Source organism: Rectinema subterraneum (genome assembly GCA_009768935.1).
GTDB lineage: Bacteria > Spirochaetota > Spirochaetia > Treponematales > Rectinemataceae > Rectinema > Rectinema subterraneum.
The window spans coordinates 1-57,671 of the sequence record WESA01000007.1 but is presented as its reverse complement, the minus strand read 5'-3'; the positions used below and the strand labels follow the sequence as shown (position 1 = coordinate 57,671).

The 57,671-nt window shown below is 52.1% G+C and carries 52 protein-coding genes (1 of these 52 running past the window's edge); 22 read left to right on the top strand and 30 right to left on the bottom strand.

The genetic code is table 11. The annotated features are described in order from the left end of the window. From GAP13_RS03595 to GAP13_RS03575, 5 genes are all read right to left on the bottom strand, one after another. Positions 1 to 135: the start of a dihydrodipicolinate synthase family protein gene (locus GAP13_RS03595; RefSeq protein ID WP_158906273.1), read on the bottom strand. It extends 795 nt beyond the left edge of the window; 135 of the gene's 930 nt are visible here — the first part of the coding sequence; its start codon is at positions 133 to 135; its stop codon lies off the left edge, out of view. A 36-nt stretch (positions 136 to 171) separates the two neighbouring features. Continuing rightward, entirely contained in the window at positions 172 to 1,470 is a 1,299-nt protein-coding gene (locus tag GAP13_RS03590; RefSeq protein ID WP_158906271.1) for a TRAP transporter large permease, read from the bottom strand. Then, positions 1,467 to 1,964: a TRAP transporter small permease gene (locus GAP13_RS03585; protein WP_158906269.1), complete on the bottom strand. Its 498-nt coding sequence runs from the start codon at positions 1,962 to 1,964 to the stop codon at positions 1,467 to 1,469. The genes GAP13_RS03590 and GAP13_RS03585 overlap by 4 nt, the downstream gene beginning before the upstream one ends. A 122-nt stretch (positions 1,965 to 2,086) precedes the next feature. Further along, positions 2,087 to 3,085 (bottom strand): sialic acid TRAP transporter substrate-binding protein SiaP, encoded by a 999-nt coding sequence (locus tag GAP13_RS03580; RefSeq protein WP_158906267.1) that lies wholly within the window; start codon positions 3,083 to 3,085, stop codon positions 2,087 to 2,089. A gap of 10 nt (positions 3,086 to 3,095) precedes the next feature. Then, on the bottom strand, positions 3,096 to 3,905 hold the full coding sequence (locus GAP13_RS03575; RefSeq protein ID WP_158906264.1) for an IclR family transcriptional regulator: 810 nt from the start codon (positions 3,903 to 3,905) through the stop codon (positions 3,096 to 3,098). 269 nt (positions 3,906 to 4,174) lie between these two features. Between GAP13_RS03575 and GAP13_RS03570 the strand changes: the two genes are divergently transcribed. Both GAP13_RS03570 and GAP13_RS03565 read left to right on the top strand, forming a co-directional pair. Then, on the top strand, positions 4,175 to 5,149 hold the full coding sequence (locus GAP13_RS03570; protein ID WP_158906262.1) for a TAXI family TRAP transporter solute-binding subunit: 975 nt from the start codon (positions 4,175 to 4,177) through the stop codon (positions 5,147 to 5,149). A gap of 88 nt (positions 5,150 to 5,237) precedes the next feature. Further along, on the top strand, positions 5,238 to 7,289 hold the full coding sequence (locus tag GAP13_RS03565) for a TRAP transporter permease (RefSeq protein WP_158906260.1): 2,052 nt from the start codon (positions 5,238 to 5,240) through the stop codon (positions 7,287 to 7,289). Positions 7,290 to 7,342: 53 nt separating this feature from the next. Here GAP13_RS03565 and GAP13_RS03560 read toward each other — a convergent pair whose 3' ends face one another. Then, positions 7,343 to 7,546, bottom strand: a complete 204-nt coding sequence (locus tag GAP13_RS03560; protein WP_158906258.1) for a hypothetical protein — start codon at positions 7,544 to 7,546, stop codon at positions 7,343 to 7,345. 148 nt (positions 7,547 to 7,694) lie between these two features. Here GAP13_RS03560 and GAP13_RS03555 point away from each other — a divergent pair, with 148 nt between their 5' ends. After that, complete coding sequence (locus GAP13_RS03555) at positions 7,695 to 8,390, top strand: outer membrane beta-barrel protein (protein WP_158906256.1); 696 nt, start codon at positions 7,695 to 7,697, stop codon at positions 8,388 to 8,390. 82 nt (positions 8,391 to 8,472) lie between these two features. On the opposite strand, the gene GAP13_RS03550 is transcribed toward GAP13_RS03555, so the two are convergent. After that, positions 8,473 to 9,075 (bottom strand): phosphatase domain-containing protein, encoded by a 603-nt coding sequence (locus GAP13_RS03550; RefSeq protein WP_158906255.1) that lies wholly within the window; start codon positions 9,073 to 9,075, stop codon positions 8,473 to 8,475. Between the two features lie 60 nt (positions 9,076 to 9,135). Here GAP13_RS03550 and GAP13_RS03545 point away from each other — a divergent pair, with 60 nt between their 5' ends. Beyond that, positions 9,136 to 10,236 carry an NAD-dependent epimerase/dehydratase family protein gene (locus GAP13_RS03545; RefSeq protein ID WP_158906253.1) on the top strand — a complete coding sequence of 367 codons (1,101 nt, stop codon included), beginning with the start codon at positions 9,136 to 9,138 and terminating at the stop codon, positions 10,234 to 10,236. 26 nt (positions 10,237 to 10,262) lie between these two features. Here GAP13_RS03545 and GAP13_RS03540 read toward each other — a convergent pair whose 3' ends face one another. From GAP13_RS03540 to GAP13_RS03525, 4 genes are all read right to left on the bottom strand, one after another. Then, positions 10,263 to 11,912 carry a xylulokinase gene (locus tag GAP13_RS03540; protein ID WP_158906251.1) on the bottom strand — a complete coding sequence of 550 codons (1,650 nt, stop codon included), beginning with the start codon at positions 11,910 to 11,912 and terminating at the stop codon, positions 10,263 to 10,265. 57 nt (positions 11,913 to 11,969) lie between these two features. Beyond that, complete coding sequence (locus tag GAP13_RS03535) at positions 11,970 to 12,836, bottom strand: D-psicose 3-epimerase (protein ID WP_158906249.1); 867 nt, start codon at positions 12,834 to 12,836, stop codon at positions 11,970 to 11,972. A gap of 117 nt (positions 12,837 to 12,953) precedes the next feature. Further along, positions 12,954 to 13,928: a sugar phosphate isomerase/epimerase family protein gene (locus GAP13_RS03530; protein WP_158906247.1), complete on the bottom strand. Its 975-nt coding sequence runs from the start codon at positions 13,926 to 13,928 to the stop codon at positions 12,954 to 12,956. A gap of 31 nt (positions 13,929 to 13,959) precedes the next feature. Further along, the gene (locus tag GAP13_RS03525; protein WP_158906245.1) at positions 13,960 to 14,991 is read right to left on the bottom strand and encodes a LacI family DNA-binding transcriptional regulator; all 1,032 of its coding nucleotides are present in this window, start codon (positions 14,989 to 14,991) and stop codon (positions 13,960 to 13,962) included. 361 nt (positions 14,992 to 15,352) lie between these two features. Between GAP13_RS03525 and GAP13_RS03520 the strand changes: the two genes are divergently transcribed. From GAP13_RS03520 to GAP13_RS03485, 8 genes are all read left to right on the top strand, one after another. Beyond that, positions 15,353 to 16,354: an autoinducer 2 ABC transporter substrate-binding protein gene (locus GAP13_RS03520; protein WP_158906243.1), complete on the top strand. Its 1,002-nt coding sequence runs from the start codon at positions 15,353 to 15,355 to the stop codon at positions 16,352 to 16,354. A gap of 100 nt (positions 16,355 to 16,454) precedes the next feature. Beyond that, on the top strand, positions 16,455 to 17,954 hold the full coding sequence (locus GAP13_RS03515) for a sugar ABC transporter ATP-binding protein (protein ID WP_158906241.1): 1,500 nt from the start codon (positions 16,455 to 16,457) through the stop codon (positions 17,952 to 17,954). Between the two features lie 21 nt (positions 17,955 to 17,975). Continuing rightward, on the top strand, positions 17,976 to 18,962 hold the full coding sequence (locus GAP13_RS03510; protein ID WP_158906239.1) for an ABC transporter permease: 987 nt from the start codon (positions 17,976 to 17,978) through the stop codon (positions 18,960 to 18,962). Positions 18,963 to 19,014: 52 nt separating this feature from the next. Beyond that, complete coding sequence (locus GAP13_RS03505; protein ID WP_222126135.1) at positions 19,015 to 19,989, top strand: ABC transporter permease; 975 nt, start codon at positions 19,015 to 19,017, stop codon at positions 19,987 to 19,989. A 20-nt stretch (positions 19,990 to 20,009) separates the two neighbouring features. Further along, entirely contained in the window at positions 20,010 to 21,014 is a 1,005-nt protein-coding gene (locus tag GAP13_RS03500) for a dihydroxyacetone kinase subunit DhaK (RefSeq protein ID WP_158906234.1), read from the top strand. Positions 21,015 to 21,025: 11 nt separating this feature from the next. Then, complete coding sequence (locus GAP13_RS03495; RefSeq protein WP_158906232.1) at positions 21,026 to 21,661, top strand: dihydroxyacetone kinase subunit L; 636 nt, start codon at positions 21,026 to 21,028, stop codon at positions 21,659 to 21,661. 23 nt (positions 21,662 to 21,684) lie between these two features. Beyond that, positions 21,685 to 22,560, top strand: coding sequence for an NAD(P)-dependent oxidoreductase (locus GAP13_RS03490; RefSeq protein WP_158906230.1), 876 nt, complete (start codon positions 21,685 to 21,687; stop codon positions 22,558 to 22,560). Between the two features lie 19 nt (positions 22,561 to 22,579). Then, a complete protein-coding gene (locus tag GAP13_RS03485) occupies positions 22,580 to 23,083 on the top strand; it encodes an ureidoglycolate lyase (protein WP_158906228.1) in 504 nt (167 codons plus the stop codon). A 187-nt stretch (positions 23,084 to 23,270) separates the two neighbouring features. Here the strand turns inward: GAP13_RS03485 and GAP13_RS03480 are convergent, their stop codons facing one another. From GAP13_RS03480 to GAP13_RS03450, 7 genes are all read right to left on the bottom strand, one after another. After that, entirely contained in the window at positions 23,271 to 23,960 is a 690-nt protein-coding gene (locus GAP13_RS03480; protein ID WP_158906226.1) for a hypothetical protein, read from the bottom strand. A 199-nt stretch (positions 23,961 to 24,159) separates the two neighbouring features. Beyond that, entirely contained in the window at positions 24,160 to 25,011 is an 852-nt protein-coding gene (locus tag GAP13_RS03475) for an ABC transporter permease subunit (protein ID WP_158906224.1), read from the bottom strand. Between the two features lie 9 nt (positions 25,012 to 25,020). After that, a complete protein-coding gene (locus GAP13_RS03470; protein ID WP_158906222.1) occupies positions 25,021 to 25,944 on the bottom strand; it encodes an ABC transporter permease subunit in 924 nt (307 codons plus the stop codon). A gap of 3 nt (positions 25,945 to 25,947) precedes the next feature. Then, on the bottom strand, positions 25,948 to 27,477 hold the full coding sequence (locus tag GAP13_RS03465) for a glutathione ABC transporter substrate-binding protein (protein WP_158906220.1): 1,530 nt from the start codon (positions 27,475 to 27,477) through the stop codon (positions 25,948 to 25,950). Between the two features lie 52 nt (positions 27,478 to 27,529). After that, positions 27,530 to 29,410 carry an ABC transporter ATP-binding protein gene (locus tag GAP13_RS03460; protein ID WP_222126134.1) on the bottom strand — a complete coding sequence of 627 codons (1,881 nt, stop codon included), beginning with the start codon at positions 29,408 to 29,410 and terminating at the stop codon, positions 27,530 to 27,532. Continuing rightward, positions 29,382 to 30,581, bottom strand: a complete 1,200-nt coding sequence (gene iadA, locus GAP13_RS03455) for a beta-aspartyl-peptidase (RefSeq protein WP_222126133.1) — start codon at positions 30,579 to 30,581, stop codon at positions 29,382 to 29,384. Before iadA ends, GAP13_RS03460 begins: the two co-directional genes overlap by 29 nt. Next, positions 30,572 to 31,441, bottom strand: a complete 870-nt coding sequence (locus GAP13_RS03450; RefSeq protein WP_158906216.1) for a MurR/RpiR family transcriptional regulator — start codon at positions 31,439 to 31,441, stop codon at positions 30,572 to 30,574. Before GAP13_RS03450 ends, iadA begins: the two co-directional genes overlap by 10 nt. A 220-nt stretch (positions 31,442 to 31,661) precedes the next feature. Between GAP13_RS03450 and GAP13_RS03445 the strand changes: the two genes are divergently transcribed. After that, entirely contained in the window at positions 31,662 to 33,212 is a 1,551-nt protein-coding gene (locus tag GAP13_RS03445) for an amidase (RefSeq protein ID WP_158906214.1), read from the top strand. A gap of 72 nt (positions 33,213 to 33,284) precedes the next feature. Here GAP13_RS03445 and GAP13_RS03440 read toward each other — a convergent pair whose 3' ends face one another. After that, positions 33,285 to 38,084, bottom strand: a complete 4,800-nt coding sequence (locus GAP13_RS03440) for a glutamate synthase-related protein (RefSeq protein ID WP_158906212.1) — start codon at positions 38,082 to 38,084, stop codon at positions 33,285 to 33,287. Between the two features lie 375 nt (positions 38,085 to 38,459). Here GAP13_RS03440 and GAP13_RS03435 point away from each other — a divergent pair, with 375 nt between their 5' ends. Continuing rightward, entirely contained in the window at positions 38,460 to 38,765 is a 306-nt protein-coding gene (locus GAP13_RS03435; RefSeq protein ID WP_158906210.1) for a hypothetical protein, read from the top strand. A gap of 9 nt (positions 38,766 to 38,774) precedes the next feature. Beyond that, a complete protein-coding gene (locus GAP13_RS13190; protein WP_241864280.1) occupies positions 38,775 to 39,137 on the top strand; it encodes a ferredoxin family protein in 363 nt (120 codons plus the stop codon). Here GAP13_RS13190 and GAP13_RS03425 read toward each other — a convergent pair. Further along, complete coding sequence (locus GAP13_RS03425; protein WP_158906208.1) at positions 39,073 to 39,717, bottom strand: FAD-dependent oxidoreductase; 645 nt, start codon at positions 39,715 to 39,717, stop codon at positions 39,073 to 39,075. The two genes, GAP13_RS13190 and GAP13_RS03425, sit on opposite strands and share 65 nt — an antisense overlap. A 297-nt stretch (positions 39,718 to 40,014) precedes the next feature. Between GAP13_RS03425 and GAP13_RS03420 the strand changes: the two genes are divergently transcribed. The 3 genes from GAP13_RS03420 to GAP13_RS03410 all read left to right on the top strand — a co-directional run bounded on the left by GAP13_RS03420 (position 40,015) and on the right by GAP13_RS03410 (position 43,357). Beyond that, entirely contained in the window at positions 40,015 to 41,151 is a 1,137-nt protein-coding gene (locus GAP13_RS03420; protein WP_158906206.1) for a glycoside hydrolase family 113, read from the top strand. An 80-nt stretch (positions 41,152 to 41,231) separates the two neighbouring features. After that, the gene (locus GAP13_RS03415) at positions 41,232 to 42,104 is read left to right on the top strand and encodes a purine-nucleoside phosphorylase (protein ID WP_158906204.1); all 873 of its coding nucleotides are present in this window, start codon (positions 41,232 to 41,234) and stop codon (positions 42,102 to 42,104) included. Continuing rightward, positions 42,092 to 43,357: an amidohydrolase gene (locus GAP13_RS03410; RefSeq protein WP_158906202.1), complete on the top strand. Its 1,266-nt coding sequence runs from the start codon at positions 42,092 to 42,094 to the stop codon at positions 43,355 to 43,357. Before GAP13_RS03415 ends, GAP13_RS03410 begins: the two co-directional genes overlap by 13 nt. A gap of 4 nt (positions 43,358 to 43,361) precedes the next feature. Here the strand turns inward: GAP13_RS03410 and GAP13_RS03405 are convergent, their stop codons facing one another. From GAP13_RS03405 to GAP13_RS03395, 3 genes are all read right to left on the bottom strand, one after another. After that, complete coding sequence (locus GAP13_RS03405; protein WP_306769191.1) at positions 43,362 to 43,676, bottom strand: helix-turn-helix domain-containing protein; 315 nt, start codon at positions 43,674 to 43,676, stop codon at positions 43,362 to 43,364. Between the two features lie 10 nt (positions 43,677 to 43,686). After that, positions 43,687 to 44,025: a type II toxin-antitoxin system RelE/ParE family toxin gene (locus GAP13_RS03400; protein ID WP_158906200.1), complete on the bottom strand. Its 339-nt coding sequence runs from the start codon at positions 44,023 to 44,025 to the stop codon at positions 43,687 to 43,689. Positions 44,026 to 44,186: 161 nt separating this feature from the next. Continuing rightward, positions 44,187 to 44,837, bottom strand: coding sequence for a protein-L-isoaspartate(D-aspartate) O-methyltransferase (locus GAP13_RS03395; RefSeq protein ID WP_158906198.1), 651 nt, complete (start codon positions 44,835 to 44,837; stop codon positions 44,187 to 44,189). Between the two features lie 113 nt (positions 44,838 to 44,950). Here GAP13_RS03395 and GAP13_RS03390 point away from each other — a divergent pair, with 113 nt between their 5' ends. Genes GAP13_RS03390 through GAP13_RS03375 form a run of 4 tightly spaced genes read left to right on the top strand, consistent with a single transcriptional unit; the run spans position 44,951 to position 49,773 of the window. Continuing rightward, positions 44,951 to 46,045: a D-alanine--D-alanine ligase family protein gene (locus GAP13_RS03390; RefSeq protein ID WP_158906196.1), complete on the top strand. Its 1,095-nt coding sequence runs from the start codon at positions 44,951 to 44,953 to the stop codon at positions 46,043 to 46,045. Next, positions 46,038 to 47,939 (top strand): cobalamin-binding protein, encoded by a 1,902-nt coding sequence (locus GAP13_RS13360; protein ID WP_186338817.1) that lies wholly within the window; start codon positions 46,038 to 46,040, stop codon positions 47,937 to 47,939. The genes GAP13_RS03390 and GAP13_RS13360 overlap by 8 nt, the downstream gene beginning before the upstream one ends. After that, positions 47,923 to 49,068: an NAD/NADP octopine/nopaline dehydrogenase family protein gene (locus GAP13_RS03380; RefSeq protein WP_158906194.1), complete on the top strand. Its 1,146-nt coding sequence runs from the start codon at positions 47,923 to 47,925 to the stop codon at positions 49,066 to 49,068. The genes GAP13_RS13360 and GAP13_RS03380 overlap by 17 nt, the downstream gene beginning before the upstream one ends. A gap of 18 nt (positions 49,069 to 49,086) precedes the next feature. Then, positions 49,087 to 49,773 carry a mechanosensitive ion channel family protein gene (locus GAP13_RS03375; RefSeq protein ID WP_158906192.1) on the top strand — a complete coding sequence of 229 codons (687 nt, stop codon included), beginning with the start codon at positions 49,087 to 49,089 and terminating at the stop codon, positions 49,771 to 49,773. A 17-nt stretch (positions 49,774 to 49,790) separates the two neighbouring features. Here the strand turns inward: GAP13_RS03375 and GAP13_RS03370 are convergent, their stop codons facing one another. From GAP13_RS03370 to GAP13_RS03340, 7 genes are all read right to left on the bottom strand, one after another. Continuing rightward, a complete protein-coding gene (locus GAP13_RS03370) occupies positions 49,791 to 51,254 on the bottom strand; it encodes a transglutaminase domain-containing protein (RefSeq protein ID WP_158906190.1) in 1,464 nt (487 codons plus the stop codon). 230 nt (positions 51,255 to 51,484) lie between these two features. Next, a complete protein-coding gene (locus GAP13_RS03365; protein ID WP_158906188.1) occupies positions 51,485 to 52,870 on the bottom strand; it encodes a deoxyribodipyrimidine photo-lyase in 1,386 nt (461 codons plus the stop codon). Positions 52,871 to 52,958: 88 nt separating this feature from the next. Further along, a complete protein-coding gene (locus GAP13_RS03360) occupies positions 52,959 to 54,215 on the bottom strand; it encodes an L-rhamnose isomerase (RefSeq protein WP_186338816.1) in 1,257 nt (418 codons plus the stop codon). A 34-nt stretch (positions 54,216 to 54,249) separates the two neighbouring features. Then, complete coding sequence (locus GAP13_RS03355; protein WP_158906186.1) at positions 54,250 to 55,404, bottom strand: class II aldolase/adducin family protein; 1,155 nt, start codon at positions 55,402 to 55,404, stop codon at positions 54,250 to 54,252. A 36-nt stretch (positions 55,405 to 55,440) separates the two neighbouring features. After that, entirely contained in the window at positions 55,441 to 55,755 is a 315-nt protein-coding gene (gene rhaM, locus GAP13_RS03350) for an L-rhamnose mutarotase (RefSeq protein WP_158906184.1), read from the bottom strand. A gap of 119 nt (positions 55,756 to 55,874) precedes the next feature. Continuing rightward, positions 55,875 to 56,888, bottom strand: a complete 1,014-nt coding sequence (gene rhaS / locus GAP13_RS03345) for a rhamnose ABC transporter substrate-binding protein (RefSeq protein ID WP_158906182.1) — start codon at positions 56,886 to 56,888, stop codon at positions 55,875 to 55,877. A 1-nt stretch (position 56,889) separates the two neighbouring features. Continuing rightward, on the bottom strand, positions 56,890 to 57,671 hold a 782-nt coding region (locus tag GAP13_RS03340; RefSeq protein ID WP_158906180.1), incomplete at its 5' end, for an ABC transporter permease.

Sequence of the window (57,671 nt, the reverse complement as noted above, 5' to 3'; positions counted from 1 at the left end):
GGCAAAAAGCCCTGCAACACGGCGCTCGATATGCCATTCCACGAGCTTTTCGAGCGCGTCCCAATCGATGCGCCCATCTTCGTGATAGGGTGTGATCATCGTCGGCCAAACGCCGTCTGGAATTGTTTTATTCATATGCAACCTTCTTTGATACACGCGCCTCTTGGGGCTTTACCGATACCCCGACAACCGCGGAATCAGGAGCACTATGTCAGGAATATACGTTATGAGAAATAAAACTACGACAATTACAAATATCATGGGAATGATTTCCTTGATAATCGTTTTGAGCGGCGTTCCCGAAATGCCCGATACCACATAGAGCAGCATCCCGTACGGCGGCGTCGACAGCCCGATCATCATGTTGAGCACAATCACTACGCCGAAATGCACAAGATCGATTCCCAGCTGGTTGATGATAGGCAGCACGATCGGAATGAACACCAGCGTGATCGCCATCGTGTCGATGAACATGCCGAGCGCGAGAAATACCACATTGATGATGAGTAGCATCACATATTTGTTGGTCGTGAGCCCGAGCATGAGGCTGGCCACAAAATTCGGGATCTTTTCGATAGTCACGATGTACGAGAACGCATACGCGCTGCCTACGAGGAGGGAAAGTGTGCCAGTTGTGCGCACGGTATTTACCAGCACCTGCTTGAAATCCTTCCACCCGAAAGCCCGATATAAAAAGACAGAGACGAGCAAGGCATAGAATGCAGCAAGCGCACCAGCCTCTGTCGGTGTGACAATTCCGGTATAGATGCCGCCTAGCAGGACAACAACCGAAAACAAGGCTGGAATCGAGCGGAGCGTGAGTTTCCAGAATTCCAGCGGCTTCAAGCTCTGTCCCTCCGGATAATTTCTGGCCCGCGCGATAATTGCGGTATAGATCATGAGCCCCACGCCGATGAGCAGCCCTGGCAGAACACCGCCTAAGAATAAATAGCCGATCGACGCGCCTGAAAGCATCGAATAGAACACCATAGGAATGCTCGGCGGAATAATGGGACCGATAGTCGCGCTGGCAGCGGTGATTGCGCATGTATAGCCATCATCATAGTTCTGCTCGCGCATCGCCTTGATTTCCATGCTCCCCAATCCGGACGCATCAGCGAGAGCCGAGCCAGTCATTCCGGAGAATATAATTGAAGCGACGACATTCACATGCCCCAGCGCGCCTTTTCGCTTTCCGACCAGGGCGTTTGCAAACGAGAAGATCATGTTCGTCACTTTGCCCGAATTCATGATCTCTGCCATGAACACAAAGAGCGGCACGGCGATCAGGATGAAGCTTGCGTTCATGTTGGTGAGAAATTGCATGGCGACCATGTCGAGCGAGGCCGCCGGATTTTTCGACAATGCAAAATAGAAAGCAGAAGCCATCATCATTCCCGGCGCGATAGGAATGCGCAAAAGGAAAATGAGCGTAAATGAAACAAAGAAAACGATGAGCGCGAGGTTCATGGTTTGCCTCCGCCGCTGGCTTTGCCCGCGATATCTTTCACGATATCGATCACGAGCCGCACGATCATGTCAGCGAGAAACACAATGAAGGGGAAATACGCCCAGTTCATCGGGATGCGCAGGGCATCGGACTTCTTGTACGCCATAAACTGGATGTAATTCCAGGACGGAATAAAAATGAGTATCAAAGATGTGAGTAGAAGCGCATTTCCCGCGATGCGCATGGCTTTCTGCAGGCCAGGTTTTGCAGCGTCATACAGCATGGTAAATGCCACATGCGAGCCAGTCCGTTTTGCATAGAGCCCGCCCAGCAGCGCAGTCCAGATAAAGCAGATGAGGCTCAACTCCTCGGGCCAGATGAGCGGCTTGAACAGATACCGCGCCACAATTTGCGACATGAACGAAACAAACAGCACGGTAAACGTGAGCATCGGAAGATACAGTTCGATGCAGTCAACAAGGAATTTTCCCGTTTTTTTCAGCCAGAACGGCATGGCGGCTCCTTTTGGTTCTTGCTGTACAGCAAAAAGATGGGTTGCCGGGCGCGTCCGTGCGGCCAATAGAATCCGATGCTCTATTGGCGGCAGGATACGAGCGCGCCCGCAACGGTGTGGAACTATTTCAGCTTCTGAATCTCCTCGTACAGGTTAAGATCCCAGTCCTTCGAGATATCTTTGCTCTCGGTAAGGTAGGAATTCTTTGCATATGCGGCGAATGCTGCACGATCTGGATTCTCGATTACGGTAAGGCCCTGCTGGCGGAAGAAGTCGAGGATGTTCTTCTCGTTGTCAAGGTTGGTCTTATCGCAGAACTGGCGGGCCTTTTCGGCAGCCTGCATGAGCCAGCCCTGCTGTTCCTTTGTCAGGCTCTGCCATTTTTTCTCGTTGATCGAAGGCCATGTGGAATCGACGACATGGTTTGTCAAGACAATGTATTTCGTTACCTCATAGAACTTTGCGTTTTTATCGGTGGGGAGCGGGTTATCCTGGCCTTCGATGGCTCCTGTTTTGAGGCCCATATAGACTTCATTGAAGGCCATCGGGGTGGGATTGGCACCGAGTGCTTTGCCCATCGCGATCCAGGTCGGGCTGTTCGGTACACGGAGCTTGACGCCTTTCATCTGCTCTGGTCTCGTGATAGGGCCGACCTTTGCGGTCAGATTGAGCTGGCGGGTTCCGAGATAGTAGGCGACGAGCGGGCGGATGCCGGTCTTCTGTGCGACTTCTTCAAAGATCTTTTTCCCGATGGGGCCGTTGAATGTCTTGGTCATCTGGTCGTAGCTCTGGAAGGTATACGCAGCGCCGAACATCGAAAGATAGGGTATGAACTCTGCAAGCCACTGCGCCGAGGTGTACACCATATCCACGGTGCCTTTGCGGATGGCATCCTGTTCAGCCTGCTGGGTGAAGAGCTGGCCGGAATGGTAGACATCGACTTGAATCTGCCCACCGGAGAGTTTTTCCACCTCATCCTTGAACACAAACATCGCCTGCGTGTGAGCGTCCCCTGGCACACTGACCGAGGTGAACACAAGCTTTACCGGCTTTTGCTGGGCGAATATTGCCGGGCTTGCCAACATGAGCAGTGCGACCACTGCAAATACTGCTTTTTTCATACAATGCCTCCTAATAAGAATTTGCGGGTGTGATATGATTCTCGCCGCGTGCGCGGCTGAATTCCCTGTTTCTGAATCCAAGGCGATGTGATATTTCACCTGTCGCCTCGAGCAACGCAGACACCATCGATTCCAAGCGCTCCAGTGTATTTCGTTCTGCCGGTCCGGAGAGGCTCATTGAAGCGAACACCTCGCCACGTGCATTGAAAATGGGAGCGCCGATACAGCGTAGATGATCTTCGTGCTCTCGGTCGTCGATTGCATAGCCTTGGTCGCGAATATGCGCGATTTCCTCCCAAAGGCGGGCTTCGGTCGTGATAGTATTCTCAGTAAAGCCAGGCAGCCCGCGCTCAGCGATGATACGACGGATTTCTCCATCGTCCAGAAAAGCGAGAATTGCCTTGCCGACTGATGTGCAATGGAGCGGCGCGCGCACTCCAATTACCGAATACGTTCTCAGCCTCCGCTGCGATTCGATACAATCGATATAGAGCACTTCATCGTTATCCAGCACAGTGAGGTGAACAGTTTCATCAAAGCGAACATTGAGGCCTTTAAGAAAAGGTGCAGCAATGCGCACAAGATCGAGCCCTGTTTGTGCGCAGTAGCCCAGCTCGATGAGCCGTATGCCAAGCGAATAGCTGCCGGATTCCACGTCCCGCTCAAGGACGCGCGCGAGGGTGAGCGTTTCGAGGAGGCTATGCACCGTGCTCTTTGGCAGGGCGAGCGCTTTCGAGATTTCAGAGAGGCTGCGGCTATTGCGATCTGAGAGCAAATCGAGAATGGCGAGCGCTTTTTTCACCGAATTCACTTCAGCCATAGAGCACCTTTCTGAATCAGGCAAGGTTTTAGTTGTTCATATATACGAACAGCTTTCTTGTATATGAATTATTGCACAGAACTGTCAGGTTGTCAAGAAAACTATAATGGCACGAAGATTGTATATGGCCGGCCGATAAAAAACTTCATATATAAGGTTCGTGACACAATTTTTAGTTAGCCACAGTGAATATTTATTCTTGACGGATCAATATACCACTCGTATCATGATAAATGATTTGGAGAGTTTATTATTTTAGGGAGGGATTTATGCGCAGAGTAATGATCTTGCTCTTGGTGTTCGTAATTCTCGTTGGTGCTTCTGCCCAGTCCAAGGCGGGATGGCCCGATCAGCTGAAATTCATGTCCGGTCCTCCAGGGGGCAACTGGTTTGCTCTTGGTACTGCGCTTTCGGAGATGTGGTCCAAGAATGTAATCCAAACTACATCGAGCTCGGGCGGCGGTGTTTCCAATATCCTCAATGTCGATGCGAAAAAAGCCGACTTCGGATTTACCGTAGCTTCGCTTCTTGGCGCGGCAATCGCGGGAGAAGAGGATTTTGAAGGCAAGGCGGTCAAGAATGCTGTCATCATGGCAAACCTCTACACGCAGTATACATACTTCATAATGCGCAAGGATTTTGCAGAAAAGAACGGCATCAAGAGCGTGGACGACATGATCGCAAAAGATATCCCTGTGCGCTTTGCAACACTCAAGCCGGGGACCGCAAGCGAGTTTGTCATCAAGGCGCTGTTCAAGAAAGGCTACGGAACTGATTATGATAAGCTCAAAAAGAAAAAATGGACATTTGAATTCACTTCCTACGATGGCGGCGCGGATCTTCTGGCAGATAATCATCTCGATTGTTTCGCGTTTTCCGTCGGCAAGGTGGCAAGCGTGGTCATGAACATAGAGAGCAATACGCCGGTTGTCATTCTGCCAGTTGGCCAGAAGGCGCTCGATGCGCTTGCGGCAGCATATGGTACGACGACCTTCACGGTGATGCCTGGCGTCTACAAATCTGTCACTACCCCGATCAAAACAGTAGGCGATTATACTTGTATTGTGATTCGCAAGGACTTCCCTGACAATCTCGTCTATGAGCTTAACAAGTCCATGTGGGCAAATCGCGACAATCTGGCAATGGCAGTAAAGGATATTTCCGAATTAAATCCCAAAGAAGCTCTCCCTGAAGGGCTTCCTGCACATCCAGGCTCAGTGCAGTTTTGGAAAAGCGCAAAGTAAGCAAACAGGCAATTTTTAAAAAAGGTGCGTGGTCGCATGCGGTACGCAACGGCCACGCATTTCTATCAGCCCGCCATCGGGAGATTGTATGAGAAAACTTGATGGAAAAGTCAAAATTGCTATATATGTGTACATTATAGCTGTCGGAGTTTTTCATTTATATACCTCGATTTTTGGCAATTTTGAGGCGTATCTGCAGCGCGCTTTGCACCTGTCCATGGTATTGCCGCTCGTCTTTGTGCTCTATCCAATATCGAAAAAACTGAAAGACAGCGCAGTGCCGTTCTACGACTGGGTTCTGGCTGGCTTATCCTTTTTGCCTGGGGCGTATATCGCAGCAAATTACTGGGCTATCAGCACAAGAATTGTGCAAGTTGATCCGATTACCACGACACAGCTTGTTCTCGGGATTCTGCTTGTCGTGCTTCTTCTCGAAGCGACACGGCGCATTGTAGGAATGCCGCTCACTATCATTGCGCTCGTATTTTTGTTGTATATGGGTGTTGCAGCCAAAATACCGGGGCTTTTCCAGGGCATATCGTTTTCGGTGCCCGAGATTGTGGAAGAAGTGTTTCTGACTGACGAAGGCATTTTTTCTTCGCCGCTCGGGGTATCCGCGACCTATGTTATGATTTTTCTCATTTTTGGTGGTTTTCTTGAAAAGAGCGGGGTTGGAGATTTTTTCATGCGCTTTGCGCAGGCATTTACCGGCACGCAGCCTGGTGGGCCCGCGCTTATTGCAGTCACCTCATCGTGCCTATTTGGCTCGATTTCGGGCTCAGCGGTAGCCAATGTGTACGGCACGGGGACGTTTACCATTCCCCTAATGAAGAAAATCGGGTATCCATCCTTCTTTGCTGGGGCAGTGGAAGCAGTGGCCTCGACGGGGGGACAGCTCATGCCACCAGTCATGGGAGCCGGTGCCTTCCTCATGGCTTCATTTCTGGGCCTGCCGTATCGCACGGTTATGATCGCAGCAATTATTCCTGCGCTTATGTACTATGGCGCTGTGTTCCTTATGGTGCGGCTTTCGGCGCACAAATATGGGCTCAAGGGTCTTTCAGCGGAAGAATTGCCTAAAAAGAAAGATGTGCTCAAAGATTCATATATGGTCATCCCGCTTGTGGGGCTGGTGTATTTCCTGCTTGCAGGAGCAACGCCTATGCGTGCGGCGGTGTTCGGAATTGTGCTTGCGTGGCTTGTATCGTTCTTCAAGCCAAAGTCGCAGAACCAAGCAAAGCGGCGCCTCTCGATAATCATTGGTGCGGTTATTTCGGTACTCATTACGGTGGCTTTTGTGTTTCCTCGCTTTGTTGAGCCAATTATCAAAGGAAATATTGGGCTTTGGATCCTTGTCGCCGGATTTGTCGCTGCGACGTTCCTGAACGATGGAATGAAGCCGAAAGATGTGCTCGATGCGATCTATAGCGGAACTTCTGGCATACCCCTGGTGGCAATTGCCTGTGCAACAGCGGGCATTGTGTTAGGCTCGGTGGCGCTGACCGGTATCGGCGGGAAGCTGGTCGGTTTTGTGCTCAGCTTTGCAAAGGATTATCGGTTCCTGGGTCTGCTGCTCATAATGGCAATTTCGATATTGCTCGGTATGGGCTTGCCGACAACGGGAGCCTACATCCTGGCATCGGCGCTTGGCGCGCCGATTCTTGTCAAAATGGGTATTCCACCGCTTTCAGCGCACATGTTTGTATTCTATTTTGCTGTTATATCGAATATTACGCCGCCTGTGGCTCTGGCTGCTTTTGCAGCAGCATCGATTTCGGGCGCCAACCCGAACAAAATTGGCTTTCAGGCAATGCGGCTCGGCTTTCTCGCGTTTGTGGTGCCGTTTGCGTTCTGCTATGATCAGGGCCTTCTTTTGCAGGCTTCTCCGATTGCAAATGTCCTGGCGGTTGCGACGGGCATTATATCGGTGCTCGCATTTGGATACTTCTGGGTCGGATATATCAAGCATCCGATTCCGCTGTGGATGCGCGCAATTCTGCTTGTCGCAGGGGTGATGGCTCTGGCGCCGCAAGTGCTATATGTCGCTATTTCAGCAGGCCTTGTGATAGTGTGTTATATTCTCTCCGCGAGCGGGAAAGTGGTCGCGGTGCATCAAAAGGCAGCGGTCTTGAAGGAATAAAATAGTGGCAAGGAATAGAGAGTTTTAGAAATAGTGAGCGCTGCTAGGCTATATCAATGCACGCGGCGCTCGTTCCTTCCTTGCTGGCACGCGCGCACGTCCTTTCCGATGAGCGCTTTGCCGCCCCACTTTGCGTTGACGGCGGCAGATTTGTCGTTCATGTAAAGAATGGTGAAGTCGCTGGCTATGATGGTGATGCTGGCGCTGAATTCATTTTGCCAGCCGGCGGCGCTTTCTTTGAACTGGTTTTCGGTCATGGGAATAGATTAGCGCATTTTTGAGCCTGATTTAAGATCGGGAGCGCTGCCGCGGGGTCTTCATCTGGAACAAAATTGAAATATTCGTTGATTTCGCTCAATCCAAGCACTAGAATTATTTATGAATTTAGCATTCAGGAGGGGACATATGAGGCAAAAAGCCGCCATTCGATCTTTATTTCTCGCTGTTGTATGCCTATTGGCTGTCTCGCCTGTTCTTGCCCAGAAAGTCCAGGGCGAAGCAGGCATAGGTTTTATGGCTATCAGTCCCAACCTGACCGACACCATAGCGAACTTTGCCGTCGGGGACATGCTATATGGCGTCACAGTCAGCTATGCAGTCAAACCGTGGCTCGGGGTCAGCACGGATGTTCTGTATTTGGGTGATTCCTACTACGGCCCGGGCAGCGGAATGTTCAATGAAGGTCCATCGTCGTGGGCGGGGCTTCAGAGTGCAAGCGGGGATAAAGCAAATTGGAAATATTATGAGTCATTCATTTATGCGCCGCTCTCGATTAACCTCATGGCGCCTTTGGGCATTGTGCGCCCGTACTTGGGGCTAGGGCCTGCGTTCTATTTCCATTTTCCGTCGACAAATCAGGATACGGCGTTTACAGATTATCTCAAGACGCACTACGGGAGTGCCGCGGTCGTGGGCCGCATCGGACAAGGTTTCACTGCGCGCGTCGGCTTCGATGTGTTCCTTGGTGATTCACTCTCAATCGGGGCGGGCTATGTGGTGCGCGAGGATACGCCGGTTACTGTATTCAAGGACATTGGTGATCTAAATTTTTATAAAGAAAAGGGATACCTGTTCCTTGTAGGAAGATTCTATATCAAATGAACAGAAGGCGCGCCTGACAAATAAACGATGGACGCGCTTGCACGGCATATGGTGTGCCTCTGCGAGAACCTGACATTCTTTTCTATTGAGCGCGTAATTTCAGCACCCACGCCTCCTGCTGCGGCATTTCGATTGCGCCGGGCCGGGCTGAGCGAACTCGAGCAATAGCTTCCTCAGGCTCCACACCGAATTCGATAAGAAGGCGCGCGGCAACCATTCCTGTCCTGCCATACCCGCCCATGCAGTGAATGCAAACCTTGCCGCCGCGGCGCAGTGCCGAGCGGACCAGCGCGCCCTCGCGCTCCCATGCGTTCTCCCAGCGATTATCAGGCACCGAAAAATCAGCAATCGGCAGCTCGATATGGCGAATTCCAATAGGGACAAGCTCTGGCAAGCGCTCGACCCCTGCAAGCACATACTCGCTCGGCTCAATGAGGCTCACAAGGATTTCCGCGCCCCACGCCTCGATAATAGCAAGGTCGCGCACAAGGTAATCGTGCGTTTGTTCGTCTGGCGGCGCTGGTTGCGGGGCAATTGAAGGGGCAGCTTGAGCCGCTAGCTGTGGACCCAGCAGAGCAGCTGCCTTCATTGATGATTTTGCGGCCAGCTGGGTCCACCTGCCCGGACAGCTCGCCATACCAATGATCCCGGACGAGCCGGGGATTTTGAGTTCAGAAAAAATCATTGTACTATTATAGCAGGGTTTTGCATTCGATGAAGTTTTTCTCTACAGAGAGGCTCATTCATGAAAGTGCTCTTTATCGGTGGAACCGGCAATATTTCCTCGGCGTGTACGGACGAAGCCCTCGGGCGAGGCTACGAAGTATTTCATCTCAATAGAGGCACGCATCCAGAGCGCGAAAAGCCGGGCGTGCGTACTCTGAAAGCAGATATTCGCGATACGCAGGCTGTCAAAGCAGCCCTCCGCGGGCTCAGATTCGACAGTGTCGTGCAGTTTCTGGCATTCAGACCCGAACACGTGAAGGCAGATATAGAGATCTTCGACGGGATTACTGATCAATATGTGCTTATCAGCACGTGCTCTGCATATCGAAAGCCTTCCCTGACGCCCGTGATTACCGAGGATACGCCGCTCGAAAATCCCTTCTGGGAGTACTCGAGGCTGAAAATTGCGTGCGAGTGGGTGCTGGCAGGCAGCGGTGCGGCGTCGCATACAGGGAACGGCGAAGAAACAGCGCGTACCGAAGAAAAAGTGCGTATTATCAAAGAAAAGGCGCGCGACGAAGATGCGGTATTCAGCGAAGCCGAGCAGCGCTCATTCCCCTATACCATTGTGCGGCCTTCCCATACCTACGATAACGGCTGGATTCCGGGGTGTTTTGGTTCGGCAAGTTATGGCCTGGCATGGAGAATGCTGAATGGGCTCGAGGTGGTTGTGCCGGGGGATGGGCAGTCGCTCTGGACGCTGACGCATGCATCGGATTTTGCGGTCGGGCTTGTGGGTCTGCTGGGCAAACGCGAGGCGCTTGGCCAGGCTTTCCATATCACGTCGGACGAACATCTCACCTGGGATGCGATTCATTCTATTATCGGTGAGGCGCTCGGCGTCCAGCCGAAGATTGTCCATATTCCTTCGGATTTTATTGCGAAAGTGCTGCCGGAGCGCGGCGCAGGGCTTTTGGGCGATAAGGCGGTAAGCGTGCTGTTCGACAACTCAAAAATTCGCCGTTTCGTGCCGGAATTTGCGCCGCGAATCAGTTTTACGGAGGGCATCCACCGTTCGCTTGCTTGGTTCGATGCACATCCCGACCTCAAAGTGCCCGATAAAGCGATGAACGCAGATATGGATGCGATTCTGGAGCGTTGGCAGCTTTGTGCTCAATAATGTTGCTCAGTAATATTACAAAATATTTACTCGTGCCCGCCAAACAGCGCCTCATAGCTCGATTTGAAGCGCGAATAATAATGCTCGATCCAAGCAGGGCTCTCGGCTTCGATCCTGGTCGTCTCGAGGGGGGCTGGCAGGCGCCGGGCATCGAAAGCGCCTGTTTCTGCCGCGGCGCGCCCGATCGCGGCGGCTCCGCGCACTGATGCATCAGGCTGGTCGGTTACGAAAAGCGCTCGCCCCGTCACCTCGGAGACGATATTCATCCATGTTTTGAATCGCGTACTGCCGCCTACACAATAGACCGATGCGTCAGGCGCAACTCCCAAGCTTTCCATGCCCAATCGTATCGTACATGCAACACCGAGCAAAGCCGCTGACAAAAGGTCGTTTCGTGTGTGGTGAAGGCCAAGGCCGATCCACGCGCCCCGCGCATCCGGGTTCTGGTAAGGGCTGCGTTCGCCGGTAAGATACGGAAGGAACAAAAGATCCTGGGGCAGGCGCGTCTTTCCTTCATCCATGGCCCGATAGAGCGACTCCCAGTCTGCATTCAGCATCGACAGCACCCATTCGAGCGCGAGTCCACCATTCAGCATGGCTGCCATGCGGTAGCGCACGCTGGGCACGCAGCTCTCGAAAAAATTGAGCCCCGGCTCGTAGGGCGCCAGCCCGCGCACTGGGATGACCACTTGAATACCTGTCCCTATGCTCACTTGAGCGGCTTTCGGCGATTGCCAGTCGGAGTCGTGGCCGCGGAAGGGCGCCGAATGCATGTCTTCGCGGCTGAGCGCGGAATTCATGCCTGTGCCGCGGAGCGGCGCCGAATTGAGGAATTTGCCGCGGGCTGGGGCCTGACGACTCATTATCCCCATATCCGGGCTGCCAGCAAGCGCCAACTCTCTGAAATACTCCCCGAAGAACCCCGAGCCATAGATCTCGCAAGCCTTGTCCGCTGAACCAGTTGCGACGAGTACTCCCTCAGGCAGACCCGTTTCGCGCGAAGCCTTACCGGTCACAACTCCGCCCGGGCTGAAACTGTCGCGAATTACTGGGAGCTTCGAATGGTCCATGCCCAGAGCCTCGATCGCATCCTCCGCCCATCTGCAGGTGCGAAAATCGTACAGAAGGCTCGCGCTCGCATCCCCGGGATCAGTCGCAATATCCCCAGTGAGCCGGAAACGCAGATAGTCTTTCGGGAAAAGAATATAGTGCGTTTTGGCATAGAGCTCGGGCTCGTGGTGCTTCATCCACAGAAGAATCAAAGCCGTGAGACCCGCCGCCGGCGCATTCATCAGCCTGTCAAAAGAACCGGCAAGCAGGCTCGAATAGAGCCCGGCATATGCCGCGCCACGCAAATCCGCCCACAGGATTGCATTATGCAGCGCCGCTCCTGTCTCCGAAATTGGCACAAACCCGTGCATCTGCGCAGATAAACCAATCGATGCCAGCTCGATCGGGAGCCCCGCATTCTGAAGCTGCGCGCAAACCGCCAGCCAGGCGGTTTTGAGCGCTGCGATCCACGCTTCCGGATCAGTCTCCGCAATGCCCGGCTCAGGCGAAAAAATGTCGTACCCGCAGCTCGCGGAAAAAGCCCTCTCCCCTGCATAGGCCGAGAGCTTGAGCGAGCCCGTTCCGAGGTCGATGCCGATGTGAAGGGGGGCGCAGGTTTGGGACATGGTGATTACTCCTGGTTTTTTCGACGCGCGCGGCCGTTGCTATTGTTGCTATCGCCGCTATTCGCAGAGCGTCTTGCGCACAAAAGCCGCGGCATCGCGCGCGAGCCTGTCATAATCCGGATTCGGTATGAGATCGCGCCAGATAGCAATATCACGACCGACTTGCCCGCCTTTGGTTATGAAAGGTTCCATTACAAGCGGCCCATCGAAATGAATCGAATCGAGAGGTTCGCGAATCTCTTTCCACGGCATGCGGCCGAGCCCGGGCGGTTTCCGGTTCGTCTCACCCAGATGAAGAGCTGCAAGATGGCGGCCTGCTTTGCGTATGGCCCCGCCGATGGAATCCTCTTCAATATTCATATGGAAGGTATCGAGCAGGATCCGACAGGCCGGGCTCTGAATATCCTCAACATAGGCGAGCGCTTCCTCGCATGTATTGAGCAAATACTGCTCGAATCGATTTATAACCTCCACATTCAGGATAACTCCGTTGTCTTCGGCGACCTTTACAAGCTCCCGCATGCTCTTTTTGCTCTGTTCCAGATACGGGCGCTTGTTGGTGGTACCTTCGGGGAGCGTGCTGGGCCATGCACTGTGAACCGTGCCGCCGATCATGCCGCCGCCAGCCTCGCCCACAGCTTCGATCATTTGCTGCATGAAACGAACGCCGCTCTGCCTGACCGATTCATCAAGCGAAGAAACATCGTGATTCGCAGTAAGCCCAATGCCATAGGAAAGCACGATGCCACATCGCTTGGCTTCGTCCACCAAGCGCTTCTGCTCAGCTGCAGACATCTCGGCGAAAGTTCCGCCATTGATTTCCAGCTGATCGAAACCCAAGGATTTGACTTTCTGGATGAACGGGAAGAAATCTACATCCCATTCCCTTGTCCAGAAGGCATAGTAGATGCCGATTTTGCGCATGAGGAAAGACTACAAGCCAAGCGGGGGCTGGTCAATATAATATGCTGCGAGCCAGCATGCTGCTCAAACCGAGTTTCGCGTCAGCGAGGCAATCTCCAATTTATTCTTTAAGGGAGTCTAGCTAAAAATGAATTCTCTGAACCATTTCTGAGATTCAACAGCCTTTCCCTCTGCCAGCAGGTTATCAATTTCCTTCATCGCTGATGGGGTGAGTTTTCTTTCAATAGCCTGGATAAATTTCACGCTTTCTTCGATAGCATGTTTGCCATCTTCCCTATAGGGATATTGATCCATCGAATACCAGCCATTGTAGTCTATTTTTTTGAGCCAATACAGAAGTTCGACGTATTCGACAAGATGAACAGAGCCGACAATCATGTCATCATCCCAATATCGGTAGTTGTCATTGAAATGAAGATGGAAAAGTTTTTTGCCGGACATGTCGAGCATCACTGCTGATTCGGCCATGTTTTCATAGGCAAACAGCGCATGGCCAGTATCGATGGTAACGCCAACGTTGGGCAATTCTGTAGCCATGGCTACAAGGAGCGTATCGGAGGCTCTTGCAAGAAATGAGTGGGTTCTTGGTTCTTTCAATTTGTATTCAAGCGAAAATCGCAGATCAGGATAGAAAAACGCCAGTTTTTTAATATTTTCTATGATAATCTGCCTTTCAGCCAAATAATTTGCCTGAAGACAATAATCGTAACCATCCTGTCCTGGCCAGATATTTATCAAGCTGCAACCTATTTTTCTCGAAATTTCGCATATCGAAAAGAGGTAATCCATAGCTTGGGCTCTGATGTCAGGGTCTTTCGATGCAATCGAACCAGTTCCCCATTTTTTCTGGGAAAACAGATCAGGAATGATGGATACGCAGGAAAGATTATATTTGCCGAGAAGATCTCCAATTTGATCCGCATTGTGTTCATCAATATCCCAGCTGCCCACGAGTTCGATACCTTCGACTCCCTCGATTTCCGAGGCCTGTCGGATCATGATTTCTTTGGATGGCTGATTTTTGTATCCGGTGGAAAGAAAACGATCGCATGTATTTCCGAGATTTCCTAGAATCACTGAATAGCGTGGCATTTCATTCCTCCCTCATTATACAAAAATTCTCTTATATTTTGGGTGCGACACTTTTTCTTATTATCAGGTCCGAGCCGACAAGAATTTTTACAGAATTTTTCCTTTCAGGGGACTGAATCAGCTCATCAAGAAGTGTGACCGCAAAATGCCCCATTTTCTGCTTGGAGACATCTATAGTAGTCAATGGCGGATCCATTGAAGCGCTCATTGGCAGATTGTCGAAGCCGACAATAGATAGATCCTCCGGAATCCTGATGCCATTTTCCTTGAATGCTTTTATGCAACCATAACTCATAATATCGTTCGCGCAAAAATAACATTCCGGCAATTTGATTCCTCTTGATAGGTGCACCATCATATCTTTATAAGCGCCATTGAATGTGGAATCCACATCGACAATATAATTTTCATCGACTTTCTGGCCAAGCACCTGCATCGAGCCTATAAAAGCCTGCTTTCTGAGATAAAAATTTCTCGTCTGGACATTGCTGTTTATAAATCCAATTTTCCTGAAGCCGCATGATACCAGGTATTCAATGATTTTATAGACAGCATCGCTGTTGTTCATGTCCACAAAATTGAGGTCCAGGTAATCGAAATAGGTATCCAGAACAACGATTGGACAGAAATCGATGCTCTTCAGAGCAATGACATCGTTCTGGGAAAATTCAGTTCCGAGAAGAATAGCGCCTTCCGGTTTCCTGGAAATCAGAGAATCGATAATATAGTCTATCGATTCTCCCTTTATGTTGGCTATTTCCAATTTGTAACCTTGGCGCTGGGCTTCCCGAAACATTCCATCTATATAATCAGAGATGAAAACATTATGGTCACGGTTCACTGTATGCCCATGCATCGCGATTTTAAGGAACTGGATAGTATTTCTTGAATTGGCAGACATGAGGCTCTGATGCTTTTTTGGTCTGTAATTGAGAGCCTCTGCAGCTTGCATTACTTTCTGGCGTGTTTCCGCCGATATACCCTCTTTGCCGTTGAGCACAAGAGAAACAGTTGCAATTGAAACACCTGCTGCGTCAGCGATATCCTGTAAAGTTCCTGCCATAATTCTGATTTATCCTTGTGATATTGTATCCTATAATTCAATTGCTGTCAAATTTAATTTAAAAATTTTAATTGAATTTAATTGCCCTGTTTTTGTCTGTCGAAGCATTGCTGTACAGGGAAACCCAGCGATTCCTCTTGAGGCATCAAAAGACGCCAATGTCTTAGCTGCCAAGAAGACGATCTCTGCTTATAATCGGTATTAAAATAAAATAGTAATTATATTGGTTAGATTATATAAAGTATTTACTATTGAACTTCATGAAAAGCATGGCGAATAAAAATACTAAAAATATATCTTGACAACTTTCAAAAGCCGGGTAGATAATATCTGTACTTATTAAAACTTTAAGGAGGTTTTAATGAAACGCAGAATTCTTCTTGGGATGTTGCTTGCTATGATGGTAGTCGGGCTGGTGTCTGCTCAGACAGCGACAACTGCAAGCAAAAAATTCACAATTGCCACAGTTGTCAAAGTGGATGGCATCGCATGGTTCGACAGGATGAGAGAGGGTGTTGTCAAATTCGGAAAAGATACCGGTAATACGACATTCCTCCTTGGGCCAGCAAAAGCTGATGCAGCAGAGCAGGTCAAGATCATCGAAGGATTGATCGCTCAGAAAGTAGATGCCATCTGTGTCGTGCCGTTCTCTCCTGAAGCGCTTGAGCCTGTCCTGAAGAAAGCACGAGATGCGGGCATTATCGTTATCAGTCATGAGGCGACCAACCAGCAGAATATCGACTACGATATCGAGGCATTCGTGAACGAAGAATATGGCGCACACATGATGGATAATCTCGCCAAATTCATGAATTATGAGGGCGAATATGCTAACTTCGTTGGAAGCCTTACCTCGAAGTCTCATAACCAGTGGATGGATGGTGCTGAAGCTCGTCAGAAAGAGAAATATCCAAAGATGAAGCTTGTTTCCCGCCGCAACGAAGAGTATGACGACCAGAATATCGCCTACCAGAAGACAAAGGAACTGCTTACCAAATACCCGAATCTTAAAGGTATTCTTGGCTCGGCTTCGACCACTGCCCCAGGTGCTGGCCTTGCAGTCGAGGAAGCGGGCTTGCAGAATAAGGTGTCTGTTGTTGGCACAAGCCTTGTTTCCAGCTCTGGACAGTATCTGAAATCCGGCGCGGTGAAAATGATTTTCTTCTGGGATCCAGCCGATGCAGGCTATGTGATGAATAAAATGGCATTAACCCTGCTCACTGGGGGGAAAATAACCGATGGCATGAATCTTGGCGTTAAAGGTTACGAGAAGATCAAACGCGATCCGCAGAATCCGAAAGTCTTCTATGGACAGGCCTGGGTTGATGTCACTCCTGCGAACATGAACCAGTATAATTTCTGATCGTCAGAGACTGAGCTTAATTAATAACCATCCGGCAATGCATATTGTCGGATGGTTATTGACTATGCACGAATAAATATTGATCGAGAGTGAGAATACAATGGAACAAGTGTTCCTTGCGGTGGAAAACATCGACAAGAGTTTTGCGGGTGTCCATGCCTTGAACGATGTCTCATTGAAGATAAAAAAAGGCGAGATTCATTGTCTTGCAGGCGAGAACGGATCTGGAAAATCAACGCTGATCAAAGTCATTGCAGGAGTTGAAAAGCCGGATTCTGGTCAGATCATTATTGACAACAAAAAATACCATCACTTACATCCAATAGACGCTATTCATGAAGGAATTCAGGTTATATACCAGGACTTTTCTCTTTTTCCGAATTTGACAGTAGCTGAAAATCTGGCACTGAATAGCCAGCTCGAGATGAGAAAAAAGTTGGTCAGCTGGAAGCAAGTAAAAGAAACTGCAGAAAAAGCGCTTCAGCTCATTAATGTTGATCTGGATCTCAACAGATTAGTGGAAAATCTTCCTGTCGCTGACAAGCAGCTTGTTGCCATTTCCAGAGCTCTCATGCAGGATGCAAAGCTTGTTATAATGGATGAGCCAACGACAGCCCTTACCCAGAAAGAAGTCGAGCGGCTTTTTAAAATTATCAAAAGCATGCAAGAAAAGGGCATATCAACTCTTTTTGTCAGCCATAAATTAAGGGAAGTGCTGGATATAAGCGAGCGGCTCACAATTCTCCGAAACGGCCAAAAAGTTATAGAAGGGAATGTCGAAGAGTTCGATGAAACGAAGATTACCTACTATATGACGGGAAGGAATGTAAGTTCCAATAAATTCATAAGTGAAAAAAAATCCGGCGACGAAAAGCCAATTCTGTCAGTAACGAACCTTTCAAGTGACGGATTCTTCGATGACATCAATTTCGATCTCTATAAAGGAGAAGTGCTGGGCATAACAGGTCTTCTGGGTTCCGGTCGCACGGAACTAGCCTTGGCTCTGTTTGGGTATTCTCCAGCTGATAAGGGAGAAATCCATATCAATGGCCAAAAGATCCATATTAAATCGATACAGGATGCGATGCGGAATGGCATTGCATATGTACCTGAAGACAGGCTTAATGAAGGTCTTTTCATGAAGCAGTCAATATCGCGGAATATATATGTCGGGATTCTTGACAGTATCAAGAAAGCCTTGGGCCTGATCAATGTTTCAGAAGCGGACAGCATAGCTGCCAGCTTGATAAAAGATCTGAATATCAATGCTGACGATCCACTTCGACCTGTTCAGACATTGTCCGGCGGTAATCAGCAAAGAGTCGTGCTTGCGCGATGGCTAAGTACCAAAGCGAAACTGATTATTCTGAATGGGCCTACTGTAGGAGTGGATATAGGATCAAAAACCGATATTCTCGAAAAATTGAAAGAATTGGCCAAAGAAGGTCTGGGCATAATGATCATTTCTGATGATATCCCTGAGCTTGTGCAGACCTGCAGCAGGATACTTGTAATGCATAAAGGCAAAATCATTCGCACTCTCGAAGGGGACGAAATTGAAGAAAAAGCAATTTCAAATATTCTCAATAACCTGGATTAATTGTGAAATAAGGCGGAAGATATGAAGAAATTGCTTCAGCAACATGAATTTGTTGTCACAATCGTATTTTTCCTTGTAGTAATACTCATAGGTGCAATCAATCCGGCTTTCTTTTCTATCGGCAATATATTCAGCCTTTTGAAAAGCATGATCATAAGAGGAATTCTGGCGCTTGGGGTGCTGATAGTCATAATATCCGGGAATGTTGATATTTCATTTACTGCAATAAGCGCCTTTGCAATGTATACAACCAGCAAGATAATGTTAGCGCTCTTCCCTGAAGGAGGACTCCTGCTTGCATTTGCAATCGGTGGGCTCATCGGTTTGCTTTTGGGAAGCATAAATGCAAGTTTTGTGGCAGGGATGAAACTCCCGGCTTTGATTGTTTCGCTTGGTACATCTAGCGCGATACGGGGCTTCATGCTGGCTTTTATCGGGGTAAAGATTATCAATAACCTGCCGGCTTCCCTGATTGCCTATTCGAGATCGTATATCGCCAAATTTACTGATGCTTCCGGAAAGATAGTCACTCTTCCAAGTGCCATTATTATGTTGATTGCGGTAACAATAATAGTCTGGTTCATTCTCAGATATACAATGCTGGGAAGAGGCGTATATGCTCTTGGAGGTGATCCCGTATCGACCGAAAGAGCAGGATTCAATATAAAAGCCATTCAGTATTTCATATACTGCTTTATGGGCTTTTTGAGCGGGATTGCTGGTGTTCTGCATTCTGTTTTCATGAGAAATGCGAATCCTTTTGACATCGTCGGGACGGAGCTCATTGTCATCGCTTCGGTGGTATTGGGAGGCGCAAGTATCACAGGCGGGAAAGGGACAGTATATGGTACTTTGCTTGGCGTCGCTTTTACCGTACTGATCGAAAACAGTCTCATCATTATTGGTGTTCCATCATACTGGCAGAAAGTCGTTATCGGGCTAATCATTGTTGTATCTACTGCAGCATCAGCATTGAGAGAAAAATTTGCTAAACTTGAAATTTCATAAGGGATGGGGCAAACCAATGGATGGAAAGCTGTTATCTGGCAAAAGAAGATATATGGCTGCAGATCGCTCGATTTTGCAGCTTCTCCTTATAGCAATAGTAGTCTTTATTATTATGGCATTGCTGAACCCCGGGAAATTTCTGACTCTGCTCAATATTGAGTCAATGGCCTATCAATTCCCAGAGCTCGGCATCATTTCGCTTGGCATGATGATTGCAATGCTTTCCGGAGGAATCGATCTTTCAATTGTCTCTATTGCAAATATGGCAAGCATTTTGATGGGGCTCATCCTTACAAAGATGATGCCGCAAAATGCTGCGAACAATCAGATTGTGCTTTTTGTTGCTTTTGCGCTTTTAATTTCGCTTCTTACAGGTTTGATTAGCGGCTTGATAAATGGTTTCCTTATTGCGCATGTAGGAATACCGGCTATTCTCGCTACACTCGGGACATCCCAGATTTTGACAGGTATAGCAATAGTAATAACAAAAGGTTACGCTGTGCCAGGATTCCCCGAAATATTCCTGAAAATCGGCAACAGCAAGCTTTTTATCTTCCCCATTCCTTTTCTTGTATTTCTAGCATGCGCGATTGTTCTATTTTTTCTACTTCAAAAATCAAGTTTCGGAATTCGGCTGTATCTGATAGGCACAAATATCAAGGCTTCCGTTTTTTCCGGAATCAAGGTGAAGAGCATTCTCATGAAAAGCTATGCGCTGACAGGTGTTCTCGCTAGTATTGCTGGAATTGTCATGACAGCGAGAACAAATTCAGCAAAGGCTGATTATGGTTCTTCATATGTGCTGCAGGCTGTTCTTGTCGCTGTATTAGGCGGTGTGAACCCGGCCGGTGGATTCGGGTCTGTAATAGGCCTGTCTATTGCAGTTTTGTCTCTTCAGTTTCTATCGAGCGGCTTCAATATGCTCCGATTCAGCAATTTTGCTACCGAATTTACATGGGGTATGTTTCTTTTGCTTATAATGGGAATCAATTATTTTCAGAATAAACGAATAAAATCGAGCAAATAATATCACAAGGAGGATTCAGAATGAAAAAATTCATTAACAAGCCAGAAAACTTTGTCGATGAGATGCTGAAGGGCATTTACGCTTCGCATCCGCAGCAAGTGATGTTTGTTGCAAACGATCTGCGATGCTATGTAAGGAAAGAAGCTGTAAAAGGCAAAGTAGGGATTGTGACCGGGGGCGGATCAGGGCATCTTCCGCTGTTTCTGGGGTATGTGGGAGAGGGAATGCTGGATGGCTGCGCAGTTGGAGGCGTATTCCAGTCGCCAAGCTCAGAGCAGATACTTGAGGTGACAAAAGCTGTTGAGCAAGGCGCAGGTGTTCTTTATCTCTATGGCAATTACACTGGAGATATCCTGAACTTCGATATGGCAGCCGAGATGGCGGATATCGAAGGGATAAAGACAGCGACGGTTGTTGGAAATGATGATGTGGCATCTGCAATCAAGGGAGAGGAAAACAAGCGAAGAGGCGTTGCAGGGATATTTTTCCTGTATAAGGCAGCAGGAGCTGCAGCAGCGGAAGGGATGAGCCTTGAAGAGGTAAAGAGGGTTGCTGAAAAGGCGAAAGCGAATGTGCGGACAATGGGTGTGGCGTTTACGCCGTGTATTGTTCCTGAAGTCGGGAAACCTTCTTTTACGATTGGCGATGATGAGATGGAAATAGGGATGGGCATTCATGGAGAGCCGGGTATCCGGCGAGGCAAACTGCTGCCTGCCGACAAGATTGTGGATGAAATGGTCTATCCCATCATCAAAGATCTACCATTTGAAAAGAACAATGAAGTAGCTGTCCTTATAAATGGACTGGGCGCTACTCCGAAAGAAGAGCTGTATATTCTTGCCAGAAGAACCTTGCACATTCTCGAGGAAGAAGGTTTGAAAGTATTTCATGTATATGTCGGAGAATTTGCAACGTCGATGGAAATGGCGGGAGCTTCGATATCGCTATGCAAGCTCGATGAGGAATTGAAGAGACTGATAGCTGCTCCTGCATTTACTCCGTTTTTCAGCCAGAAGCAGCTGTAAAGGATGAAAAAATGGAAGCATTATTGCGTGAACATCTTGAGCCGCTGTTTTTCAGCATTAAAGAATCATTCGAGCGCAATAAAGAATTCCTCATAGATCTCGACAGCAAGACTGGCGACGGCGATCTCGGGCTTACAATGAGCAAGGCATTCTCGGCGGCGCATGAATCGGTCAAGGCGAGTAATTCGTCGAATTTGGGGCAGATACTTGCGATGGCGGGGATTGCCATATCCAGGGCTGCGCCTTCGACCATGGGGACTCTTATGGCGACTGGATTCATGAGGGGAGGAAAGGCCATCGAAAATGCGCAGAGAATTGGCACAAAAGAAATGGCCGATTTCTGGCTGGCATTTTCAAAAGGAATTGCTGATCGGGGGAAAGCGACAGAGGGAGACAAGACAATTCTCGATGTGGCTGCGCCTGTTGCCAAATCCTTTTCGGCTTCCGCGGAAAAGAATGAATCGCTTGCTGTGGCGATGCGGTATGCACTCGATGCGGCGGGAAAGGCCCTCGAGGCTACAAAAAGTATGATAGCCCAACATGGTAAGGCAGCTGTCTTTAGAGAAAAAACTATAGGGCTTCAGGATGCAGGAGGAAGCGCCTTGTACATACTGGTCAAAACTATGCATGATTTTGTTTTGGCATAATGAGCTGCCAAAAAGGAGGCAAGATGAATATTGCGGTTATCGGAACAGGAATAATGGGGACAGGTATTGGCCTGACACTTCTGTCGAAAGGTCATACGGTTCATTGCTATAACAGAACACGCGAAAATGCCCAGGAATTGATCGCGGCAGGTGGAAAATATTTTAGCTCGCCCGCAGAAGCAGCTAAAGATGCTGAATACATTATAATTTTCGTCTGGAATAAAGAAGCGCTCTACAATGTACTCAATGGTGAGAGTGGTTTGGTGATGGGTGCCAGGCAAGGGCAGATCTATATCGACATGAGCACGCAGCTTCCCGAGACTGCCAAAGAAGAAGTCAAGATGTTCAAAGCCAAGGGTGCGGATTTTATTGATGCGCCGGTGCATGGATCCAAAGCTGAGGCGAGAAATGGTGGGCTGTGGATAATGGCAGGTGCGGATTCGCAGGTATTCGCCAAAGCCTTGCCTCTTCTGAAAGAGATAGGAGAAACCGTCCATTATATGGGACCAGTCGGCTCCGGATGTGTAGCAAAGCTCTGTGGAAATCACCTGGTATCCGCGATAGTTGCCTCACTTGGCGAATCTCTGGTAATGGCCAAAAAATCTGGCATCAACAGCGAAGAACTGCTTAAATTGTGGAGCGAAGTCGATTTCAGATCGCCAATTATTGATGGTGTTGGCCATTCCATGATCAACCATGAATTCGATGTTTCTTTCCACCTTAGGACGATGGTGAAAGATACTGAACTCATCCGCAATTATTCCGAATCGATAGGCGTTCCTGTTCTGATATCCAATATTGTGCATGAGCTGAACAAAGTAGGTCAGAATATGGGATGGGGAGAGCAGAATGCATCAGCAATTGTGAAAGTATTCGAAAAATTTGCTGGAGTTGAATAAAGAATTTCAGGGGGTGCAAATGAAAAAAATTGAACTTGTTCCGATCGAGAGCATGTCCGTCGATTTTCAGTCATACGGTGTTTGTGTTTCTGTTGACAACAGGCAGCCCGATTACGATTCTCCTGAGTTCAAATTCTGGAACAAGCTTGGCATTATTGAATCGCAGAACAAATGCTCTATTTGTATGGTAGAGAGCTACCCGCAGAAACAATCGCTGTCAACTGTTTTTGAATGCCATACCAGAACGGGCGAAACGCTCATCCCTGTGGAAAATGATGTACTCCTTGTTCTGGGGCTGAGCAAAAATAGCCAGCACAATGAAATGGATTATGATTCTGTAAAAGCATTTCTTGTGAGAAAAGGGACAGCAGTCATTTTGAATCCGGGGACATGGCATTATGCGCCGATAGCGCAGCATGAAGTGGTCCACACTTTCGTAGTGTTCGATCATGCGACACCTGATTCGGACGTTATAAAAATCGATTCACAAGATGCAGGGGTCGGCTGGGAAATTGCCAACTGAGGTACCAACATTTTTGTGAAATTCAGCTAAGGATTAGCGGAATATTCTGCATGCGCGCCTTGCAGTCTTTATAAGGCTGCGCATGCTATCTCCAAATCTTACCGAGCCATCTTTATTGCTAAGGGAAATGGCCCTGCGGCCATTTAAATTGTCCCTCAGCAATTTACAGGAGGCTCTTTTTTAATTCCTATTTCATCTCCCCCAGCAACTTCTGCGCGTCCTTGTTGCCCATCGCGGCGGCTTTTTCGAGGTCGGCTTTGGCGAGGGCAGCGCGGTTTGTATCTTTGTAGAGCTGGCCGCGGAAATACCAGACGTCGCTGTTTGCGTCGGGGCTGGAACCGAAGAGCTGGATGTACTCGTTGAAGAGCTGTTCGGCTTTTTTGCGGTCTTGGCCGGCGATGCCCGGCAAAACCTGCCAGAAGCGGCCAAGCGAAAGGATCGGCCCGCCGTTATCGTAGGTTTTGTCAAATTTATAGGCATTTTCGAAGCCCATCTGGGTCTTGCCTTTAAGTCCTTCTGCTAGCGCTTTAAGGACGCTTACGCAGTCGGAATAGGTGCCGACGCAGAGGCCGTACCAGTACCAGCCTTCGATGCCGGTCGGGTTGAGCTTGAAGGCGATTTCACCGTATTTCATTCCTTCTTTTGCTGCAGCGCGGGCAGTGTCCTTCCAGCCGGGCACTTCGTTTTTAACCAGATAATCGCCGTATTTGCGCGCGGCTCGGGCAGCTTGCCAGTTGAGGGTGTAGTCCTGCGGGGCGGCAGCGGCGAGCTTGACGGCGTTTTCGTAGGTTGCTTTGAGCTCGGCTTCGGTCTGGGCGATAACAGGGATGAGCGCAAAAAGCAAAAAAATCGCGGCGATGGGCAGTATCCTCTTCATATAAAAATCCTCCTTGATGCGCAATGCGGCGCTCGAGAGCGCATGAATGGGTGCGCAAGCGAAATGTCTGCATGCGTTGCATGGAAAACGTACCTTGTGTGCGGGCCGAGGTCAAGGGCAGGCGTACTCCCTTCTCCAGATGGAGGCGCTCGCGGCTTAGTTCTCGTTGCCTGGCGCGCTCATCTCAAGCCTTGTGAAGTTATCGTAATTTCGGATCAAACGCCGCGCGCAAACCATCTCCAAAGATATTGAAGGCGAGCACCGTCAGGAAAATAGCGATGCCTGGGAAAATGGTCAGATGGTCGGCGACGCCGATATAATCGCGGCTTTCGGCGAGCATGGCGCCCCATTCGGGAGTGGGGGGCTGGGCGCCAAGGCCGAGGAAGCTCAGGGATGAAGCGGTGAGGATCGATGTTCCGATGCGCATCGTGAAATACACGATGGCTCCGCTGAGGGTGCCCGGCATGATGTGGACGAACATGATTCGCTTGTTTGATGCTCCCATGCTTCTGGCCGCGCGGACATAGAGGCTCTCTTTGAGCGACAGGGTGTTGCTGCGAACGATTCTCGCAAAGGTCGGTATGCTGAAGATTGCAACAGCCGCGACGACATTCACGAGTCCTGGTCCAAGAATCGCAACAACGGCGATGGCGAGCAGAATTCCCGGGAATGCGAAGAGCACGTCGGCGCTGCGCATGATTATTTCATCCAGGAATCCCCCGAAAAATCCGCTGATCAGGCCAAGGCTGACACCGACTATTGCACCTATTGTGACTGAGGAAATGCCAACGGTCAGCGAAATGCGCGCGCCGTAGATGATCCTGCTCAGAATATCGCGGCCATAGATATCGGTTCCTGCCCAGTGCTGGGGGCTTGGCGGCATCATAGCATTGCCGTAATCGATCGCGTAGGGATCATAGGGGGCGATAAATGGCGCAAAAATTGCGGCTAGTATGAGAAAGAATATGAATATTCCGGCCACCATAGCGGATTTCTGTTTTTTGAATTTCTGCCAGAAAATCATAAATGGTGTAATTGTTTTCTCTGCCATGGTCTAATCCTACTTATACCGAATTTCCGGATTGATTACCGCATACAGCATGTCGATCAGGAGATTTATCACAACGAACTGGAACGAGTACAGCAATAAGAGTGCCTGCAGAACTGGATAATCGCGCACGCTCACCGATTCGATCATGAATCTGCCAAGGCCTGGCCATGCAAAAACCGTTTCTACCACAACCGAGCCGCCGAGCAAAAAGCCAAACTGGAGCCCGACCATCGTCACCACGGGGATAAGGGCGTTACGAAATGCATGCTTCCACATCACGACGCGCTCGGAGAGTCCTTTTGCCCGCGCAGTGTTGATGTATTCTTCCTGGAGGACGTCCAGAAACGATGAGAGTGTGAACCGTGCGATGATGGCAGCGACTGTTGCGCCCAGCGTGAGGGAAGGCAGGATCAGCTCTTTGAATTTGCCGGTGAAGCCCGTTACCGGGAGCCATCCCAAGTGTACAGCGAATAGCTGCATAAGCAGCAAGCCCAGCCAGAACTGCGGCATCGAAATTCCTGAAACCGCCACCAGCATCGCCGTGTAATCCTGCCATTTCCCTCGATGCATTGCTGCGTATGCTCCGAACAGGACGCCAAATAATATCGACCACACCATGCTTGCAAGCGCGAGGTACAATGTGGGCGGAAATCGCAGAGCAATTTCCTGGGCTACTGGCAGCTTGCTGCGCAGGCTTTTACCAAGATCGCCCCTGAACAGGCGACCCATGTAGTTCAGGTACTGTTCAGGAAGCGATTTATCGAGTCCAAGCTCGGTACGGACCCTGTTGATGGTTGCCTCGTCCGCATCGGGGCCTGCCATAATGCGGGCAGGATCGCCGGGCAGCAAATGCACAAACAAGAAGACCAATATCGAGACAACCAGCAGGACCGGAAGGATGGATAAACACCTTCGAATGAAATATTTCAGCATAAATTACTGTACAATCTCTGCTTCTTCTACAGTGAATGCACCATCTGCCATCGGGTAGATGCCTTTGATGTTTTTCGACTTGGCCGCGATAAGGGTATCTACAAACAAGTAGCCCCATGGGGCTTTTGACCATACATAATCCTGAAGCTGGGCATAGGCGTTCGCTCGGACTTTCGGATCAGCTGTGGTCAGACCTGCTTTGATGAGATTATCGACGGTCTTGTCTTCGAAGAAACCATAGTTGGACATGTTCGGCGGGAAGGCTTCCGTAGAGATAAGCGGGCGGGTTGCCCAGTCGGCATCTCCTGTGGACGAAGACCAGCCGCCAAATGCGATGAATGGTGTTTCGCCGACAGTCTCAAGTTTGTTTTTGGCAAGTTTGTCGTAGAAGCTTGCGACATCCATGGACTGAATATCGCCAGTGATTCCGATAGCTTTGAGCTGCTGCTGAACCATTTCGGTTGCCCTGAGACGCGCGCTTGCATTCGGGGTGAGGAAGACAACTTTAAAGCCGTTTTCGTAGCCAGCTTCTTTCATGAGTGCTTTGGCTTTTGCAAGGTCATAAGGCCATGGTCCCTGTTTCTTGAAAAATGGTAGAGCAGAGGGGAATATAGAATCAGCTTCGGTGGCTGCACCGCCCCATGCGATGTTGATGATCGCTTTTTTATCGAGCGCATAGTTGATCGCCTGGCGGACCCGTTCGTCGGAGAGCGGTTTGGACTTGGTGTTGAGAATGAGGTAGCGCTCGATAATTGAGGGCTGCTTGATCACATCGATGTTAGGATCGTTTTCGACAAGCTTGAGAAGCTCGGCAGGCATTGGGTAGATGTACTGGGCTTGGCCTGCTCTCAGCATGGCAACACGAGAGCCATTTTCAGGGATTGGTACAAACTTGATTGAATCGACCTTTACTGTGCCGCGCCAGTAATTGGGATTTTTCTTTATGAGCACATAGCTTCCAGATACCATCTCGCTGAACATGAATGGACCAGTGCCGACAGGATGCTTGCTTACATCATCGCCATATTCCTGCAAGGCTTTGGGGCTCAGCATCAAGGCTCCTGGGTGGGCAAGGGCGTTCAGGAATGCGCCAAATGGCTCTTTCAGAATGAATTTGACGGTGTAGTCATCGATGATTTTTACTTCTTTCACGGGAGCCATGAGACTGCTTCGCACATATTTCCCTGTCATGAGGCGATCGATATTCACTTTGACTGCCTGTGCATTAAAGGGAGCACCATCATGGAAGGTTATGCCTTTGCGCAGTTTGAATGTGAATTCGGTTGCGCTGTCGTTGTAAGTATATGACTCAGCAAGAAGTGGAATGATATTCAGATTCTTGTCGAATCCCAAGAGTCCCTGGCAGATTGCCCGTTCGATAGCGCCGGAATATGTATCGGATGTATCGTGCGGATCCAGCGTTTTGGTTGTGGAATCCGATGCGTAGATAATGTCTTTTCCGGCCGCAAACAGGGGTATTGCAGAGATGATGAGTACCATCATCAGCGCAAGTACCAGATGTTTTGCTTTCATCGTAAGCCTCCTCGAAAGATAAAATATATAGACTTCTGGCGTTGACCGACGGTCAGGCGCCAAAGCTAATTCCTTCCTTAGTTGATGCAACGAAATGCCCTGGCTCGACTTCGATATATTCGATTCTGGGCGTTGCATCCTCGATTCTATGGATGGTGCTGGGAATTTCACCGCTCAGCATACCAAAATTGGACCGGCGGGTCGGATCGGGCACCGGAATTGCCGCTAGCAGTTTTCTCGTATAAGGGTGCATGGGGTTTTCGAACACTTGCATGCGAGTGCCCGATTCTACGACATGTCCGAGATACATAACCATGACGCGGTTGCTCACGCGCTCGATGACGGCCATGTTGTGCGAAATGAAGAGATAGGACAGCTTGAATTCTTTTTGAAGCTCAAGCATGAGGTTGAGCACGGTCGCCTGGATCGACACATCGAGGGAGGAAACTGCTTCGTCCGCGATAATGATTTTGGGTTGGGTAGCGAGCGCGCGGGCGATGGCGATGCGCTGGCGCTGCCCGCCGGAGAATTCGTGCGGATAGCGGTCCTTGTGTTTTCGGGGGATTCCTACGCAATCGAGAAGGTATTCGACGCGTTTTTTACGCTCTTCGGGCGTGCCGATGTTGTGAATGACAAGTGGTTCTTCGATTGCGGTGCCGATCCGGATGCGTGGATTGAGCGAGGCGTATGGATCTTGAAATACGAACTGAATATCTCTTCGGTAATGTTTCAACTCTGAATCAGGGAGCGTCAGGATGTCGCTGCCCATGAAAAGAACCTTGCCCTGCGCAGGCACCAGTTTCAGAATTGAATATCCGGTTGTCGATTTTCCGCAGCCTGATTCGCCGACGACGCCGAGCGTCTCGCCTTCGAAAAGGTCGAAATTGACATCCTGAACGGCTCTGACCACATGGGTGGTGCGGCCGAAGAATGTCTTGTCAGCGATAAAGTGGGTCGTAAGATTTCTGACTTGCAAGAGTGGCGGCTTTGTATAATCAGCAGTATCGATGGTCTTTTCTTGGGGAGCGGCATCGCCAGGCTTTCTGCTCAATTCTTTTGACATTTCAAGAATGGGCAGGGTCGCAGGGAAAGGCCTGCCAGTCATCGAACCCAATTTGGGCACAGCTTTCAAAAGGGCTTGAGTATACGGGTGGGATGGCGACGAGAACACCGAATGCACATCATTTTCTTCCACAACCTGCCCTTGGTACATCACTACGACGCGATCGGCGATTTCCGCAACCACACCCATATCATGGGTAATAAACACGACCGAAATATGCAGTTTTTCTTGCAGTGATTGTATAAGCGCGAGGATCTGGGCCTGGATTGTCACATCGAGGGCGGTTGTCGGTTCGTCGGCGATAAGAACCTGCGGATTGCATGCAAGTGCCATTGCAATCATGACGCGCTGGCGCATGCCGCCCGAGAGCTGGAAGGGATAATCGTTGACGCGTCGGGCCTTGTCGGGGATACGGACCAGTTCAAGAAGCTCCATGACTTTCTGCATCGCCTGGGCTTTTGAAATGCGCTGATGTATAAGCACAGCTTCGAGAAGCTGATCGCCGATAGTGAAAACCGGATTGAGCGAGGTCATCGGCTCCTGGAAGATCATGGAAAGGTCGGCACCTCGGATTTTGGTTGCGTCTTTGTGGCTGATGTTGGTGATATCGAGAACAGTGCCATCGCGTTTTCGGAGCAGAATGCGGCCTGAGTCGGTGCGCACGTTGGCGAGCAATTGCATGACCCGACGCATGGTGACAGTTTTCCCGGAACCGGATTCTCCAACAATAGCGAGCGTTTCGCCCTTTTTGACTGAAAAGGACACATTGTGTAGCACCTGGGTATAGCCATGATACCCGGGAAAACTGAGTGACAAGTCTTTTATTGTGAGGATTTCGTCCTCATGCATGAATGGATGTGTCACTGCCATGCTCAAAATATCCTTTTTTCTCGACGATCTTGTTTCTGACGGCAACCGAGCCGAGTGCGACGACATCGCGGATTTCAAACGAAGCGGGGTCGATGGTGAGCAAATCTGCATCCATGCCGACACGCAGCGCGCCCTTGCTGTTCTCAAGGCCGTAGATGCGCGCGGGCGTGGTGGTCAGAGGCATGAGGGCTTGCTCGAGCGGCACCCCTTTCTTGTTCACGAGGAGGTCGAGCTCGAACAGGAGGGAAGAAGGCATGCCGACCCCCATGCCGATGATGCGGCTGCGATCTTGGTTCCATATCGGCATGGAGCCGCCCGCATCGGAACTGAAGGAGACCTGCCCCAATAGGCCGTTGTCCCTTGCCATGCAAGCGAAATCTGCGGCGGTAAGGCGAGGAGAATCCGGCTCGAGCGGCGCCTGGGAGCAGGTGGCATCGACGACGCAGCCCTTTTCTGCAAGCGCAAGTGCCTGGCTGGTAAGCTTGCCGCCCTTGCGGTTGATGTGGGTGGGAACAAAAATGCTTGCCCGGATTTCGAATTGTTCGACAATTTCAAAAATGAGATCGAGGCCCTGTGTCCGTATGCCGGTATGAACGGTGATAATGCCTGGTTTGTTTGCGACGAGTGCGGCGACCTGCACGTCAGAAGCAAGGGCAGCCAAGTCTTTTGCATCGATATGCGGCCCGCGCGAGTCGGCGAGCGCAAGTTTGACGCCAATCACCGGCTGAAGGAAAACCATGTCGCGCGCGACGGAGCCGGTAAGCGTGGGAGAAGGATGCCAGTACGCGCCAGTGAGCATAAAGGCGGTCATGCCTTCGGCATTGAAGGCTTGGGTTTTGGCATAGAGGTTCTCAATAGAGCGAGTGAGGGAGTCGGTTCCTAAAAGGCCGACTGCGGTGGTAACGCCATTGCTGAAATTCATGGAAATAGTGAGTTCAGGAACGCGTGTCTGGAATCCGCCTTCCCCACCGCCGCCGGTAAAGTGCTGATGCCCGTCGATAAAGCCTGGGACGAGCAGCATCCCTCGTGCGTCGAGCACTTCTGTCTCACCCGGAAGCACAGCTGGATCGATATGCGGTTCCATGGCGAGGATTTTTGCGCCGCCAACAAGGATATCCAGCTTGCCAAGAGGCGCTGGCGAAAACACTTCCGCATTTTGGATTACGAGCATGATTGTTCTCCTGCATCTGCGATGATGGAATAGCCCATTTTTTCCATTTCGAGTCCGTTTCGTATGTTTTTTCCGCCATTTTCCGAGGAGAGCAGCAACATATGGATGAACACATGAATGACTGAAACAAGGCCGACAAACGAATTCGACATAAGGAGCGAATTTGTTGTGCATTTTATGACGACATCGGCTTTGGAATAGACAGGGCAGCTCGCCGAATCGGTAAAGAGGCAGAGAAAGCCGCCTCTTTCTTTTGCGACGCTGGCGACATGCTTGACTTCGGCAGAATAGGGCGGAAAGGTCATGAGGAACATGATGTCGCTTGCGCCAAAGCTTTTCAGCTGAGGAGAGTAATCGGAAACTGAGCCAGTTATGACAAAGACATCTTTTCCCTGGCTTGCTAGAAAGGTAGTCTGCAAGATTTGGGCGAAATGGCGTGTGATGCCGAAGCCCGCAATGAAAATTCTGCGGGCGCTCTGCACCGCGCCGATCATTGTTTCAAAATCCTTCAGCTGGAGATTGTTCAGTGTGCTGCGCAAATTGTTGTATTCATTCTGTATGAGCTTCTGAAGGCGCTTTTCCTCGGGGAGGGTGCCGAGTTTTGATAAGCTCACTTTGTCGTATGGCTGGAGGCGGTGCTGGATTTCTTCCTGAAGGTCTTTCTTGAAGCTTTGATATCCTTTGTAGCCGAGGCTTTTCGCGAATCTGACAAGGGTGGCGGTGCTTATATCCAGAGCCTCGGAAAGCGAATAAATTGAAGTAAAGGCGACATTGTTGTCGTTATCGAGGATGAACGAGGCAATTTTTCGGAAATTGGGAGACATGCGAGGGAGTGTTTCTTTGATTTTTCCCAGGATCATTGCCATACGCCTCCAATTTCAAATTTCGACAAAGTGTTGCCGGACGCGCTGCGAAATATTTGTTTCAGTATTATTACTAAGCGAAACTATGGTGTCAAGCATAAAAATGAAATTTTTTGAATTATTTATTCAATTTTTAAAAGGGGGGTCTGACCCCCTTTCTTAAATTTTCTGATGCGCGTGTGGTGCGTATCTGGCACTGTACGCTATAATCGCATTCATGAATAGGAAGCGCTTATCAAGACGGTGCGGGCAAGGTCTGGAGCCAGGCATCCCCGACACCTGCGAAGAATACACGCTCAGGGATTTCCAGAGGGAATTCGGGGCGGGGAGGCTCAGCTCGGCTCAGCTTGTCGACTATTATTTGGGACGCATTGCGGTTCTCGACTGCCCAGGGGCGGGATCTGACTGTGAAGGGCAGGCTTTGCGGTCCCTTCTCTATCTGAACCCCGAGGCGCGTTCGATCGCCGAGGAGAGGGACAGGGAGCGGCGCGCAGGAATCGTGCGCGGGCCGCTGCATGGCATTCCCGTGGTGCTCAAGGCCAATATCAATACCGCTGACCAAATGCCGACGACTGCGGGCTCGCAGGCGCTGCATGGTTTTCTGGCGCCTGAGGATGCGCCGCTTGTCGCAAAGCTTCGCGAGGCAGGTGCAGTGATTCTAGGCAAGGCGAATTTGAGCGAGTGGGCGAATTTTCGCTCCACACATTCGAGCTCGGGCTGGAGCAGCGAAGGCGGGCAGACAAAGAATCCGTATGTGCTCGAGCGCAATCCGAGCGGGTCGAGTTCGGGGTCCGCGGTAGCGGTGAGCGCGAATCTATGTGCGCTCTCGGTGGGGACAGAGACTGATGGATCGATCATTTCGCCCGCATCGATCAATGGCATTGCGGGTATCAAGCCGACAGGCGGTCTTGTGAGCGCGGAAGGCATTATTCCGATTTCGTTCACGCAGGATACGGCGGGGCCGATGGCGCGGACGCTCGAAGATGCGATTGTGCTGCTCGAGGCGATGTCGGGGAGGGATTATTCTGGTGTTTTGGGCGGCAATTTGGCAGCGCGCCCGCTCGAAGGCATGCGTCTGGGGTACGCGGAGAAGCTTTCGCGTTTTTTGCCGCAAGTCGAAGACATAATGAAAAAATCGATTGCTGCGCTCGAGAACCTTGGCGCGGAGATTGTGCCGGTCGACATCGAGCCGGACGAGGAAGTGCAAAAGGCTGAATATCAGGTGCTTTTATACGAGTTTAAATATGGAATCGAGCAATATCTGGCGCGGTATGTGGCAGCGCGCGCTGACTCAGCCTCGACCCCATGGCCTAGAACCCTGCGAGATATCATCGCGTTCAATACAGCCCATGCGGATACCGCCATGCCGCATTTTGCGCAGGAAATCCTCATCGAGGCAGCCGGGAAAGGCTCGCTCGAAGAACCCGAATATAAAAACGCGCTCGCGTTGTGTCGCGCTTTCGAAAAAGAAAAGGGAATCAGCGCGTTCACCGCGAAATATCGGCTCGACGCGATTGTCGCGGCTTCGAATTCACCCGCGTGGAAGACCGACCATGTGCTCGGGGATCACTATGTTGGAGGGAATACTTCGCTCGCTGCCATTGCAGCGGCCCCGCACATCACCGTGCCGGCGGGCTTCGTGGGTGAGCTCCCGATAGGACTTTCGGTTTTCGGCGTGCCGCACTCAGAGGAGGTGCTGTTCCGGATCGGGCTTGCGTTCGAGCGGGCAGTGAAGGCGCGCAAGGCGCCCTGTTACAAGGGGGTCTGACCCCTTTTTACTTAAAAAGCGCGCAGGCCTCCGAAAATTTTAAAAAAGGGGTCTGACCCCTTTTTTTAAATTTTACCGCGGCACGACTTTCAGAAAAAGCGGCAGGTACGAGTCCCATTCCGAAAGCATCAGCTTGGCGCGCGGGCTGCCGGTGAGATTCTGATGGCGCTCGATAATCGTGCGCAGTTGGTCGATATCTTCTGCGCTGGTAACCGCTGCGATATCAACATCAGAAAGATTGCAGCGTGTGTCGAAAAGCTGGTCCTCATCGAAGACATAGGCGACCCCGCCCGTCATTCCCGCCCCGAAATTGATACCGGTTTTGCCCAAAATGACGACAATACCTTCAGTCATGTATTCGCAGGCGTGGTTGCCTGTGCCCTCGGCAACCGCAAGCGCGCCTGAATTCCGGACGCAGAAGCGCTCGCCGACCTTGCCGTTCAGGAACACTTCGCCAGCCGTCGCACCATAGAGGCACACGTTGCCCGCGATGACATTGTGCTCAGGTTGGCAGCGCGATTCGCGGCGCGGGCGCACGATGATCCGCCCGCCGGAAAGCCCTTTTCCAAGATAGTCATTCGCTTCTCCGAAAAGCCGGAAAAGGACCCCCTGCGCAAGAAATGCTCCAAAGCTCTGGCCGGCCGTCCCGCGGAAGGTGACCGAAACCGTATCCGGCTCGAGCTTGAGTCCTGCACGAATGATCTCGCCGCTCAACGCCGCACCCACGGAGCGGTCGGAGTTGCGGATAGGCAGTGAGAATTCGAGGCGGCTCGTCGATGCTCTTTCTTGAAGAAGTCGGGCGCATTTTTGCAGAAGGGCGGCTTCAGCGTCTGATATTGAAAAATCTTGGCGTTTTTCTGGACGAAAATTGCGCAATCCTGCTTCGGGAAGCGGGATTGCTGGCGTCGTGTCGCTAGCGAGGTCCTGGCCTTCAACAAGAGGATAGCGCCGCGCGATTTCGAGGGCTTCTTTGATGTGATCGAAATCGAGCATTTTTTCTCTCGCGGTGGATGCTCGACCAGAAAAGTCGAGGAGTTCATACTTGCCAATGACTTCATCGATGGTTTTCGCGCCGAGCGAAGCGAGAATCTTGCGCACATCTTCAGCCAGGAACTTGAAAAATGCAATGAGGTGTTCGGGGCGGCCTTTGAATTTTGCCCTGAATTCAGGCTCTTGTGTTGCAATACCGACCGGACATTTGCCCAGATGGCATCGCCCGCACGCGATGCAGCCCATCGCAATGAGTGCCGCCGTCCCGAACGCGAATTCGCGCGCGCCCAGAATGGCTGCTATAACGACATCCCGCGCGGTGCGCAAGCGGCCATCCACCTGTATGACCGTGTTCAAGTCGAGGCTGTTCATCGCGAGGACCTGGAGGATCTCCGGGAGCGCAGCTTCCCAATAACTGCCGGCATAATCGAGAGATGAAAGAGGTGCGGCTCCTGTCCCTCCGTCGCCGGACGAGACGATGATGCAATCAGCGCCAGCCTTTGCGACGCCTGCCGCGACTGTTCCGACGCCCGCCTGCGCGGCCAGTTTGACCGCGATCCGGGCGCTCGGGTTTATGCAGCGCAGGTCATGGATGAGCTGGGAAAGGTCTTCGATGGAATAGATGTCGTGGTGGGGCGGCGGGCTGATAAGCGTGACGCCTGGCTTCGAATGCCGCAGTTTTGCTATGTACTCATTCACTTTGGCGCCGGGAAGCTGGCCGCCTTCGCCGGGCTTGGCTCCTTGGGCGATCTTAATCTGCAATTCGAGTCCTGTCGCAAGATATCGCGCGGTAACGCCAAAACGCCCTGAAGCGATCTGCTTGGAGGCATTTTGCGAATCAAGCCCTTTGTCCTTGTAGGTGTGGCGCTCACTGTCCTCTCCGCCTTCGCCTGAATTGCTCCATGAGCCGATTGCATTTGCTCCGGCTGCCAGCGTCTCGTGCGCTTCGGGGCTTATGGCACCGAGCGACATGGCCGCAACCGAAAAGCGCTTGATAATTTCTTCTGCGGGCTGGACTTGGTCGAGTGGCAATGGGCTGCTTGATGTAAGGGGGCTGCCGGATTTAAAAGAAAAGAGATCACGGAGCGCGAAGGGCGGACGAGCAGCGCTGTCCATTCCGTCTGCATATGCGCGCCACGCCGCGGCGTCGCCTTCACGCACTGCTTTGGTAAGCTTGGCGGCGAGCGAAGGCGGCCACGGTACGGCTGTCTGCCTTACGGTTTGGTTTGCGACTTGGTCTGTGGCCTGATCCGCAGCCTGGTCTGTGGCCTGATTTGCGGCCCCGCCCGCAGCCTGCCGCGGTTCATTCACTGGCTGGTGCCCGGTTCTGTCTGGAAGAATCGCAGACTCTTGCTCACTCCCAAAGGCCGCTCGATGCCGGCTCAGCATGTCGTCCGCAATCTCCTTGAGCCCGATGCCCCCGAACCTGCTTTCGGTCCCGCGGAAATAGCGTTTCACGAGGCCTTCAGATAGCCCGACGGCCTCGAACATACGCGAGCCGCGGTACGACGATACCGTCGCTATTCCGAGCTTGGACATGATTTTCAGAATGCCCTTGTTCACTGCTTCGATGTAATGATCAGCAAGCATTTCCGCGCTGGGCCTTTCTTCAAGCTGGTCGGAAATCGAAGGAAGCAATTCAAATACCATCCAGGGATTGACTCCGCTTGCGCCATACGCCAGCAGCACCGCAATTTCATGGACATCGCGCACCTCGCCTGTCTCAACGACAAGGCCTGCCAGGTGGCGTTTTTTTGCATCGACAAGATAGGTATGGACGGCTGCTGCTGCGAGAAGAGCGGGGATGGCCGCGTGCTGTTCATCTAGTCCCCGATCGCTCAGGATGATGAGATTCGCGCCCTGGTCGATGTGGTGTTCGGCTTCTCTGCACATCCTGTCGAGCTCTTCTTCAAGTCTGATGCGCGCCGCGGGCGTGAGCATGGAAACCGTGGCGGAAGAAAACCCCGGCACTCTGGAATTTTTCAGTTTTTCCATGTCGGAGTTAGACAGAATTGGCCTCTGAAGCTTGAGTTGCTTGCAGTGTTCGGGAGTCTCTTCGAGAAGATTTTTTTGCGTTCCGATATAATTTTCGAGCGACATGACTGCCGACTCGCGGTACGGATCGATTGCGGGATTGGTCACTTGCGCGAATCGCTGACGGAAATATGCGTAGAGCGGTACCGGCGTGCGCGAGAGAATCGCAGGCGGCTTCCTGGTCCCCATCGCAGAAACCGCTTCCTGCTTTTGCAGGAGCATCGGCTTCAGGATATTCATTGTTTCGTTATCGTATTGGAAATACGAAATGAGATGCGCGAGTTCCGCGCTGGAAGGCCGGACATCCGGAGCGGAGAAGAGGCCGCGCAGCTCGATCCGGTTTGTTTCGAGCCAGCGGCGGTACGGTTTTTGCCTGCTGATTCGCGTTTTGATCTCTGCATCATTGATGAGCCGGCCATTTTCGAGATCGACAAGCACCATTTCGCCAGGCCGTAGAATGCCACGCTCGACAATATCCGATTCATCGAGGTCGAGTACGCCGGCTTCGCTTGCCCCGATGAAATAGCCGGATTTGGTGAGCGAATAGCGGAAAGGGCGCAGGCCGTTGCGGTCGAGCGCCGCACCAACCACGCGCCCGTCGGTAAAGCTCATGGCTGCAGGGCCGTCCCATGTTTCAAGCATTGCCGCATGAAAGTCATAATACGCCCTCTTGTCATGCGAAATCCGTAGCCCTTCGCCAAAAGGCTCCTGCACCATCATCGCGAACACCTGCTCGGGGCTCCTTCCTGCATGCACCAGGAGCTCGAAAATATTGTCGAAAATTGCGCTATCGGAGCCGGCTTCATCGAGCACGGCGATATCCTTGAAAAAATCCGCGCCGAGAAGCGGCGAAGCCATGGTCGCCTGCCGGGCTTTCATGGAATTGATGTTCTTGCGGAGTGTGTTGATTTCGCCGTTGTGGGCAATCATATGGAAGGGCTGGGCGAGCGGCCATGAAGGTAAGGTGTTGGTGCTATATCGCTGGTGCACAATCGCGAATTGGCTTTCGAAAAGCGGATCCCTGAGGTCAGGGTAGAAATTGGCAAATTGCGATGCGACGAACATGCCTTTGTAGACAATGATGCGGGACGAAAGCGAGGGAATGTAGAACTCTTCGAAGGAAAATCCGGCTCGTTTTGCTTCCTGCTCAATGTATTTTCTGAGAATGAAAAGGCTGCGCTCGAAATCGTCGCTTGGGCTGCGGAGGCTGGCGCGTGTGCGTGCATCGTCTTCACTCTCGACAATGGCGGGCGGATTCAATTGAACAAAAGCAGCTTGGCTGATGCGCGGCATTGTCTTGTTGGCGCGTTCGCCTAGCACTTGGGGAAGGATAGGTACATCGCGCCAGGATATAAGGCCAAAACCGCGCTCGGCGGCGATATTGGAAACAAGCTTCTTCGCGCTGACAAAGGCGTTGTGGGAGGCCGGCAAAAAGAACATGCCGATTCCGTATGGCATATCGTTGATTGCCATTTCGCGGCGGAAAAAGCGGTCGGGGATCTGGCACAGAATGCCTGCGCCATCGCCAGTTTTTTTGTCGCCGCCGACAGCGCCTCGGTGCTCGAGGTTCTGCAGGATGGTGAGCGCATCAGAAATGACAGAATGGCTCGATTTCTTTTTGAGATCGACGACAATTCCGAGGCCGCACGCGTCGTGCTCGTGCTCGGGAAGGTAGAGGCCGCTCGGATTCGGCGAAAGAGTGCTGTACGCGCCGCGGCTAGGCTCGAGCTGCTGCTTTATAATATTGGCTCGCTTAATAGAGCTGGACGCGCCGGGGCCAGGCGCACCGGAACTGAGACCCAGTATGCCGATACGATAATTATGCATCTCTTTCTTTCTTTGCTGCATATTTATGCCTTCCTTTGTGTTGCTGCCGATAGTAACAAGCCTGGCTTGCAGAATCAAGAGGCGCAGTATGTAAGATTTACTTTTCCCTCAGCGGCGGCGATACTAGGTATAGTTGATAGATTAGGGGTTTATGCATGAATCTTTGCATAAGCGAGAACGCTGAAATCATGGGAGCGCGAGCTGCCGGCGCAGGCGCCCATGCAGTTCAATTATGTGAATGGGGACGCTGTGCCCTTCGAGGCTGAAATCCAGCGGCTCAACGCAGCGATCCGGGGCAGGCTATATCCATGAGCATCCGGCAGATTCTCAAGTCGCGAATGATTGTGTGCACCGTGCCGGACGCGCGCAAGCAGGACGCGGTCTATATGGCGCTTAATGCGCCACCTCGCCGCTGGCGGAACAACACAGCATCTTGCAACAATTGTCACTCGCCCTCATGAACATATGGTGCGGAACCTCAAGGCTATAGTCCGGGCCCGTCAGGAATCTGCGCTCCTGCGATTCGCGATTCACGGGGCCCACCTCGAAGGCCCCTGGATTTCGCTGGAAGACGGTCCTCGTGGAGCCCACGATCCGCGCTACATCCGTAAGCCCGATTTTGAAGAGTTTCAGAAGCTGCAGGATGCGGCCCAAGGGCTTATCAAAAAGGCGCCACGCCTGCGGTTTTCGCAGAGAAGCTAGGAGAACCCCATGCACGCAGTACGAAATTTGCGCTTGTGCACGAAAGACTGTGTATGCCTTTTCATGTGCCCGACCAAGGCGACCGACACCGAGAACGGCCAGATCGATGCATCCAAATGCCTCGATGGCTGCCGCCTTTGCGTCGACACGTGCCCATCGCACACAATTTCGCTCACAATGGAAGCTTGGGTGGAGCCCGGCCCAAAGGCCGAAGCTATAGCGCAAAAGCTCCTGGTCCTACTCGACAAAAAAGCGAGCGAAGAAGCCGCGGTTAAAAAAGTTAAAAAAGGGGGTCAGACCCCTTTTTTTAAACCTGCCATGAGCCAGAATGCCGGTACAGAATATCGCTCGTCCCAAGGCCTTTGCCTTTGATCCATTGAATGAGCTGATTCTGCCAGCTTGCGCCCAGGTCAACACCAAGCTCCAAATCTGCATAGCAGGTAAAGTTATAGAGCTGGTTGCGGACACCGAAGTCCTGTGCCAATCGCAGTGATAAAGTTAGCTGGTACAGCATAGTCTTCCAGAATAAAGTCATTGGTATTCGGCTGAGGACGCAGTCCGGCAAATGTCTTGACCGCCAGTTTCGTCGATAATGTTGGCACAAGCTTTTTTGTTTTTTGAGCACTTCTTTGAGGCCTTCACGAGTTGTGTAGTTGTTTGATTTTTCTGTTTCTGGCATGTCGACCGCATTCGGGCCGAGGAGGATGTAGCCGGTAATAGTCTTGGTAACAATAATACCTTTGCTGGTTTTTGTGGGCGACGGGAAGATGATGTGATGCACGTTGTATTTTTCATTTGGTTCAAGGAGGATATATTCGCCCTTTCGGGCGGTTATAGTATAGGCGTCGATCCCTGCTTTGCGGGAAATCACGTCGCCATAGACACCGGCGGCGTTTATGAAGATTTTGGCATAGATTTTTTTCTCTGTTGGTAACCAGCGCAACGAGTTCATCGCCTATGACGAAAATCTCATGGTGCTCTGGAAGGGACTGATTTGCGTTGATTTTTGCTTGCCAGGTGTCTATAATTCCACTCTGGTACATTCAAGAGCGCGAATATGTTCATCTCCAACAAGGTGAACAATTTCGCGGTATCGAATGGATTCTCCGGTTCCCATCATGCCATACTGAAGATGCTGCTGCGAATCTCTGCAGAAGCTATTAGCCGGATACATTTTTGTGTGTAGTTCATACTTGCATTTATCACAGCAATTTCTAATAATACATAAAGAAACACAAGAATCGCCCATATGCACAACATGAAAATTGTGCCAATAGGCACTTTCTTTGTTGTTCTTGTCCTCTTATGTGCGGGCTGTGGCAGAAATCCTGCTGGCTCGGGCGACTTGCCGCAGGTCAATACCAATACTGCATTCGATCTTCAAGGTTTCAATATATGCGCCTGGGGCAAGAATTGGTGGAGCGATGCGGCGCTTGTCGACAAGGCCCTGAAGTTCGCGCTTGAAGAGGGCGCGAATTTTCTCGCCCTGGACTGGCCGGTCAATTTCAATGACGATGGCACGATGGTAGCGTTCGAGCATTCGCTTCATCCGCATTGGAATGACATGCAACGGCTCATCGAAAAAGCCAAGCAAATGGGATTCTATATAATGCTCAAGCCTCATACCACGAAGGCGGAAAGCGCAGAGAACCGCAACATCTGGAACACCGATACAGCGATATTCCTTCCTGGCACATTCTTCTCCGCCTACAAGGGCTATCTCGAAGAGCTCGCCGACTTTGCAACGCAGAACAATGTCGATGCTATCTGTATTGGCACCGAGATGAATCATCTTGATACCGGTTTCCGTGACCAATGGAGCGAGCTTGTGGCCGCGGTTAGAGCACGGTTTGCAGGGCTCGTTACCTATGATGCGTTTTTTAATCGCTGGTGCTGCTCGGTTCCAGATATCGGCGAGGTATGTTTCTGGGATCTTGTCGATATGATCGGAGTATCGCTCTATGTGCCGGTGACGCGCAATGATGATGCGAGCGTCGAGGAAATACGACGCGGCTGGTTTGAGAGCATCGAGCCCGAGTTCGAGATCAGCGACGTCATCGCCTACCTTAAGGGAATTGCGCAGGATGCGGACAAGCCGCTCATGGCGCTCGAAGGGGGATATCAAAGCGTGAGCGGTGGATTGTACGACATGACTGGTCCATCTACCCATAAAACTGTGAATTATGACCTGCAGAGCCGCGGGCTGGATGCGTATCTGAGAGTATTGTCTGAAAACAAGGACAGCTGGTTCAAAGGGGTGAGTTTGTGGCAGCTCACGCCGTCGATGCTGAGCTCAAACAACCTTCAAACAATTTGGCATACGCAGGAATTTACAGTCTATCAGAAACCTGCTGCGGAAATAGTCAAGCAGCATTTTTTCAAGTAATGATACGGGGTCACCCCATTCCTCGAAATTTATTGACAGCTCCATGCAAAAATCCTATTGTGAAGGCATGCGAGGACTGTATGCATAGTTTTGAAGAAATTCAGGCCGCCGCGGCACTTTTGCGGGAGCGGCTAGGCGAGGCGCCGGCTTGTGCGCTCGTGCTGGGCTCGGGGCTGGGCGGTTTTGCGGACGAGCTCGAGCGCCCGGTCGCGCTGAGCTACAAGGAAATCGCGGGTTTTCCGCTTTCGACAGCGCCGGGACATGCGGGCAGGTTTGTTGCGGGCTATGTCGAGGGGGTGAAGGTGCTCGCGATGCAGGGACGATTCCACTGCTACGAAGGGTGGGACGCTTCGCAGATTGCGTTTCCGGTCCGGGTTCTGCGCGCCTATGGGGTGAAGGTGCTTCTGCTGACCAATGCTGCGGGCGGGGTGAACACGGATTTCAGACCGGGCGATTTCATGTTGATTCGCGATCATATCAATCTGTCGGGGCGCAATCCGCTTGTGGGAGCGAATGACGAGCGCATCGGGCCGCGGTTTCCGGACATGAGTAAGGCGTATGATCCGGCGCTCCGGGAGCTTGCGAAGGGTGCTGCGCGCGATCTTGAAATCGGCTTGCATGAGGGCGTGTATGCATGGTTCCTTGGCCCAAGCTTCGAAACACCAGCGGAAATCCGCATGGCGCGAACGCTCGGTGCAGATGCGGTGGGCATGTCCACGGTACCCGAAGTGATTGCCGCGGTGCATTGCGGCATGCGGGTACTCGGCATTTCGTGCATTACGAACTTGGCGGCGGGCATCCTCGACCAGCCAATTTCGGGCGACGAGGTGCTGGAGATTTCGGCGAAGAAGCGTCCCGAATTTTCGGCGCTGGTCAAGGCGATTATTGCGCGCATCGGCGCGGAGGACGCGGCTTTGGCCGGCATGCCGAGAGGTGCAGCATGGCGCTCTTGATTCGTCATGCGCTCGTTGAAGGAGCGGAATCCGACATTCTGATTCAAGGCGAGCGGATCGCGCGGGTAGTTCCCGAAGATTCGATCCCTCTTGATGGGAGCGACGAAATCGAAGTCATCGAAGCTCGCGGGATGGCTGCAATCCCGAGCCTTGTGAACGCGCATGCGCATTCGGCGATGACCCTTTTGCGGGGAATCGCCGAGGACATGGATCTCATGCCCTGGCTGAATGAGGCGATCTGGCCGCGGGAAGCGCGGCTAACCGCCGAAGATGTCTACTGGGGCACGCGCCTTGCGGCAATCGAGATGATCAGGGCAGGAACGACGCTCGCTGCGGACATGTATTTCTTCCCCGAAGCGCAGGCGCAGGCAGCTCGCGACTCAGGTATGCGCTTTGTTATTTCTTTTCCGCTCATCGACGGGCTCGACGAGGCACGCGGGCTGGCTCAGCAGAAAGCCTGCGACGAATTTTTTAAGCGCTTGCCGGATTGCGGGCCGGCATCGATATTCGCCCTTGCCGGGCATTCGGTCTATGCGACATCAGCATCGAGTTGGCGATATATTGCCCGATTTGCAAAGGAGCATGGGTTATTCATTCACATCCATCTTGCCGAGACCGAAACCGAAGACCGCGAATGCCGCGCAAAGACCGGCATGTCTCCAACTGCCTACCTTGATTCGCTCGGGGTTCTGGGACCGAACACCTTCGCCGCGCACTGCCTGTGGCTCGATGCGCGCGACTGGGATCTGCTCGCCCAGCGAGGCGTAACTGCGGTACACAATCCTGTTTCGAACATGAAGCTGGCATCGGGGCCAGCGTTCGATTACGAGGCGGCGCGGCGCCGGGGCGTGAGGGTGCTGCTGGGCACTGATGGCGCGGCCTCGAATAACTCGCTCAATTTGTTTTCAGACATGAAAATGGCAGGGCTCCTCCAGAAGCACCATTACAAGGACCCGAAGCGCTGGCCCGTCAGAGAAATTTTGGCCGCAGCGAGCCGCAATGGGCACGAATTTTTCGGCACCGGCGGCGGGCGCATCGAGACAGACGCGAGTGCCGATCTTGTGCTCATCGACCTGGCGCGAGCGGAAATGACACCCTGCCATGACCTTGCTTCGAACCTTGTGTACGCGAACGCTGGTGCAGCGGTGGATACCACAATCTGCGCAGGGCGCGTGCTCATGCTCCATGGAGTCATCGAAGGCGAGAAAGAAGTCCGCGAGGAAGCAGCCCGCCGGGCGCAGGCGCTGAAATAAGCCATTAGACTTTGAGGATGGTCTGGCTCTTGTGTGAGCCCTTCGCATTTTTAGGATAGACGCGGATCTCAAGTCCCATTCCGATCCCCTCAAGGTAGTCGATGAGCGTGGAGAGCTTCATATCCTTGCGTCGTTCAATCTTGGAGATAGCAGTCTGGCTGAAAGCCTTCATATCGGATTGTCTGATTCCCTTCCGCTCACGGAGCTCGGCGAGCCGGATGGCGAGCATCTCGCGCTCGGCGGCGGCACGGGCTCGGCTGACCTGTTCGGGAGTCATCACAGCTTCCATAGCCTCAATTGCGTTCTTAATGATAGCCATATGGTATCCTTCAGCGCCTGTAGCGCTCGATAATTTCTTCTGCCATTTGAATGAGCCGACTGTAGAAATCCTTCTCGTTCCTGCCCTTCTTGTCTCCTCCTATAAGGAGAAGCCCCTGGCGCTCCTCATCAAAGTAATAGAGGACACGAAGGACCTGTGCGTGCGTTCGCGCCCGGAGCTCCTTTAGGTTCTTGATTCTGCTTCCCTTCAAGGTATCTGCATGAGGACGGCCAAGCTGCGGGCCGAATTCCTCGAGAAGAAGGACCTTGGCAAGGAGAGCCTCCTGGGCCTTGCCCGGAAGAGAGCAGAACCATTCGATGTATTCATCCGTGGCTGAAACGGTCCACACGACTGAAATATGCCATAAAGTTCATATGCAGTCAAGTTAATGTACTGAGGAAGCAGCCCGGCGGGCGCGGGCGCTGAAATAAGCCAGCCCCCGGGCAGCAGCCTCTAAGCACCCGCGGGCACCCGCCCCCGGGCAGCGGTTGAGCGAATGGTCCGTTCTTGTTACAGCTCGCTCACTCCCGGGCGCATCGGCACGAAAGCGACATCGAGCAGTGCTTCAGTGTCGAAGTGTGCGCCTCGCCGCGTGATGCGCACGAGCGTCTGCGCTCCCAAAGAACCGACAGGAGCCACAAGCCTGCCACCATCCGCGAGTTGGTTCACAATCGCATTCGGAATATCAAAGGGCGCCGCGCTTAAAATAATCGTCTCGAACGGCGCTTCCTCCGCCCAACCGAAAAATCCGTCCGCCAGCCGCAAATGCACATTCTCCACTTTCAGAGCCTCAAGCACTTCGCGCGCCCGCTCAAGAAGCGCTGCAATGCGCTCAACACTGAACACTTCCTTCGCAAGCAGGGACAGCACTGCGGTCCCGTACCCCGACCCTGTCCCAATTTCAAGTACCCGCTCACTGCCATTGAGCCTGAGCATCTCTGCCATGAATGCAACAATGTAGGGCTGGGAGATTGTCTGTCCCGAGCCAATGGGTAGGGGGAAATCTTCATATGCTTCGGAACTGCAAGATACGGGAACGAATCGGTGCCGCGGTACTTTACGCATGGCATCGAGTACGCGCTTATCCCGAACGCCGCGCGCGGCGATCTGAGTGCGCACCATGAAATTGCGCTCGTCTTTGCGCTCATTGCAGGTGATCATTGCTTTGCAATCAATTATAGCACAAAGAGCCGCCTCGCATTCTTCAAAACAAAATTTGTAATTATCGCGGATATGTGGTACATACTTAAATAGAGATTTTATTGGAGGACCATATGAGATTACAGATAATCATGAAGAAAAAAACTGACCGGAAAATTGCGGTCGAAAATGAGGTGCGTTATGCGCGCATGACGGGAATTTATAATGGGGCCGGATTTGAGGCCTATTTCTCTTATGCAGCCAACATTAATGATCTCGAGACTATTATTAGAGAAAACCTGCCGGATTTGGTTCTCTGCGGTATCGATCATCTTCCTGAAGAAAAAGATGGAATAACAGTATCGACTAACGTACATGGATTGTTTGAGTCGCATAACGTTTTATATATAGGTTCCGATCCTGAAGTCATTGAGCGGGCTCTTTCCAAAGCGTCGCTCAAGCGGAAATGGGAAGCGGATGGCATCCGGACGCCGCCATTCGTGCACGTCGAGGCAGGAGAAGCCGGCTTGAAAGAAGGCATTCAAAAATTGAAGGTCCTCGATGCCTTTCCTTACATCATAAAGCCAGAAAATCTCGGAAATTCCAAGGGAATCGATGAAAACAGCATAGCCTGGAATGTAGATGAGTTATCAAGGGTTCTTGCGCGAATGATTTCGCTGTACAGCGGACACATTCTCGTCGAACATTATCTTGGAGCGTATCCCGATGTCAAAGAGATTACCTGCGCGATGATACAAGGGCAGGGCGCCATGCAATGCATGCCGGCATTCCTTGGATTAGCCCAGCCAAAGCGGTTTCATCTTATAACTTCGGATGACAAAGATGGCCATCACACCGTGATGAGCCCACTCGAGCCCGAGCAGATGGAGCATTTCGTTCCCTTTGCCCAGAGCGCTTTCGAATCTGCAGGCGTGCGCGATTATGCGCGAGGCGATTTTTTCTTTGCGGATGGCAAGTTCTGGGCAATCGAAATCAATGGCCAACCGATGATTCCGGATCGTTGGTTCGAGGAGGCGGCTGGTTTTGCCGGAATTTCGGAAGCGCAGTATCTCGTGGGTATTGTTGCAGCGGGGTACAGGCGGCTTCGTGCGCAAGGAAAGCTAACAAGTGCTTTTCCCGCAGGAGCGCGGGCACTGCTCGAACGGACACGGCTTGCAGAAGACTTGTCTGCAGAGACGCCGCACAAAGGAGGCCTACAGGATGTATAAAGTAAGTCAGAACGATGTAATTGGTCTTATCAAGCCGGCCATCGACGCACACACCCTCGGCATTCTCGCTTTCGCGCAGATTCTGAGGGACTGTGGCATTCGAGTGGAAATCGCCGATGAGGATGCAAGCAAAGAACTCGATGCGCTTGTCGGGCGCCCTTCAATAGAAAGGCTGGTTCGCTGGGTGCGGGCAAAAGGCATCGATGTACTCGGGTTTTCGTATCGCCTCGATCCGGACAGGGGCGTAGAGCTTTTTGCACAACTTGTCGAGCACCTGAAAAGCGCCAAAATGCTCGCAAAAGACGGGGGTCCGATCAAAGCGCTCTGGTTCGCAGGCCTTCCGCCCGCCTGCAAGAAGGCAAAACAGCGTGTGCCTTTTGTTGATGCGGTTTTTCATGGCGATGAAACATACCAGGAGATCCTCGAAATTCTCGGCCTACCGACGCATCTTGTGCCACAGCAGGCAAGCGCGGAGCTCGCGTACGACAAAGCCCGCCTTGAATTCGGTATTGAAATTGTCAAGAACCGAGCATATCTCGATGTTGCGCCCGTAGATCGATCTGGTTCTCCCGGCTTTGGCACATGGGGCGAGCGCGTGATTGACCGTGTCCTGCATGGCATTGCGCACAACCTACCTCCACTTATGCGCGCGCACGTAGGCCCCTATGCAGAAGATCGCTCGCAAGCAGTCGCGCTTTTTCTCGACTGGACTTCACGCCTTGCGAAAAGCGGGCTTCTCGATGTGCTCTCGATAGGCTCGTCCCAGCTTACTCAAAGCCATTTCGGCGAAGACTGGACAGGGCTTTCCAACGGAGGCGGAGTTCCCATCAATAGTCCTGAAGAATACCGCCGCGTGTGGCAAGCCGCGCGCCCCATGCTCGTGCGCACGTATGCGGGTACAAAACGCGTTCCCGACATGGCCAAGATGCATGAGCAATCCCTCGATATATGCTGGCACGCGCTTTCGCTCTGGTGGTTCTCAAAGCTCGACGGGCGAGGAGACAACTCGGTTCTGGAGAACCTTGTGGAGCATTTTGAAGCCCTTCGTCATATCGCTTCGAGCGGAAAGCCGATGGAACCGAATGTGCCGCACCATTTCGCATTCCGAGGCTGTGACGATGTCGGCTATATTGTGTCGGGTTATGTCGCCGCAAAAGCGGCGAAGCTTCAGGGTATCCGCACGCTCATTCTCCAGACCATGCTCAATACGCCGAAATATACCTGGGGAATACAGGATCTGGCGAAAGCCCGCGCCTTGCGCATGCTCGTGCGGGAGCTGGAAGGGCCGGATTTTGCGGTTATCCTCCAGCCGCGGGGCGGGCTCGACTATTTCTCGCCGGATATGGAAAAAGCTCGTGCACAGCTTGCGGCGGTGACCATGCTCATGGATGACATCGAGCCAGATGATCCGACAAGTCCTCAGATCATCCATGTGGTGAGCTATTCGGAGGGAGTGCGCCTTGCCGACCCGGATGTCGTGCAGGAATCGGTGCGCATCACGCGGTACGCGCTCTCGGAGTACCGCAGGCTCAAGCGGAAAGGCGATATGCCGGAGTACGGCAAGCATTCTATGGTGGAAGCGCGCACACGCCATCTGTATGAGGAAGCGCGTCGCATGATTAAATTCATAGAGGCGACAATTCCCGAGCCTTACAGTCCGCGTGGGCTCTATGCGATGATGAAGGCTGGGGTGTTTCCGTTGCCATGGCTGAGCGCGTGCAGGGATGAATTCGATGCGGCGGTCAGCCAGCCTGTGCAATTCATGCATGGAGGCGTGCAGACCGTGGACAAGGATGGAAAGCCGCTCGCGGTAAGCCAGCGCTTGTTCGGGATTGCACGAAACCTCGAGCGCATGGGGTTCGCCCCCCAGGAGGAATATGGTGAAAAAAACTGATTGGAGCGGCATTCTCGAGCATCTTGAGCGCGTCGCTGCCAAAGGCAAGGATATGGTGTGGTGTATCGCAGGCGCAGGGAATGGCGGGATTTCTATGGCCGGGCACCTTGGCTTGCTGGGATTCCCTGTGCAGATCTACAACCGCACCGACGAGCACCTCAACGCAATCCGCTGGTACAAGGGTATCGAAGTGGAGGGAGCAGTGTCCGGCTTCGGGCCTGTGCGACTTGCGACCTCGCGCATCGGGGAAGCGATAGCAGGCACTGATGTCATAATGATCGTGACGCCTTCGACCGCGCATTATGGACTCGGTACCCTTATGGCGCCTTTTTTGGAAGATGGGCAGATTGTAGTGCTGAATCCTGGCCGGACCGGCGGCGCCCTCGAATTCCGCGCAGCCCTCGACCGCGAAGGATGCACAGCAAGAGTCGTCATCGTCGAAGCACAGACGTTCATCTATGCCTCGCGCATGATATCCAGGAATAAAGGTCACATCTTCAGAATCAAAAACGGCGTCCCGGTGAGCGCATTGCCTTCGTTTCTGACTCCTGCCGTGCTGAAAGTGATCGATGTGGCATTTCCACAATTCATAGCCGGGAGCAATGTGCTCGCCACGAGCCTAGAAAATATCGGCGCGGTCTTCCATCCTGCGCTCACCCTGCTGAACGCCGCATGGATCGAGTCCACGGGCGGCGATTTCGAATACTATCTTCAGGGCATTTCGCCTTCCGTGGCGAGGGTGCTGCAGGCAATCGACGATGAGCGGCTTGCGCTCGCCCGCGCGCTGGGCATCCGGACGGTTTCCGCCCGCGAATGGCTCTATCTTACCTATGATTCAGTGGGTGCGGACCTCTGCAGTGCGATACGTGCGACGATCAGCTATGCGGGCATCAAGGCACCAAAAACGATCAATCATCGCTACATTTGGGAAGATGTGCCAATGAGCCTTGTGCCCATGGCAAGCATTGCGGCAATGTACGGAGTCGAAACGCCGGCTATCAATCTCACGATCGATCTTGCAAACCTCATGCATGGGGTGGATTATCGCGCAAATGGCAGAACAGTCCATACCTTGGGAATCGAAGGGCTCTCTGTGGAAGAGCTCCATCGGCTCGTCACTGAAGGCTGAAAATCAAGGAGGGGAAAAATGACAGAATTTGTGAACAATATATGGCGATGGGTGAGCGACCTTCCATCGGCTCTCGGGGCTCCGCTTATCCTCCTGGTGGGCTGGGCGATCGCAAAAATCTTGAAACTCATTATGCCGAAAATACTTGCGGTGCTCAAATTCGATGTGCTCGCAGGCAAGATCGGGGTGAACGAGTTTTTGCGCAAAGGTCACGTGCAGTATGCGCCATCGAAGCTGATCGGGGTTTTTCTGTACTGGGTTGTGATGCTCCTCGTGCTGGCGATGGCAGCTTCGGTGCTCGATCAGCGCGCGGCTGAGTCCATCTGGTCGTGGCTTTTCGGCGCGATTCCGACAATTCTGGCAGCTGGAATCACGGCTGCGATCGGGGTGCTGATTGTCAATTTTCTTTCGAATTTTGTGCTGACCATCATGAATAATGCGGGGATGGGCTCCGCGACGCTTGTCCAGAGGCTCATCCGCGCGGTCGGATATATCATCGTGGTTGTGATGGTCGTCGACCAGCTCGGCCTCGGGCAGTCGATTGTGAGTATTCTGCTTCTGCTGCTGATTGGTTCGATTGCGCTGGGAATCGCGATTGCGATCGGGCTTGGCTGCAAGGACATGGCGCGCCAGTATGTGGAAAGCCTTATCCGCGCCATCAGGGAGCGCGAACGGGCTTCGCATGGGACTGATCTGGAAGGGTGAGGTTCAGCAGCGCGGCCTCAGCGCACATCCCAGGCGAGCACAATGCTATAGTGCGTGTTATCCTCGGAGACGCCCAGCTTGACCGCCTTCGTCGCGGGAATCTTGAAATCCAGCCAGAAAATGCCATCCGTGCCGCGCACGAAGGGAACAAACGTAGTTTCGTAGATGATCGCGACATGCGGTGCCATCGAATGATACTCAAAATGAACGGTGCTGCCAGCCTTCAAAGCGCCGGACAACGGGCTCTCGAGCAGTTCGCCTGCAGGGTTGTGATAGCGCCCATATATTTTCGGGAAAGGCGGATTTGCTGCATAGGCTTTTGAGCCTTCAATTACGAACTGCATAACACTTTCAAGTTTTTCGGGTGTGGGCGGTGGCCGATTGGCGGAAGATCCCGATGAACCAGCTGCGGCTGCTGTGCCGACAGTGGTTTCGTTCCTCGTGCCCGCAAAAATGTGCGCTTTGTACGTCCCTGCTTTTGGTATGGCGAACATGATGCGCCACCGGGTCGGGCCGATATGGCTCGGAAAAACAGTCGACAGAATCTCGGTGCTCTTTGAATCCAGCAGAGAGCCGTCGACCAAAATATCCTCAGGCGCTTCGATATCGATGGTATATATGCTTTCTGTGCGCTGCATGGCAAAAAAGGCAGCGGGAATCGCAGCCTGCTCATCTGCTGATGCCTTTCCCGGCTGAACAATGCTCATGTGGTACCGGAAAAAACCAGGCTGGACAAGCGCTTGGCTCTTGAAGGTTTCGCGGTCCAGGGGGGCCTGACTCAGCTGATACACAGCTTGCTCCGGAAAATGGGTAAATCGGAGCTGCATGGGGGCGGGGAACAGGTAATCCGTGCTATAGCGTTTTGAGTATTTCCCTGCTGTATTGCCGGCTGCAGCCGCTTCGCCGCCTCTTGTGGCACCGCTTGCTCCTGCCTGACTCTGGAATGCCCCTGCATCGAAGGTCGTATCGACAAAATACCACATGTCCCCGATGCGCACTATGTTCCACGCGTGGCTGTTCTGGAAATCGAAAGAGAACTCGCGGCCGAGCCCCTTCGTGAATCCGCTTACTGTCTGTGCCTCGAAACCCGCAAGCTCGGCCATTTTCTGAAAGAGCCGCGTATATCCAGAACAGACTGCCCTCCTTGTCGAAAGAACCGTAGCGAGGTCCTGACCGGTCACTGTATTTTTCGATGCTATAGCGAGATCGTATGTGATTGTATCAGAAATCCAGTCATGAATGAGTTTGATTCGCATGAACGGGTCGCTCTCGCCGGCAATAAGAACCGCGACGAGCGGCGCGAGGTACTGATCGGGGTCTTTGGCTGCTTCAGCGATCATTGCTGCTGTTACGCGCGCAATGCGTGAATCTATTATGCCGGTGCGGTACTGGGGAACTGGGCTTTCTCTGGCTGCATAACGGGCGAGCGTCGTTTCGAATTCGGCCTTGCTGATGGAAGATGACGATATCGGACGTACCACAGTGCTTGTACTGCAGGATGCCAGCAGAAGCAGCAAATAGAAGAGTCCACCAACGCAACGCAGGCAGAGATATTTCAGGCTATCTGTTCCGCGATTCTCCGATTTTTCAGCTATCTTATTATGGGGTATATTAATAGTATAAGGCAAAAGAAAAGCCATGACAAAGCTTCTGTCTTCTGCTGTGCAGGAGGATTTTGTGCTGATTAAAAGGCTCGTATGGTAGGTGGCATTCAATTGTGCTTGGCAGCATATTCATCTGCGTCAAATTTCCGGTGCAGGCCCGCGGCGTTCATATATCTGACGGTTCCATATATCGGGCGTTCCATCCATGGTCTGTCATGCTTTCCGAAGCACCATGCGATTCCGGCGTACCCATTGGGATCTCTTCCATCCAGAGAATATTGATCATTAAGCAGGATAGCCGTTCGCCAGGCCTCCTCAACGTTTCGGGTCCAAGCTAAGAGGCGCTTGCCCCAATACATACGCATATAGCCATGCATGTAGCCTGTTTTGACCATCTGATTCTGGGCGGCATTCCAATACGGATCTTCGGTCTGCGCTGCTTCCAGCTGGTCTATGCTGTAATACCTCTCGCGGGGGTTGCGCTCGCATTTCTGCAGTGTTCTTTTTGCCCAGTCAGGCAAGGAAGAAGGCCGGTCATAATCCTTTCGGTAATAGCAAAAATTGATAGCTAGCTCTCGACGGACTATCAGTTCTTCTAAAAAGGCTGATGCGCCGGGATGGATGCATTCATCTGTCTTTTTAATATCCAGATGGCGCAAAAGCCGCTCGACCATTTGTATAGGCGAAATGAAGCCGAAGTGCAGAGCCGCGCTCATTCGCGAAGTACCATCAATCGAAGGATTATTCTTGTTTTCTGGATAACAGTCCAAGCGTTCGGCAATAAACCTGTCGTAGCGCGCCAGAGCTGCGCTATATCCCGGAAGCTCATCTGTTTTTTGTTCTTTCATTCGCGCAGGCACGCTCCCCGGAGGCGCGAGCAGCAATTCTTCTATGTTCTGAACCATGAGGTGATAAAGACAGCTATCGGGTTCCATGGACAAAGAAGATTGTCGAGGGATGCATTCAGGCGCTATATCGATAAAATCATCTTTAAGGCGCTCTAGCTTTCTGCGAAGGGTATAAGCGGACCATTCCTCTTTTGGCGAAGCTGTTTTCACGGGAACCAAAATATTGCTTTCGATCCACACTGCGCGACAGTCCACTTTGGCGCTTATTGTCTGTTTCCAGAGCTGCTGATGTCGCAAGTATCCCACGTCCATCACTATGAGCGCTGCTTGCCCAGCCAGGTCCGGTATAATCTGTGTAGGGTCGCCTTTGAAGAGCCAAAGCCCGATTCCTTTGGTTTCGAGGCCTGCTTTTGCCTCGATAAGGCCTTGCAAAAGATAGCGATAGTGCAGAATATTCGCTTGTCCATACGAGCTCAGAACACAGAATACCGCAATCAGCGGCAGCTTCAGGCGGTTCGCTTCTTGGACAGCCCAGTCGAGGGCTAGATTTCCTTCTCCTCTGAGCGAAGCCTGCATCCAGTACAGCACATACTTGCCAGGGCGTTCGGGTTTTTGATTGCATTCATGAAGACGTTCTTCTCTCATACATCTGCAGTATAGCAGCTGTATGCCCTATGCGCGCCCCGCCAGTACGTTGTTTTGCGAGCTCTGTATTGCGCTGAGTTGGTATGCCCTACGCGCGCCCCGCCAGTACCTTCTTCTCGTACTCCTTGACGTTATCAATCCATTCCGGGCCTGCCGGGACATTCTGCATTTCGCAGTAATGGCGCCAGACGGCGGCAAAGGGCAGGGAGCGCGATTCTTCGATGAGGGCGAGTCTGCTTCCGAAATCGCCGCGCTCTTCTTCGGTTCGCATAGCTTCCACGGGTTCGAGGAGGGCATAGAGGAGGGCTCGCTGGGCACTGCGCGCACCGATAATCCAGGCGGAAATGCGGTTGACTGAGGAATCGAAGTAATCGAGCGCGAGGTGAATTCTGTCCCACACGCGCATGCGGATGATTTCGCGGCAGACATCGGTTATTGCATCGTTCCAGATGACGATATGGTCGGAGTCCCAATGCAGACCGCGGCTCAGATGGATGATGAGGTAAGGCACATAGAGCAGGGTGGCCGAAATTTTGTCTGCCACGCTTTCGTTTGGATGGAAATGGCCCATGTCGTAGCAGAGGCCGATGGCTTTTTGGGAAGCATATCCGAAATAGAACTCATGCGAGCCGGGGACATAGGATTCGGAGCCTATGCCGAACAATTTGGATTCGACAGCGTCCAGAACGCGGTCGTTGGGCAGTTTCTCGGCGTAGATGGCGTCGAGGGATTCCTTGAGCCTGAGGCGTGGGCCGAGCCTGTCGGCGGGCATGTCTTTCGAGCCGTCGGGTACCCAGAGGTTATTGACGACGACGTCCTTGAGGCTGTCGGCAATGGCCTGGGCGATGCGCCTGCTTGCCTTGCCGTGCTCGATCCAGTATTTGCGGATATTTTCATCGGGATGGGCCAGGGTCCAGCCGCTCGCAGCGAGGGGGTGGGAGAAAAATGTCGGGTTGAAGTCGAGGCCGATTTTCTGTTCTTTTGCCCAGGCAACCCAGGCATCGAAATGGCGGGGCTGAAGGGCAGAGCGCTCGACTTTAGTGCCGCCTGTCTCGGCATACATGGCATGAAGATTGAAGCGTTTCTGTCCGGGAATATGCGCAAAGGCGAATGCGGCGTCGGCTCTGAGCTCTTCGGCGTTGCGAGCACGGCCAGGATAACTGCCGGTAGCGAGGATTCCGCCGCTCAGGGATGTCGCACCGTCGAATCCGATGACATCGTCACCTTGCCAGCAATGGATAGAGAGAGGGATCGAAGAAAGTGTTTTGATTGCCTGATCGGTATCCACTCCGAGATCGGCATAGGTTTCGCGTGCTGATTTGTATTCTTGCTCTATTCTGGACATAAAGGTGATCCTCCCTTCTCTCTACTGCAATATTTCAGGAAGCGGGATTCGAGCTCGCTGCAATGGATGCGCGGTATTTTTCGACTTCCCAGCTTCGTATGAATTCGATATCTGCAGGTTGCATAGGATGCACGCTCCCAAATGAGCGCGCATACCAGGCGATTTTTGCTGCATCGCCAAAAAGCTCACAGGCGCGTTTGGCTGCGCTCTCGTCCTGCCCAAGCCCGAAAATACCGAGATTCTGGATTGCAATGATTTTCGGCATTTCCTGGTAGCGGATGCGGTATTCGTCGATTTTGGAAATGAGGTGTTCCGAAGATTGTGCCTCGGAGATATTCACAAAGAGAGGCCAGGCGCCGGCATAGACGATGTGGTCGGGGGTGAATGGACTAGACAGGGGCACGAATGCCTCGGGGCTGGCCAGGAAATGGCCAATCAGCGAATTTGACGTAAAGAAAAATCGTACGTTAAATTTCGTGGCTGCTGTTTCGACAGCCTTTTCGGCAACCGCAGCAATCGCAGCCTCATACCCGCGCGCAGGCCCACCTCTCAGGCCTTCTTCCGGAAGCGGCTGCACCTTCGCCTTCAATGTCTCAAAGATATGCGCATACAGCGCCTCAATTTCCTCGACCGAATCCTCCGCGACAAACACGCCATGGTTCTGCAAAAACAATATTTTTGGTGGGCTCATGCCTGATGATGTTCGATGTTCAAAAACCCGGCGCACAGCATCCGCAAGGATATAGCCGGGCGTAATATAAGGAAGGACCGACGCCTCATTCCTGAAGAGCGTTTCCGCTGCGCTCAGCGCTTGGCGCGAACACAGCATGCCATTGACAAGCGCAGGATGCAAATGGATTACAAATCGATACGGGAACAGCGCATGCAGCAGGGTTTCCACACTCGGCCTGCGCGTCTGCCCCGGAAGCCGTGCCTCAAGCAATTTTTCAAGCACGATTTTTTCTCGTGCCTCAGAATCAGAAGGCAGCGCCATATCGAATAACGCACGCAGCTTGGAAAGAGAAAGCTGCACAAAGCCATTTTCGTCAATTGTCCCGAGCAGCGCACCCGAAGCTTTGACAGCAATCACGTCTCCATCTTTCAGAGAGGTGTTGCCGCCGCCCGCGAGGACGTAGTCGGGGTCTGCGCCATAGCGGCGCGAAATCTCAATCAATGTTTCAAGGTTCATTATTTGCCTTTTTGCTGCCACACAATTCGCGCCAGCTCAATCCATATGGAACATTTCGGTGAGCGGCCACACCTTGGGAGAATTGTCCGGATTCGTTTCCATGAGGTCTTTCATCGAGTCCCACCATTTGCGAACAATGGGGCTTTCCGGGAGCGTGCTGCTCGTTTCGTCATCCGCAAGGCTCTGGATTGCGAACAAGCGCATGGTTTCAGGGTCGAGATAAATCGAATAGTCCGAAACGCCTGCTTTTCTGAGTTCGGCCTTGAGCTCGGGCCAGATCTGGTCGTGGCGGCGCTTGTACTCGGCTTCGTTTCCGGGTTTGAGCTGCATCGCAAATGCATTTCTCTTCATGACTTGCTCCTGAAATAGGGTGCACGTACGGCTGCCGCTTTCGCTTTTGAAGCGGCGCGCCGCTTTCTTTCATAGCGCAGGCCAGCTCGAAAGCCGGCCTGCGCACCTGCTGCATCGCTTTAGTACACTTTCTTCCAATCGTTGATGTTGCTCTTGTCGAATTTGAACGGCGGTCCGAGCAGGACTTCTGTTCCGCCATCGGGTGCCTTGGTAATGGTGTAGTTGCCAAGCCGTCCTGCGCTGAACTTGTCGCCGACCTTGCCGGTGATCTTGCCACTCACAAGCGCGGTGCCAACATAGGCACCGAGATAGCCGACATCGATCGGGTTCCACAGGAACATGTAGGGGCACACGCCGTTTTCGATGTACTCAGCCATTTCCGAAGGCAGGCCGAGGCCGGTGAGCATCACTTTGCCCTTGAGGCCCTTGTCGGTGAGCACTTTGCCAGCTGCCGCAATGCCGACGGTGGTCGGGGCGATGATGACCTTCAGGTTCGGATAGGAGCGGAGGAGCCCTTCGGTCTCGGATACGGACTTGTCGCGCAGGTCATCGCCATAGGCGACCTTGACGAGCTTGAGGTTTTTGTATTCGGGCTTTGCCAGCTCTTTCTTCATGAAGTCGATCCAGATGTTCTGGTTGGAAGCCTGGCTCGTCGCGGAGAGAATGGCGATTTCGCCTTTACCGCCTGCCATGTCGTACGCAGCCTTGATGAGGGTCTGGCCGATCTTCTCGGAGTCCGCCTGGTTGACGTGGGTAAGGCGTGCCTGGGGATTGACCGAGGAATCGAGCGAGAAGACTTTGATTCCCTGCGCGGTCGCTTTTTTGAGGACCGGGCCGAGGGCATCGTAGTCGTTGCCGACGATGCAGATCGCAGCGACTTTCTGGGCAATCAGCTGCTCGATGATCTGAATCTGCGCCTCAGCGGTGGGCAGATCCGGAGCGCGGAGAATCGCCTCGAAGCCTTGTTCCTCGATGCCGTTTTTGAAGCCTTCCATCTGTTTTTCGCCGTAGGGGTTGCCAGTGTTTTTGAACACAATGGCATATTTCGCCTTTTCTGCGGCAAACACCGATGCAGGCATGACCAGTGCCAGTGCGATCAGCACCAGCGCTACCACTGTGAATGTTTTTTTCATGTCAGCCTCCTTGAGCTGAATTTCCGTGAATATCTGATCCGCTTCCTGCATCAGACCGATGCGTTGGAGCGGCCGATTTCCCCGATTTTGAAGAAGACTTCTGCCTCGGCCTGTCGGTGAAATTCTGTACAAGCACCGACAGAATGAGCAGAAAACCGAGAATAATGAGCAAAACTTGCGCGGAAACATTCCGCAGGCCAAGTCCATAGTTTAAAAATCCTATAAGGAATATCGAAATAAGCGGCCCCGCAATTCTTCCCTTGCCGCCGCTCGTGCTGATGCCGCCGAGCACTGTCATGGCGATGACATCGAGTTCATAGCCAAGCGCGACATTCGGGCGCGTGCTCCCCATGCGCGAGGTGAGAAAGAGCGAGGTAAAACCCGCCATAAGCCCCGTGATCACGCTCACCCCAAGGATGATCCGCCCTGTTCTGATTCCTGAGTATTCGCACGCGGTCTTGTTGTTGCCGACCGCGAACACCATGCGCCCGAATCGCGTTGTATGCAAAAGAACCGCGAACACGATCGCCGCCAGAACAAACACAATCAAGATGAATGGCACCTTTCCGATGTATCCCCACGCAAGGAAACTGAACCAGGAGGGGAAGCGCCCTGCAGATCTGTCTTCGAGAATGACATAGGCAATGCCGCGATAGACAGTCATCGTGCTGAGCGTGATGATGGTCGCCGAAAGTTCGCGGAACTTGATCTGCAGAAGGCCGTTGATAAGCCCGCATGTGGTGCTTATCACAAGCGCGAGCACCATCGCGAGCGGCATAGGAA

Bases quoted from the DNA above. Each gene is read 5' to 3' on its own strand.
- GAP13_RS03445 (WP_158906214.1), top strand. From the start codon at position 31,662: ATGAATAGGAAGCGCTTATCAAGACGGTGCGGGCAAGGTCTGGAGCCA.
- GAP13_RS13190 (WP_241864280.1), top strand. From the start codon at position 38,775: ATGCACGCAGTACGAAATTTGCGCTTGTGCACGAAAGACTGTGTATGC.
- GAP13_RS03525 (WP_158906245.1), bottom strand. From the start codon at position 14,991: ATGGCAGGAACTTTACAGGATATCGCTGACGCAGCAGGTGTTTCAATT.
- GAP13_RS03565 (WP_158906260.1), top strand. From the start codon at position 5,238: ATGAGAAAACTTGATGGAAAAGTCAAAATTGCTATATATGTGTACATT.
- GAP13_RS03390 (WP_158906196.1), top strand. From the start codon at position 44,951: ATGAGATTACAGATAATCATGAAGAAAAAAACTGACCGGAAAATTGCG.
- GAP13_RS03440 (WP_158906212.1), bottom strand. From the start codon at position 38,084: ATGCAGCAAAGAAAGAAAGAGATGCATAATTATCGTATCGGCATACTG.
- GAP13_RS03515 (WP_158906241.1), top strand. From the start codon at position 16,455: ATGGAACAAGTGTTCCTTGCGGTGGAAAACATCGACAAGAGTTTTGCG.
- GAP13_RS03555 (WP_158906256.1), top strand. From the start codon at position 7,695: ATGAGGCAAAAAGCCGCCATTCGATCTTTATTTCTCGCTGTTGTATGC.
- GAP13_RS03560 (WP_158906258.1), bottom strand. From the start codon at position 7,546: ATGACCGAAAACCAGTTCAAAGAAAGCGCCGCCGGCTGGCAAAATGAA.
- GAP13_RS03470 (WP_158906222.1), bottom strand. From the start codon at position 25,944: ATGCTGAAATATTTCATTCGAAGGTGTTTATCCATCCTTCCGGTCCTG.
- GAP13_RS03545 (WP_158906253.1), top strand. From the start codon at position 9,136: ATGAAAGTGCTCTTTATCGGTGGAACCGGCAATATTTCCTCGGCGTGT.
- GAP13_RS03485 (WP_158906228.1), top strand. From the start codon at position 22,580: ATGAAAAAAATTGAACTTGTTCCGATCGAGAGCATGTCCGTCGATTTT.
- GAP13_RS03540 (WP_158906251.1), bottom strand. From the start codon at position 11,912: ATGTCCCAAACCTGCGCCCCCCTTCACATCGGCATCGACCTCGGAACG.
- GAP13_RS03510 (WP_158906239.1), top strand. From the start codon at position 17,976: ATGAAGAAATTGCTTCAGCAACATGAATTTGTTGTCACAATCGTATTT.
- GAP13_RS03490 (WP_158906230.1), top strand. From the start codon at position 21,685: ATGAATATTGCGGTTATCGGAACAGGAATAATGGGGACAGGTATTGGC.
- GAP13_RS03575 (WP_158906264.1), bottom strand. From the start codon at position 3,905: ATGGCTGAAGTGAATTCGGTGAAAAAAGCGCTCGCCATTCTCGATTTG.
- GAP13_RS03435 (WP_158906210.1), top strand. From the start codon at position 38,460: ATGCGCCACCTCGCCGCTGGCGGAACAACACAGCATCTTGCAACAATT.
- GAP13_RS03570 (WP_158906262.1), top strand. From the start codon at position 4,175: ATGCGCAGAGTAATGATCTTGCTCTTGGTGTTCGTAATTCTCGTTGGT.
- GAP13_RS03395 (WP_158906198.1), bottom strand. From the start codon at position 44,837: ATGATCACCTGCAATGAGCGCAAAGACGAGCGCAATTTCATGGTGCGC.
- GAP13_RS03500 (WP_158906234.1), top strand. From the start codon at position 20,010: ATGAAAAAATTCATTAACAAGCCAGAAAACTTTGTCGATGAGATGCTG.
- GAP13_RS03360 (WP_186338816.1), bottom strand. From the start codon at position 54,215: ATGTCCAGAATAGAGCAAGAATACAAATCAGCACGCGAAACCTATGCC.
- GAP13_RS03450 (WP_158906216.1), bottom strand. From the start codon at position 31,441: ATGATCCTGGGAAAAATCAAAGAAACACTCCCTCGCATGTCTCCCAAT.
- GAP13_RS03355 (WP_158906186.1), bottom strand. From the start codon at position 55,404: ATGAACCTTGAAACATTGATTGAGATTTCGCGCCGCTATGGCGCAGAC.
- GAP13_RS03580 (WP_158906267.1), bottom strand. From the start codon at position 3,085: ATGAAAAAAGCAGTATTTGCAGTGGTCGCACTGCTCATGTTGGCAAGC.
- GAP13_RS03375 (WP_158906192.1), top strand. From the start codon at position 49,087: ATGACAGAATTTGTGAACAATATATGGCGATGGGTGAGCGACCTTCCA.
- GAP13_RS03365 (WP_158906188.1), bottom strand. From the start codon at position 52,870: ATGAGAGAAGAACGTCTTCATGAATGCAATCAAAAACCCGAACGCCCT.
- GAP13_RS13360 (WP_186338817.1), top strand. From the start codon at position 46,038: ATGTATAAAGTAAGTCAGAACGATGTAATTGGTCTTATCAAGCCGGCC.
- GAP13_RS03590 (WP_158906271.1), bottom strand. From the start codon at position 1,470: ATGAACCTCGCGCTCATCGTTTTCTTTGTTTCATTTACGCTCATTTTC.
- GAP13_RS03380 (WP_158906194.1), top strand. From the start codon at position 47,923: ATGGTGAAAAAAACTGATTGGAGCGGCATTCTCGAGCATCTTGAGCGC.
- GAP13_RS03420 (WP_158906206.1), top strand. From the start codon at position 40,015: ATGCACAACATGAAAATTGTGCCAATAGGCACTTTCTTTGTTGTTCTT.
- GAP13_RS03520 (WP_158906243.1), top strand. From the start codon at position 15,353: ATGAAACGCAGAATTCTTCTTGGGATGTTGCTTGCTATGATGGTAGTC.
- GAP13_RS03550 (WP_158906255.1), bottom strand. From the start codon at position 9,075: ATGATTTTTTCTGAACTCAAAATCCCCGGCTCGTCCGGGATCATTGGT.
- GAP13_RS03535 (WP_158906249.1), bottom strand. From the start codon at position 12,836: ATGCGCAAAATCGGCATCTACTATGCCTTCTGGACAAGGGAATGGGAT.
- iadA (WP_222126133.1), bottom strand. From the start codon at position 30,581: ATGCTCGTAATCCAAAATGCGGAAGTGTTTTCGCCAGCGCCTCTTGGC.
- GAP13_RS03530 (WP_158906247.1), bottom strand. From the start codon at position 13,928: ATGCCACGCTATTCAGTGATTCTAGGAAATCTCGGAAATACATGCGAT.
- GAP13_RS03480 (WP_158906226.1), bottom strand. From the start codon at position 23,960: ATGAAGAGGATACTGCCCATCGCCGCGATTTTTTTGCTTTTTGCGCTC.
- rhaS (WP_158906182.1), bottom strand. From the start codon at position 56,888: ATGAAAAAAACATTCACAGTGGTAGCGCTGGTGCTGATCGCACTGGCA.
- GAP13_RS03415 (WP_158906204.1), top strand. From the start codon at position 41,232: ATGCATAGTTTTGAAGAAATTCAGGCCGCCGCGGCACTTTTGCGGGAG.
- GAP13_RS03475 (WP_158906224.1), bottom strand. From the start codon at position 25,011: ATGGCAGAGAAAACAATTACACCATTTATGATTTTCTGGCAGAAATTC.
- GAP13_RS03585 (WP_158906269.1), bottom strand. From the start codon at position 1,964: ATGCCGTTCTGGCTGAAAAAAACGGGAAAATTCCTTGTTGACTGCATC.
- GAP13_RS03410 (WP_158906202.1), top strand. From the start codon at position 42,092: ATGGCGCTCTTGATTCGTCATGCGCTCGTTGAAGGAGCGGAATCCGAC.
- GAP13_RS03495 (WP_158906232.1), top strand. From the start codon at position 21,026: ATGGAAGCATTATTGCGTGAACATCTTGAGCCGCTGTTTTTCAGCATT.
- GAP13_RS03505 (WP_222126135.1), top strand. From the start codon at position 19,015: ATGGCTGCAGATCGCTCGATTTTGCAGCTTCTCCTTATAGCAATAGTA.
- rhaM (WP_158906184.1), bottom strand. From the start codon at position 55,755: ATGAAGAGAAATGCATTTGCGATGCAGCTCAAACCCGGAAACGAAGCC.
- GAP13_RS03460 (WP_222126134.1), bottom strand. From the start codon at position 29,410: ATGGCAGTGACACATCCATTCATGCATGAGGACGAAATCCTCACAATA.
- GAP13_RS03465 (WP_158906220.1), bottom strand. From the start codon at position 27,477: ATGAAAGCAAAACATCTGGTACTTGCGCTGATGATGGTACTCATCATC.
- GAP13_RS03405 (WP_306769191.1), bottom strand. From the start codon at position 43,676: ATGGCTATCATTAAGAACGCAATTGAGGCTATGGAAGCTGTGATGACT.
- GAP13_RS03425 (WP_158906208.1), bottom strand. From the start codon at position 39,717: ATGAACTCGTTGCGCTGGTTACCAACAGAGAAAAAAATCTATGCCAAA.